General features: G+C 62.7%; 51 protein-coding genes, 1 tRNA gene and 1 pseudogene (1 of these 53 running past the window's edge). 20 read left to right on the top strand and 33 right to left on the bottom strand.

Going from position 1 to position 56,915, the window contains the following annotated elements:
- From DZK26_RS09920 to DZK26_RS09900, 5 genes are all read right to left on the bottom strand, one after another.
- Positions 1–1,371 carry the 5' portion of a BCCT family transporter gene (locus tag DZK26_RS09920; RefSeq protein WP_116897514.1) on the bottom strand. It extends 240 nt beyond the left edge of the window, so 1,371 of the gene's 1,611 nt are visible here — the first part of the coding sequence; the start codon lies at positions 1,369–1,371; the stop codon falls past the left edge of the window.
- 102 nt (positions 1,372–1,473) lie between these two features.
- The gene (locus DZK26_RS09915; RefSeq protein ID WP_147306612.1) at positions 1,474–2,862 is read right to left on the bottom strand and encodes a carbohydrate porin; all 1,389 of its coding nucleotides are present in this window, start codon (positions 2,860–2,862) and stop codon (positions 1,474–1,476) included.
- A gap of 220 nt (positions 2,863–3,082) precedes the next feature.
- Positions 3,083–3,622: a gamma-glutamylcyclotransferase family protein gene (locus tag DZK26_RS09910; RefSeq protein WP_116897516.1), complete on the bottom strand. Its 540-nt coding sequence runs from the start codon at positions 3,620–3,622 to the stop codon at positions 3,083–3,085.
- 5 nt (positions 3,623–3,627) lie between these two features.
- Positions 3,628–4,650: an HD domain-containing protein gene (locus DZK26_RS09905; RefSeq protein WP_116897517.1), complete on the bottom strand. Its 1,023-nt coding sequence runs from the start codon at positions 4,648–4,650 to the stop codon at positions 3,628–3,630.
- A gap of 10 nt (positions 4,651–4,660) precedes the next feature.
- A complete protein-coding gene (locus DZK26_RS09900; RefSeq protein WP_116897518.1) occupies positions 4,661–5,002 on the bottom strand; it encodes a Spx/MgsR family RNA polymerase-binding regulatory protein in 342 nt (113 codons plus the stop codon).
- 152 nt (positions 5,003–5,154) lie between these two features.
- On the opposite strand from DZK26_RS09900, the gene DZK26_RS09895 reads away from it, so the two are divergent.
- Positions 5,155–6,177 carry an efflux RND transporter periplasmic adaptor subunit gene (locus DZK26_RS09895; protein ID WP_116897519.1) on the top strand — a complete coding sequence of 341 codons (1,023 nt, stop codon included), beginning with the start codon at positions 5,155–5,157 and terminating at the stop codon, positions 6,175–6,177.
- The gene (locus tag DZK26_RS09890; protein WP_116897520.1) at positions 6,174–9,398 is read left to right on the top strand and encodes an efflux RND transporter permease subunit; all 3,225 of its coding nucleotides are present in this window, start codon (positions 6,174–6,176) and stop codon (positions 9,396–9,398) included. The genes DZK26_RS09895 and DZK26_RS09890 overlap by 4 nt, the downstream gene beginning before the upstream one ends.
- A 65-nt stretch (positions 9,399–9,463) precedes the next feature.
- Here DZK26_RS09890 and dapD read toward each other — a convergent pair whose 3' ends face one another.
- The 3 genes from dapD to map form a co-directional block, all read right to left on the bottom strand.
- Complete coding sequence (gene dapD, locus DZK26_RS09885; protein WP_116897521.1) at positions 9,464–10,300, bottom strand: 2,3,4,5-tetrahydropyridine-2,6-dicarboxylate N-succinyltransferase; 837 nt, start codon at positions 10,298–10,300, stop codon at positions 9,464–9,466.
- A 172-nt stretch (positions 10,301–10,472) separates the two neighbouring features.
- Positions 10,473–13,109, bottom strand: a complete 2,637-nt coding sequence (glnD, locus tag DZK26_RS09880) for a [protein-PII] uridylyltransferase (protein ID WP_181918299.1) — start codon at positions 13,107–13,109, stop codon at positions 10,473–10,475.
- Between the two features lie 8 nt (positions 13,110–13,117).
- Positions 13,118–13,891, bottom strand: coding sequence for a type I methionyl aminopeptidase (map, locus tag DZK26_RS09875; RefSeq protein ID WP_116897523.1), 774 nt, complete (start codon positions 13,889–13,891; stop codon positions 13,118–13,120).
- A 191-nt stretch (positions 13,892–14,082) separates the two neighbouring features.
- Here map and DZK26_RS09870 point away from each other — a divergent pair, with 191 nt between their 5' ends.
- The 3 genes from DZK26_RS09870 (at position 14,083) to DZK26_RS09860 (ending at position 19,404) form a co-directional block, all read left to right on the top strand.
- Complete coding sequence (locus tag DZK26_RS09870) at positions 14,083–15,321, top strand: efflux RND transporter periplasmic adaptor subunit (RefSeq protein WP_116897524.1); 1,239 nt, start codon at positions 14,083–14,085, stop codon at positions 15,319–15,321.
- Entirely contained in the window at positions 15,318–18,479 is a 3,162-nt protein-coding gene (locus DZK26_RS09865; protein WP_116897525.1) for an efflux RND transporter permease subunit, read from the top strand. Before DZK26_RS09870 ends, DZK26_RS09865 begins: the two co-directional genes overlap by 4 nt.
- A 244-nt stretch (positions 18,480–18,723) precedes the next feature.
- The gene (locus DZK26_RS09860) at positions 18,724–19,404 is read left to right on the top strand and encodes a DUF2959 domain-containing protein (RefSeq protein WP_258918358.1); all 681 of its coding nucleotides are present in this window, start codon (positions 18,724–18,726) and stop codon (positions 19,402–19,404) included.
- A gap of 98 nt (positions 19,405–19,502) precedes the next feature.
- Here DZK26_RS09860 and DZK26_RS09855 read toward each other — a convergent pair whose 3' ends face one another.
- Positions 19,503–20,147, bottom strand: coding sequence for a sterol desaturase family protein (locus tag DZK26_RS09855; RefSeq protein ID WP_116897527.1), 645 nt, complete (start codon positions 20,145–20,147; stop codon positions 19,503–19,505).
- 227 nt (positions 20,148–20,374) lie between these two features.
- Here DZK26_RS09855 and DZK26_RS09850 point away from each other — a divergent pair, with 227 nt between their 5' ends.
- The 5 genes from DZK26_RS09850 (at position 20,375) to DZK26_RS09830 (ending at position 25,390) form a co-directional block, all read left to right on the top strand.
- Positions 20,375–22,018: an acetolactate synthase large subunit gene (locus tag DZK26_RS09850; protein ID WP_116897528.1), complete on the top strand. Its 1,644-nt coding sequence runs from the start codon at positions 20,375–20,377 to the stop codon at positions 22,016–22,018.
- Positions 22,019–22,284: 266 nt separating this feature from the next.
- Positions 22,285–22,932: an isochorismatase family protein gene (locus tag DZK26_RS09845; RefSeq protein ID WP_116897529.1), complete on the top strand. Its 648-nt coding sequence runs from the start codon at positions 22,285–22,287 to the stop codon at positions 22,930–22,932.
- A complete protein-coding gene (gene pncB, locus DZK26_RS09840) occupies positions 22,929–24,098 on the top strand; it encodes a nicotinate phosphoribosyltransferase (protein WP_116897530.1) in 1,170 nt (389 codons plus the stop codon). The genes DZK26_RS09845 and pncB overlap by 4 nt, the downstream gene beginning before the upstream one ends.
- Before the next feature lie 45 nt (positions 24,099–24,143).
- On the top strand, positions 24,144–25,070 hold the full coding sequence (locus tag DZK26_RS09835) for a patatin-like phospholipase family protein (RefSeq protein ID WP_116897531.1): 927 nt from the start codon (positions 24,144–24,146) through the stop codon (positions 25,068–25,070).
- A gap of 23 nt (positions 25,071–25,093) precedes the next feature.
- Positions 25,094–25,390: a hypothetical protein gene (locus DZK26_RS09830; RefSeq protein WP_116897532.1), complete on the top strand. Its 297-nt coding sequence runs from the start codon at positions 25,094–25,096 to the stop codon at positions 25,388–25,390.
- Positions 25,391–25,539: 149 nt separating this feature from the next.
- Here DZK26_RS09830 and DZK26_RS09825 read toward each other — a convergent pair whose 3' ends face one another.
- From DZK26_RS09825 to DZK26_RS09780, 10 genes are all read right to left on the bottom strand, one after another.
- Positions 25,540–27,273: a M28 family peptidase gene (locus tag DZK26_RS09825; RefSeq protein ID WP_116897533.1), complete on the bottom strand. Its 1,734-nt coding sequence runs from the start codon at positions 27,271–27,273 to the stop codon at positions 25,540–25,542.
- Between the two features lie 293 nt (positions 27,274–27,566).
- The gene (locus tag DZK26_RS09820; protein WP_116897534.1) at positions 27,567–28,208 is read right to left on the bottom strand and encodes a response regulator transcription factor; all 642 of its coding nucleotides are present in this window, start codon (positions 28,206–28,208) and stop codon (positions 27,567–27,569) included.
- Positions 28,205–29,389, bottom strand: a complete 1,185-nt coding sequence (locus DZK26_RS09815; RefSeq protein WP_116897535.1) for a sensor histidine kinase — start codon at positions 29,387–29,389, stop codon at positions 28,205–28,207. Before DZK26_RS09815 ends, DZK26_RS09820 begins: the two co-directional genes overlap by 4 nt.
- Before the next feature lie 147 nt (positions 29,390–29,536).
- On the bottom strand, positions 29,537–31,180 hold the full coding sequence (locus DZK26_RS09810; RefSeq protein ID WP_116897536.1) for a choice-of-anchor D domain-containing protein: 1,644 nt from the start codon (positions 31,178–31,180) through the stop codon (positions 29,537–29,539).
- A 65-nt stretch (positions 31,181–31,245) separates the two neighbouring features.
- Positions 31,246–32,142 (bottom strand): hypothetical protein, encoded by an 897-nt coding sequence (locus DZK26_RS09805; RefSeq protein WP_116897537.1) that lies wholly within the window; start codon positions 32,140–32,142, stop codon positions 31,246–31,248.
- 422 nt (positions 32,143–32,564) lie between these two features.
- Positions 32,565–32,638 (bottom strand) — tRNA-Gln (locus DZK26_RS09800).
- A gap of 164 nt (positions 32,639–32,802) precedes the next feature.
- Complete coding sequence (gene rpsI / locus DZK26_RS09795; protein WP_116897538.1) at positions 32,803–33,195, bottom strand: 30S ribosomal protein S9; 393 nt, start codon at positions 33,193–33,195, stop codon at positions 32,803–32,805.
- 24 nt (positions 33,196–33,219) lie between these two features.
- Complete coding sequence (gene rplM, locus DZK26_RS09790) at positions 33,220–33,648, bottom strand: 50S ribosomal protein L13 (RefSeq protein ID WP_116897539.1); 429 nt, start codon at positions 33,646–33,648, stop codon at positions 33,220–33,222.
- Positions 33,649–33,731: 83 nt separating this feature from the next.
- Positions 33,732–34,070 carry a ferredoxin gene (locus DZK26_RS09785; protein WP_116897540.1) on the bottom strand — a complete coding sequence of 113 codons (339 nt, stop codon included), beginning with the start codon at positions 34,068–34,070 and terminating at the stop codon, positions 33,732–33,734.
- Complete coding sequence (locus DZK26_RS09780) at positions 34,067–34,777, bottom strand: YdiY family protein (RefSeq protein WP_181918300.1); 711 nt, start codon at positions 34,775–34,777, stop codon at positions 34,067–34,069. Before DZK26_RS09780 ends, DZK26_RS09785 begins: the two co-directional genes overlap by 4 nt.
- A gap of 157 nt (positions 34,778–34,934) precedes the next feature.
- Here DZK26_RS09780 and coq7 point away from each other — a divergent pair, with 157 nt between their 5' ends.
- The gene (coq7, locus tag DZK26_RS09775; protein ID WP_116897542.1) at positions 34,935–35,573 is read left to right on the top strand and encodes a 2-polyprenyl-3-methyl-6-methoxy-1,4-benzoquinone monooxygenase; all 639 of its coding nucleotides are present in this window, start codon (positions 34,935–34,937) and stop codon (positions 35,571–35,573) included.
- A gap of 172 nt (positions 35,574–35,745) precedes the next feature.
- On the opposite strand, the gene phnE (DZK26_RS09770) is transcribed toward coq7, so the two are convergent.
- From phnE (DZK26_RS09770) to DZK26_RS09735, 8 genes are all read right to left on the bottom strand, one after another.
- Positions 35,746–36,531 (bottom strand): phosphonate ABC transporter, permease protein PhnE, encoded by a 786-nt coding sequence (gene phnE / locus DZK26_RS09770; RefSeq protein ID WP_116897543.1) that lies wholly within the window; start codon positions 36,529–36,531, stop codon positions 35,746–35,748.
- Entirely contained in the window at positions 36,528–37,304 is a 777-nt protein-coding gene (gene phnE / locus DZK26_RS09765; protein ID WP_147306613.1) for a phosphonate ABC transporter, permease protein PhnE, read from the bottom strand. Before phnE (DZK26_RS09765) ends, phnE (DZK26_RS09770) begins: the two co-directional genes overlap by 4 nt.
- Before the next feature lie 199 nt (positions 37,305–37,503).
- Positions 37,504–38,295 (bottom strand): phosphonate ABC transporter ATP-binding protein, encoded by a 792-nt coding sequence (gene phnC / locus DZK26_RS09760; protein WP_116897546.1) that lies wholly within the window; start codon positions 38,293–38,295, stop codon positions 37,504–37,506.
- Between the two features lie 35 nt (positions 38,296–38,330).
- Positions 38,331–39,248, bottom strand: a complete 918-nt coding sequence (locus tag DZK26_RS09755) for a phosphate/phosphite/phosphonate ABC transporter substrate-binding protein (protein WP_116897547.1) — start codon at positions 39,246–39,248, stop codon at positions 38,331–38,333.
- A 75-nt stretch (positions 39,249–39,323) separates the two neighbouring features.
- On the bottom strand, positions 39,324–41,288 hold the full coding sequence (locus tag DZK26_RS09750) for a tetratricopeptide repeat protein (protein ID WP_116897548.1): 1,965 nt from the start codon (positions 41,286–41,288) through the stop codon (positions 39,324–39,326).
- A complete protein-coding gene (locus DZK26_RS09745) occupies positions 41,267–42,247 on the bottom strand; it encodes a YheT family hydrolase (protein WP_181918301.1) in 981 nt (326 codons plus the stop codon). The genes DZK26_RS09750 and DZK26_RS09745 overlap by 22 nt, the downstream gene beginning before the upstream one ends.
- 7 nt (positions 42,248–42,254) lie before the next feature.
- Positions 42,255–43,040, bottom strand: coding sequence for a 1-acyl-sn-glycerol-3-phosphate acyltransferase (locus DZK26_RS09740; RefSeq protein ID WP_181918302.1), 786 nt, complete (start codon positions 43,038–43,040; stop codon positions 42,255–42,257).
- Positions 43,037–43,360, bottom strand: coding sequence for a DUF2007 domain-containing protein (locus DZK26_RS09735; protein WP_181918303.1), 324 nt, complete (start codon positions 43,358–43,360; stop codon positions 43,037–43,039). Before DZK26_RS09735 ends, DZK26_RS09740 begins: the two co-directional genes overlap by 4 nt.
- A gap of 115 nt (positions 43,361–43,475) precedes the next feature.
- Between DZK26_RS09735 and DZK26_RS09730 the strand changes: the two genes are divergently transcribed.
- Together DZK26_RS09730 and DZK26_RS09725 are read left to right on the top strand one after the other, a co-directional pair.
- Complete coding sequence (locus DZK26_RS09730; protein ID WP_258870826.1) at positions 43,476–44,513, top strand: CDP-6-deoxy-delta-3,4-glucoseen reductase; 1,038 nt, start codon at positions 43,476–43,478, stop codon at positions 44,511–44,513.
- A 132-nt stretch (positions 44,514–44,645) separates the two neighbouring features.
- Positions 44,646–45,584 (top strand): L,D-transpeptidase family protein, encoded by a 939-nt coding sequence (locus DZK26_RS09725; protein WP_116897552.1) that lies wholly within the window; start codon positions 44,646–44,648, stop codon positions 45,582–45,584.
- Between the two features lie 45 nt (positions 45,585–45,629).
- On the opposite strand, the gene DZK26_RS09720 is transcribed toward DZK26_RS09725, so the two are convergent.
- The 3 genes from DZK26_RS09720 to DZK26_RS09710 form a co-directional block, all read right to left on the bottom strand.
- The gene (locus DZK26_RS09720; RefSeq protein ID WP_181918304.1) at positions 45,630–45,923 is read right to left on the bottom strand and encodes an Lpp/OprI family alanine-zipper lipoprotein; all 294 of its coding nucleotides are present in this window, start codon (positions 45,921–45,923) and stop codon (positions 45,630–45,632) included.
- A 181-nt stretch (positions 45,924–46,104) separates the two neighbouring features.
- A complete protein-coding gene (locus DZK26_RS09715; RefSeq protein WP_116897554.1) occupies positions 46,105–47,442 on the bottom strand; it encodes an MFS transporter in 1,338 nt (445 codons plus the stop codon).
- 100 nt (positions 47,443–47,542) lie between these two features.
- Positions 47,543–48,370, bottom strand: coding sequence for an SDR family oxidoreductase (locus DZK26_RS09710; RefSeq protein WP_116897555.1), 828 nt, complete (start codon positions 48,368–48,370; stop codon positions 47,543–47,545).
- A 162-nt stretch (positions 48,371–48,532) separates the two neighbouring features.
- Between DZK26_RS09710 and DZK26_RS09705 the strand changes: the two genes are divergently transcribed.
- Positions 48,533–49,423 (top strand): SMP-30/gluconolactonase/LRE family protein, encoded by an 891-nt coding sequence (locus DZK26_RS09705; protein WP_116897556.1) that lies wholly within the window; start codon positions 48,533–48,535, stop codon positions 49,421–49,423.
- Positions 49,424–49,492: 69 nt separating this feature from the next.
- Here DZK26_RS09705 and DZK26_RS09700 read toward each other — a convergent pair whose 3' ends face one another.
- Positions 49,493–50,515: a diguanylate cyclase gene (locus DZK26_RS09700; RefSeq protein WP_181918305.1), complete on the bottom strand. Its 1,023-nt coding sequence runs from the start codon at positions 50,513–50,515 to the stop codon at positions 49,493–49,495.
- A 308-nt stretch (positions 50,516–50,823) separates the two neighbouring features.
- On the opposite strand from DZK26_RS09700, the gene DZK26_RS09695 reads away from it, so the two are divergent.
- The 5 genes from DZK26_RS09695 to DZK26_RS09675 all read left to right on the top strand — a co-directional run bounded on the left by DZK26_RS09695 (position 50,824) and on the right by DZK26_RS09675 (position 54,527).
- Positions 50,824–51,306: a Crp/Fnr family transcriptional regulator gene (locus DZK26_RS09695; RefSeq protein ID WP_116897558.1), complete on the top strand. Its 483-nt coding sequence runs from the start codon at positions 50,824–50,826 to the stop codon at positions 51,304–51,306.
- 133 nt (positions 51,307–51,439) lie between these two features.
- Positions 51,440–51,994 (top strand): DUF1415 domain-containing protein, encoded by a 555-nt coding sequence (locus DZK26_RS09690; RefSeq protein ID WP_116897559.1) that lies wholly within the window; start codon positions 51,440–51,442, stop codon positions 51,992–51,994.
- Positions 51,995–52,061: 67 nt separating this feature from the next.
- The gene (gene hflK / locus DZK26_RS09685) at positions 52,062–53,108 is read left to right on the top strand and encodes an FtsH protease activity modulator HflK (RefSeq protein WP_116897560.1); all 1,047 of its coding nucleotides are present in this window, start codon (positions 52,062–52,064) and stop codon (positions 53,106–53,108) included.
- Complete coding sequence (hflC, locus tag DZK26_RS09680) at positions 53,105–54,046, top strand: protease modulator HflC (protein WP_116897561.1); 942 nt, start codon at positions 53,105–53,107, stop codon at positions 54,044–54,046. The genes hflK and hflC overlap by 4 nt, the downstream gene beginning before the upstream one ends.
- A 106-nt stretch (positions 54,047–54,152) precedes the next feature.
- Complete coding sequence (locus tag DZK26_RS09675) at positions 54,153–54,527, top strand: hypothetical protein (protein WP_116897562.1); 375 nt, start codon at positions 54,153–54,155, stop codon at positions 54,525–54,527.
- 15 nt (positions 54,528–54,542) lie between these two features.
- On the opposite strand, the gene DZK26_RS09670 is transcribed toward DZK26_RS09675, so the two are convergent.
- On the bottom strand, positions 54,543–55,016 hold the full coding sequence (locus tag DZK26_RS09670) for a hypothetical protein (protein ID WP_147306614.1): 474 nt from the start codon (positions 55,014–55,016) through the stop codon (positions 54,543–54,545).
- Positions 55,017–55,143: 127 nt separating this feature from the next.
- A pseudogene (locus DZK26_RS14745) lies at positions 55,144–55,954 on the bottom strand (CocE/NonD family hydrolase); the annotation flags it as partial.
- A gap of 217 nt (positions 55,955–56,171) precedes the next feature.
- Here DZK26_RS14745 and DZK26_RS09655 point away from each other — a divergent pair.
- On the top strand, positions 56,172–56,915 hold a 744-nt coding region (locus DZK26_RS09655; RefSeq protein ID WP_116897565.1), incomplete at its 3' end, for a M20 family metallopeptidase.

Genomic DNA, 56,915 nt, shown 5'->3' with positions numbered 1-56,915 from the left:
GTCGATCACGAGCGAACCGGAGTCCGAGGAGGTGATGAAGAACACCAGCACCAGCACGATGGCCAGGAAGGACGTGATCGAGGTGAATGGCATCTCGGCGAGCATCTGGAACAGCGCCAGCGAGGAATCGCCAATGCCGCCGGCCAGTTCGCCGACACCTTCCTTCACCTGGTCGATGCCGCCACCGCCGAAGGCGCTCATCCACACGATGGTTACGATCACCGGCACAATCAGTACCGCGGTCATGAATTCACGCACCGTACGGCCACGCGAGACGCGGGCGATGAACATGCCGACGAACGGGGACCAGGAAATCCACCAGGCCCAGAAGAAGATCGTCCAGGCGTGATAGAACGTACTGTCCTCACGGCCAACCGGATTGGAAAGCGGCAGGATGTACTGGATGTAACCCACGATGGTGGTGCCCGCATTGGCGGCAAAGGCGATCAGACCACCGGCGACCATGGTGAACAGCAGCAGCGCCAGGGCGACAAACATGTTGATGTTACTGAGCAGACGAACGCCGCCGTGGATGCCGCGGACCACCGAAACCACCGCAATGGCGGTCACCCCGATGATGATTGCGACCTGCGTCATCAGGCCACCGTCGATGCCGAACAGGAACGCCATGCCGCCGGCTGCCTGCTGGGCACCCAGCCCGAGAGAAGTCGCCAGGCCGAAAAGCGTAGCCAGAACGGCGAGCGTGTCGATGAGGTGGCCGAACCAGCCCCAGACCCGATCACCCAGCAGGGGATAGAAGGTCGAACGAATGGTCAGCGGCATGCCCTTGTTGTAGCAGAAGAATGCCAGGGAACATGCAACAACGCCATAAATCGCCCAGGGATGAAGACCCCAGTGGTACATCGTGGCACCGAGAGACGCCTGGGCATCGCCACCTCCGACGTTCAGCGGGGTCCCGTACCATTCGGTGAAGTAGCCCACCGGCTCGGCAACACCCCAGAACATCAGGCCGATGCCCATGCCGGCGGCGAATAGCATCGCGAACCAGGACAGAACACTGAACTCGGGTTTGGCATCCTGTCCCCCGAGCCGAATCTTGCCGACGGGCAGAATGATCAGTGCCAGGCAGAACAGGACAAAGATGTTGCCGGCCGTCAGGAACAGCCAGTCGAATGTCTCGCCAATCCACACGCGCATGGAATCGAGCGTCGAATTGGCGGTGTCCGGAAAGATCAGCGACAGTACAACGAAAAGTACGATCAGCGTCGAACTGATCGCGAACACGGGATGGTGAATATCCATCCCCATGGCTTCGACGTTGTCCTGACCGACCTCATAGTCGGTGTCGTAGATTTGTTCGATTTCCCGTATTTCTTTTGGTTTTTGGTTCTGTTCGTCGAACTCACTCATGGTTTTCTCTCCCTTCGATGGAACCCTAAATAAAATCGGCCCAATGCCCCTCACGCCGTTGACAATGGCATGCGGACATTGGGCCGAGTCGGTTCACTGGACTTAGAAGTAGTATCCGAAGTTGATGTTGAACCGAGTGTTTGTGCCAGGTTCGGTGGTCGAATCCATGGAACCACCGATGAACGGCTGATTCTCTGCCAGGATCAGATCGATGTAGGTATACAGGCCACCGGACGTCACGGCCACGCCGCTAACGTTCATCCAGGTATCTTCGAGACCACCTGACTTGTCAGTGACCAGCGAGTAGTCATTGTAGAAGGTCAGGTTCGAAACCGGCCCCCAGTTGACGGGGAGGCTGTATGCCACGTTGCCGGTGTACGAAGTGGCTTCCGCCGCGATGGTGTCGAAGAAGTCATAGGCGCCGACCGCCATGCGGCCCGAACCATTGTCCATGTCGTATTCGTATTCAGTGGCTTGTAGCTGCAGGTTCCACGGGCCGTAGTTACCAACCAGATGGGCAGCAAAGGCCGACTGGCTACCAATGCCGTCTGCACTGCCACCCTTGACGTCACCGTACTGGGCGGAAAAACCGAGCTCAGTCGAATAGTCCGTTCCGTGACCGAGTGTGTACGCGACGCGTCCGTTGGCGACATTGCTGTCGAACGCGAAATTCGACGGGGTGGCAAACGTGCCTTCACCCGGCTCTCTCACACCGACGATGTCGTAGGAATAGCGGTCGTTCAGGAAGTCCGGAAAATCACCGCCGTCGAAGCCCAGGTAGCTATCAGAACTACCGAGTTCATCGTTCCAGTAAAAGGCGCCCTGGACATTCAACGGACCTTCGTCGTAAATCAGCTTGGCGCCGAAGTCGTAGTCGTCCTCAAGCCCGAGGTAGTAGTTCGAGCTGAAGAAGAAGCTGTGCGAGTTGTAGGGCGTAACACCGAAGGGCACCTGGTTGACACCGATCTGGCCCTGCAGTGAATCGCTGAAATCGTAGCCGGCCCAGGCATGATGAATGACATTCATATACTGGTACCAGCGCCACTCGGCGGAAAGAATCACGTCGCCAACGGTACCGTCGAAGTTCAGGCGGACGGTATCCATCTCGAAGGTGCCGTTGTTGTCCTTGGACAGGTCATTATAGTCTTCCAGGACGTACTGGAACCGGACGGCGCCGCCGACATCGATTTCAGTGGCCTTCTTTTCGTCGTAGGTTTCGGCAGCGATTTCCTTGACCTGCTCTTGGTCTGCATCGCCTTCCTCGACTTCGGCCAGGCGTGACTCCACTTCTTTGCGCTTTTCTTCTTCTTCCTCACGTTCAGCGCGCAACTCGTCGAGCTGCTGTTGCATTTCGAGAAGCTGCTGCTGCATGCGGTCGATCTGCTCCTTGAGCATATCGGCCTCGTCCTGCCCTTCCGAAGCGGAGGCGGCCGACATCACACAGGCCATGATCAGGAATGCAGACAATCTCAACCAGGATGGCTTTCGCATGTTCCTCTCCCTAAATGTCTGGAAAATTGAGTTTCCCCTGCAGCCACAATCGAGCCCGGATTGGATCCGGAGAGCTTGCATTGACCGCACTTGTCTAGACAAGCGCGCTGGAGCAAGGATTCTCCTTCCCTGTTCTGACTCGAACGCGCTGCAGAAGCTCGAGATTAATTTAATCTTAACAGATGCTCGCAAGGGCACGCAAACAAAACCTAGACGTGCGTCACCTTTTGTAATGCGAGCGCAGCGGCAGATTCATCTCGCGCAACTCCTTTCGAGCACGCTCGTGATCCGGGTCCTCCCGCACGGGTTGCCGGGCTATTTGTTGGATATAGGATTCATCAAAGCCATGGTGCAAAGCACCACTGACGATCACGTCGACATACCAGTCGAAAGGCCTCAGAGTCCTCGTGGTCCATTGCAAGGGGGCCGTGTAGCTGAACGCCTGGCACTGCTTCCCATGCAGATCGATCGTGAACGGGACGGTCTCGTAACCGTGCCCGCACCCCTCGAACACGTCAAGTTTCCTCACTTGATCCGGACTGAGCGCAAATACGGCGGCCCGGGCGGCGAAACCGCTGCCTGGACAGGCATGTAGATTGGCCTTGGAGGAGCCGTCGCCGCCACGCTTTTCGAAACGCAGCCTCCACCCCGGGAGTTCAACCGCTCCGACCAGGCCCACCGAGCCGATTCGCGCTTCGAGCCGGCGTGGGTGAAGGTTCGATCCGTAGGCGATATACAGGCGTTGCCGAACGGACGGCATGGAAATCAGACGAGGCCGCGTGGGCGGAATGACCGGTCGTACAAATTCAGTGCGTAGCGGTCGGTCATGCCGGCCACGAAGTCGAGCACCTGCGTGAGTCGGTCAGCGTCCTGAATGCAGTAACTTTCTGGGATGAGTTCGGGGTGAGCGATCAGGTGATCGACTAGTTGATGAATGACGCGGCGAGCCCGTTCATTCTGCGCCACGGCCTCCGGTCGCAGATAGACTCGCTCGAACATGAACTCACGAAAACGCTTCATGGCCTGAAGAACGTCGGCACGCATTACGACCTTGCCACGCTCGAGTGATTCGTCGATGACCGCCTCGATCATCGCGTTGATCCAGCTGCGGCCCTCGAGCGGGCCCAGTATCTCGATGACGTCGGACGGGATGTCGGACGCCTCGATCACACCGGCACGGAGGGCGTCCTGCAAATCATGGTTGAGATAGGCGATGCGGTCGGCGTAGCGGCAGACCCAGCCCTCCGGCGTACGCGGCGGCGGCTTGACCCGCCAGGTATGGGCGCGAACGCCGTCGAGCACCTCCCAGGTCAGGTTGCGCGGCTCGAGCACACGAAAAATGCGCACCCCCTGCTCCGAATGCAGCCACTCGCCGCCGTCGATGTAATCCGACAGCGCCGCTTCGCCCGTATGGCCGAAGGGCGTATGGCCGCAGTCATGCGCCAGGCAGATGGCTTCGGTCAGGGTTTCGTTGAGCCCCAGGGCGGTGGCCAGCGAACGGGCCACCTGCGTCACATGCAGGGTGTGGGACATCCGGGTGACGAAATGATCGCCTTCGGGATTGATGAAGACCTGGGTCTTGTGCTTGAGCCGCCGGAACGCCTTGGAATGCAGGATCCGGTCGCGATCGCGCTCGAATTCCGTGCGATAGGGATCGGGCGCTTCTTCCCGCTCACGCCCCCGGCTCCCGGCCGAGCGGGTGGCGAGCGGTGAGAGCCATTCCTCGCGGGCTTCGCGCTGCTCGCGGGTGACGGCACTCAGAGACGGTCTTCCTATGGTTGCGGCCATGGCGTTCAGTTTACAGTGCGCGCTTGACCGAATCGTCGAAGCCGACCAATACTGCGTCAGGCAGCTGTAAAACCGGGCGCTTGATCAGCGTTGGATGCCGGGTCAGCAATTCGGGCGCCACGTCCACGTCCAATGCACGCGCCCGCTCGTTCTCGCCGAGGCTGCGCCAGGTCGTCGAACGGCGGTTGACCAGTTTTTCGAGACCGACTGCATCGATCCAGCTGCGAAGCCTGGCCTGGTCGATGCCGTCGGTGCGGAGGTCATGCCAGCGATAGGCTCGCCCGGACTGCGCCAGCCACTTGCAGGTCTTGCGACACTTGTCGCAATTTCCGATACCGTAAATTTCGATCATGGAATTGATGTGGGAGCGGGTCGGATGAAGCTCAAGTGACTGAGTGCTTGACCAGCGGCCCCGGCGCGCGTCCCGGCCTGATCGAACCGCGTGCTGGTGACTTTATATCGTATTATGCTAATATACAGGGAACTGGAATCTTGGGGAACAGCATGAAAGCGCGTCTACTTGTCATGGTCGCCGCAATGATCTGGACCGCGGCCGTGTCGACCCCCGCTGGGGCCGTCGAATGGCTGCCGGTGGAACGGGCGAGCCTGGTCGAATCGGTGCGGCTCGACGGCATGATCGAGGCCGTCCAGGAAAGCACCGTGTCGGCCCAGACGGCCGGCACCATCGTCGAACTACCCTACGACGTCGATGATGTGGTCGAAGCCGGTGCGCTCATCGCCCGGCTCGATGACACCGAGCAGCGAGCCCGACTCGAGCAGGCCCGCGCCAACCTCGACGAGGCCGAGGCCAGCCTGGAAGACGCTCGCCAGCGGTACGAACGCGTCGAACCACTGGCCGAGCGCGGCGTCGCCTCCCAATCCGACCTGGATCAGGCCCGAAACGCGCTGAGTGCCGCCCGGGCCCGTGTGACGCAATTCAAAAGCGCCATCGAGGAGGCCCGCGAGCAGTTCGATTACACCCGCGTCACCGCTCCCTACGGCGGCATCATCACGGCCCGCCACGTCGAGCTCGGCGAATCCGTACGGCCGGGCCAGCCGCTTCTGAGCGGATTCGCCCTCGACCCGCTGCGCGTGATCGCTTCCGTACCACAGCGCTACATCGACCGGGTCGGAGACGAAAATGGTCTGCGCGTCGTGCTCGACGACGGCCGCGAACTCACAAGCGGCAGGATCACCCGCTTTCCCTTCGCTGATGCGCCGGGTCACGGCGTGACTGTCCGCATCGCCGTCGACAACGGCGACCTCGGCATCTATCCCGGCCAGCTGGTACGCGTCATGCTGCCGGTCGAACGCCGCGAGACGCTGTGGATTCCGGCCGAAAGCCTGCTCAGGCGCAGCGAGCTGCGCGCGGTCTTCGTGCGCGCTGATTCCGGCGAGCCCAGGCTGCGGCAGGTCCGCATCGGGGCGCGCCAGGGCGATCGCCTGGAGGTCCTCTCGGGCCTGAGTGAAGGCGAGGAGGTCGCGCTCGATCCCGAAGCCATCTTCGCCCGGAGCCGGTCGCAATGAGTCAGGATCAGCCGAGCATGGGTCCTTCCGGACACATCGCGCGCGCCTTCCAGGATTCCCGCCTGACGCCGCTGCTCGCCGCCGTGGGTATCATCGCCGGTCTGCTGGCCGTGGTGATCACGCCCAAGGAGGAAGAGCCACAGATCGACGTCACCATGGCCGACGTCTTCGTGCCCTTCCCCGGCGCGAGCGCCGAGGAAGTCGAGTTCCTGATCACCAACCCCGGTGAGCAGATCTTCGACGAGATATCGGACGTCAAGCACGTCTACTCGACTTCGCGCCAGGGCCAGGCGGTGATCACCGTCGAATTCGAAGTCGGCATTCCACGTCAGGATGCCCTGATCCGCCTCTACAACAAGGTCTACTCCAACACCGACTGGTTCCCGGCCGATCTCGGCGCCGGGCAACCGGTGGTCAAGCCCAAGGGCATCGACGACGTCCCGATCGTCACGCTCACGCTCTACGATCCCGACCGACGCCAGACCGGCGAGGAACTCACCCGCCTGGCCCATACCCTGGAAGTGGCGCTCAAGCGCGTTTCCGGTACGCGCGACGTCTACACCGTCGGCGGCGTGCCCGATCGCGTGGACGTGGTTTTCGACCCCGCCAGCCTGGCCGGCTACGGCATGACCCTGGCCGATGTTCGCGACGCCATCCGGGCGGCCAACAGCGCCGCCGGCGAAACACGCATCATGCGCGACGGTGTGTCTATTCCCCTGCAGCCCGGCAGCCTGCTGGAGACCGCCGAGCAGGTCCGGCGCCTGGTTGTCGGACTGCACGGTGACACGGCCGTGCGCCTGGGCGACATCGCCGAAGTCCGCCGCGGGGAGACGGTGCCCGACCAGAGCGTCATGCTCGGCCTGGGCCCGGGCAGCGAAGACGGACAAGGACAGGTCTATCCGGCCGTGACCCTGGCGGTGGCCAAGAAACCGGGCGAGAACGCCATCGACATCGCCGACGCCGTCAAGGAGCGCCTGGACATCCTGAAGGGCCGCGTCATTCCCGACAACACCGAGGTACTGGTCACCCGCAACTACGGTGAAACCGCCTCGGACAAGGCCCGCTCGCTGATCCGTGACCTGATCTCGGCAACCGTCGCCGTGATCCTGCTGGTGCTGGCCACCATGGGCTGGCGCCAGGCGATGATCGTTGGCACGTCGGTGCTGGTCACCCTGCTGCTGACCCTGGTGTTCTCCTGGGCCTGGGGCTTTACCCTCAACCGCGTTTCCCTGTTCGCGCTGATCTTTTCCATCGGCATCCTGGTCGACGACGCCATCGTCATCGTCGAGAACGTACATCGCCGTATCAGCATCTCGAAGCGACCCATCCGCGACATCGTGCCCGCGGCGGTCGACGAAGTGGGCACGCCCACCATCATGGCGACACTGACGGTCATGGCCGCGCTCATCCCCATGGCTTTCGTGACCGGCCTGATGGGCCCCTACATGGGCCCGATCCCGATCAACGCCTCGGCCGGCATGGTGCTCTCGCAAGTCGTCGCCTTCGTGCTCGCACCCTGGCTGGCCGTGCGCCTGCTGCGGCGCGAACGCGGTTCCGACGAAGCAGACAGCCAGCAATCGGAAAGCTCGATCGAAGGCATTAGCCCGCGCCTGCGTGGCATCTTCTCGTCGATTTTCACCCCCTTCCTCGGCGACAACCACAGGAACCGATGGCTGCTGACCGGCGCCGTCGTGGGGCTCACCCTGCTCGTGGCGCTACTGCCCGTATTTCAGGCCGTGGTTCTCAAGATGCTGCCGTTCGACGACAAGTCGGAACTGCAGGTGGTGGTCGACATGCCCGAGAACACGCCGATGGAAGAAACCATGCGGGTGCTGATGGAGATGGGCGACCACGTCTCCGGGATCGATTCGGTCACGGACTGGCAGGCCTACGCGGGCACGGCCTCGCCGATCAACTTCAACGGCCTGGTGCGCCAGTACTACCTCAGGGGCGAGCCCTACCACGGCGACCTGCAGATCAACCTGATCGACGAGGGCCGCGACCGCCAATCGCACGAGATCGCGCTCGACCTGCGCGGCCCGATGACCGAAATCGGCGAACGCTACGGGGCGGCGGTGAAGATCGTCGAAGTCCCGCCGGGCCCGCCGGTGCTCTCGCCGGTGGTTGCCGAAGTCTACGGCCCCACGCCCGAAGCGCGCGCGGAGCAGGCAAAGTCGCTGGCCAGGCACATGGAGCGTATTGATGGCTTGGTCGACATCGACACGACCGTCACCGCGCCCACCGAGCGCTGGCAGGTGGTTATCGATCGGCACCGCGCAGCCACCCTGGGTATTTCCCAGGCCCAGGTGGTCGACGCCCTGGCCGTTTCCCTGGGCGAGCGCAACGTCGGCTACCTGCGCGACCCCGGCGCCAAACATGCCGTACCCATTCGCGTGATCCTCTCCGAAGGCGACAAGGCACAGCCTTCGGCCCTGATGTCGCTGCCGGTGATGAGCCGCGACGGCGAGATGATTCGCCTGGCCGACGTAGCCCGCATCGAACAATCGCAGTGGCCGGGCATCATCTACCACAAGGATCTGTTGCCGGTCACCTACGTCACCGCGGACATGGCCGGCGATATCGACTCGCCGCTTTACGGCATGTTCGCGCTGGCCTCCGAACTCTACGACCAGGCGAACGCGCCGACGCAGTACTGGATCAACCAGCCCGAGTGGCCGGGCACGCCAGCGCTGAAGTGGGACGGTGAATGGCAGATCACCTACGAGACTTTCCGCGACATGGGCCTGGCTTATGCCGTGGGCGTGTTCGTGATCTTCCTTCTGCTGGTCGCGCAGTTCCGCGCCTACCTGATCCCGCTGATCGTCATGGCGCCGATTCCGTTGACCCTGATCGGCATCCTGCCCGGCCACGCCCTGCTCGGGCGGGAATTCACCGCCACGAGCATGATCGGCATGATCGCGCTCGCCGGCATCATCGTGCGCAATTCCATCCTGCTGGTGGTCTTTATCCGGCAATTGCTCGACGAGGGTGAATCCCTGGAAGACGCGGTGGTGCTGGCCGGCGTGGTGCGCCTCAAGCCGATCGCGCTCACCGCGATCTCGGCCATGCTGGGGGCAGCCTTCATCCTGCCCGACCCGATCTTCAACGGCCTGTCGATCTCGCTGATCTTCGGCCTGGCGGTGTCGACACTATTGACCGTGCTGCTGGTTCCCCTGCTCTACTACGTGTTCATCGGCAAGAGTGAAGTGCAGGCCGGTTGAGGCCCCGGTTTCCGGGCGGGCGCCACACAGCGCCCGCTCGAGGCGGCGTGGCCCACTAACGGCAGTCACTGAGCGTTTCGGAGTAACTCGTTAACGGACGTGCGCGAACGGGTCTTCTCGTCGACCTGCTTGACGATAATGGCGGCATAAAGGCTGTGGCTGCCGTCGTCAGCCGGCAGGGTTCCGGCAACCACCACGGAACCGGCCGGCACGCGGCCGGTGGTGATCTCGCCGGTCTCGCGGTTATAGATGCGCGTGGACTGGCCCAGGAAAACGCCCATGCCGACCACCGCGCCCCTCTCGACGATCACGCCCTCGACCACTTCCGAGCGCGCGCCGATGAAGCAGCCGTCCTCGATGATGGTCGGGTTGGCCTGCAGCGGCTCGAGCACGCCGCCGATGCCCGCACCGCCGGAAAGATGCACGCCCGAACCGATCTGGGCGCAGGAGCCGACCGTCGCCCAGGTATCGATCATGCTGCCGGCGCCGACGTGGGCCCCGATATTGACGTAGCTGGGCATGAGCACGACGTCGTCGCCGATATGCGCACCGCGCCGCACGGTCGCCGTCGGCACCACGCGCGCGCCGCAGCGATCCGGCGTGTCGACCTCATCGGCAAAACGCAGGTCGACCTTGTCGAAGTAGTTGCTGACGCCACCTGCCATCACACGATTGGGCGTAAGACGGAAATGCAGCAGAATGGCTTGCTTGAGCCAGCCATTGACACGCCACTGGCCGTCGTCGCCAGGCTCGGCGACACGCAGTTCGCCCGATTCCAGCCCCCGCAGACAGCTCTCGATCTGCCCGCGCAGTTCATCATCGACCGTCTCGGGCGAAAGATCGCCGCGGCGATCCCAGGCGGATTCGATGGTGGATCTGAGTTTGACGAGATCGTTGTTCATAAGCGCAGTGTTAAGTGTGAAGTGTTAAGTGTAAAGAAATGTTGGGCCTGCCACCATCGAACGAGGCTGCTGCCAGCAATTCGAGCAGGAACTACCCGAAGCGCTCAAAACGCCCGCCTCATAACACTTCACACTTCACACTTCACACTTAACACTTAAAACTTCACACTTTTCAACCAACGTCCAATCGCTTCCGAAGCTCCCCCTCGAGCCGATCGCAGGAGTCCCGGTCGAGCGGCCGGCCGTTGGCGTCGGTGATGGTGAACACGTCTTCCACGCGCTGACCGAAGGTGGCCACGCGGGCGTCGTGCAGGCGCAGGCCGTGGGCGACCAGGGCCTCGGCGATGGCCGACAGCAGGCCGGGGCGATCGGTGGCGGCGATTTCCAGGTCGGTCACGCCGTCGCCGGCCGACAGCTTGATTTCGGAGCGGCCCATGAAAGGCTGAAGCCGGCGCGGCACGGGTCTGGGCGGCAGTGGGCGGACTTCGCGCGCATCGAGCTGCTCGACGAGGGAACCCTTCAGGCGCTCGGCATCCGATTCGTACAGGGGCTGGTTGTGCGAGTCCATGACCTGGAAGATATCCCAGCTCTTGCCGTCGTCGGACGTGATCACGCGTGCCCCCATGACGTTGAGCTGCATGCGATCCAGTTCGCGCGCCACCACCGCGAACAGGCCGGCAAAATCAGCGGCGTGCACGAAAATCTCGCTGATGCCCTTGTCTTCGAGACTTCGGCATGCCACCAGCGGCAATGACGGGCCGTCCAATACCTCCCTCGTCGTCCAGACCAGCTGCTCCGCGTCCAAACGTAGGAAAGCCCGATCCGGCAACGGTCTCCAGCAACGCTCGACGGTTTCGGGATCCACGTCCAGATCCTGCAGCAGGGCGAGCGCTTCACTACGCGTCTCGTCGAGGCTCGCCTGGCGATCGACCGGGTGTTCGAGCCCCCGGCGCAGGGCCTCGGTGGTCGCCACGTAGAGCTCCCACAGCAGGCTGTCCTTCCACGAATTCCACAGCCTGGGGCTGGTCGCGGCGATATCGGCCACGGTCAACACGAACAGATGATCGAGATGTCGCTGATCGCCCACCGTTTCGGCAAACGCGTTGACCACCTCGGGATCGGAAATGTCCTCGCGCTGGCTGGTGCGCGACATTAACAGGTGCTGGCGAACCAGCCAGACGACCAGGTCCCGATCGGCATCCGCCATGTCGAGACGATCGACGAAGCGCCTTGCATCCTCGGCACCCAACTCGGAATGGTCGCCGCCGCGGCCCTTGGCGATGTCGTGAAAGAGCGCGGCCAGGTAGAGCACTTCCGGACGCTCGATGCGCTTGAAGATTTCGATGGCGTGATTGAAGCGGTCCGGATGCTTGGCGTAGGCGAAACGCCTCAGGTTGCGGATCACGAACAGCGTGTGCTGATCGACCGTATAGACATGGAACAGGTCGAACTGCATGCGACCGGTGATCTGGGCGAATTCCGGCAGCAGGGCGGCGAGCACCCCGTAGCGATTCATGCGTGCCAACTGGCTGTAGACCAGGCGGTCGCGCCGCAGCAGTGCGAGCAGGTAGCCGAGAATTTCCGGGTCGCGGCGGTAGTCGTCGTCGATCAGGTACAAGTGCTCGCGCACCAGCCGGATGGTCGTAGCGCGAACGCCGCGCACATCGGGATGATCGGCGAGTACCAGGAACATGCGCATGATCAGCGACGGATACTGCACCAGCGCGTGCGGATCCTTGAGCTCCAGGTAACCGTGATGAATGCGGAAATGCGCGTCGATATCGGCCGATGGCAGGTGGCGGCGGCCGGCCAGCAATTCCTCGTCGAAGCTCTGCAACAGCCGTTCATTGAGCCGCTCGAGCTGCATGACATTGCGGTAATAGGCCTGCATGAACCGCTCGACCGGTTCGTTGCTCTCCTTGCACTCGCCATAGCCGAACTGTTCGGCCAACCGGCGCTGATATTCGAACAGCAGGCGTTCCTCGGCGCGACCGGCCGTCTGGTGCAGGGCCCAGCGCAGGCGCCAGAGATGCTCGCGCGCGGCCACCAGGTCTTCGTGCTCGCGCTCGCTCAGAAACCCATGCTCGACCAGGCCGTGCAGGGTGGAGGTGCCGAAATGCCGGCGGGTGACCCAGGCGATCATCTGCATGTCGCGCAGTCCACCCGGCCCCTCCTTGAGGTTCGGCTCGAGGTTGTAGACGGTATCCTCGAAATGTTCGTGGCGCTGGTCCTGCTCCTCGACCTTGGCCGAGAAGAACTCGTCGGCCGGCCACAGTGCCGGGGGATCGGTTCGTTCCCGCATGGCGTGATAGAGCCCACCCTGCCCGGCCATCAGGCGCGACTCCATCAGATTGGTGGCAACGCCGACATCCTCACGCGCCTCCTCGACGCATTCCTCGACGCTGCGAGCGCTCTGGCCGGGATGCAGATCGGCATCCCAGAGCACCTGGACGAACTGCTCGAGTGATGCCGCATCGACGTCCTGGTCGTCGGGCAGCAGGATCAAAAGGTCGACGTCGGAATGCGGGTGCAATTCGCCGCGGCCGAAACCGCCGACCGCGCAGAGTTCCAGTCCGGCATCACTCGGCGCCAGACGGTCCCAGGCCGTCAGCACGAGCTGCTCGACCACCCAGGCCCGGGCCTGGACGAGATCGCGTATATCGGTGTTCGCGAGGAATTGCCGCTGCAGCTCGGCGTCGGCCGCTTCACGCGCCTCGCCCAGCGCATGGCTGAGCAACTCGGGTCGGGCATCGAGTTCAGCCAGTGCCGCGAGATCGAGGCAGTCGCGGGTGGCCGGAACTGCGCTCAATCGTTCGATCACAGCGGGTCGTCGGGCAGTTGCGTCAGGACTTCGAAACCGTCGTCGGTCACCGCCAGGGTGTGTTCCCACTGGGCGGTCAGGCTGCGGTCCCGGGTAATCACCGTCCAGCCATCGGGCAGCAGCTTGGTATGGCGCTTGCCCAGGTTGATCATCGGTTCGATGGTGAACGTCATTCCGCGCTCGAGCACCATGCCCTGGCCGGGCCGGCCGTAATGCAGCACCTGCGGTGCTTCGTGGAAACCCCGACCGATGCCGTGGCCGCAATATTCGCGCACCACCGAGCAACGCTCGCCCTCGGCATATTCCTGGATGGCGTGGCCGATATCGCCCAGCGTCGCGCCGGGCCTGACCGTCTCGATACCGCGCACCAGCGCCTCGTGCGCCACGTCACAGATACGACGCGCCTTCACCGACGGTTCACCGGCGTAAAACATCTTGGATGTATCACCGTGCCAGCCGTCCTTGATGACGGTGACATCGATGTTGAGGATGTCGCCGTCCTTGAGTTTCTTGTCGCCGGGAATGCCGTGGCAGACCACATGATTTACAGAAGTACAGATCGACTTTGGAAAACCCTTGTAGTCGAGCGGCGCGGGTACGGCGCCGAGTTCGTCGACGATGTACTCATGCGCTATGCGGTCAAGCTCGCCGGTGGTCACGCCCGGCTTGACGTGCTCACGAAGCAGCGCCAGAACACTGGCAGCCTGCTGGCCTGCCACGCGCATCGTCTCGATTTCCTCGGGCTTTTTGATATGAACTTGATGATTCATCAATGAAACTATTTTGAAAGTGCAACAGTCTACCCGATAGGGCACTGGATAGCGTCGGCAGCGGGGTTATTCCGTTGGCATGACCATCGACCCATGCCTTTTGGCACGTGTGTCCGAGAGCGGGTAAATGGCAGGATGGCGCTCACTGGAGAGTCACGTTCGACAACCGCGATCCGGGACACGCGAACCTCATGAAAAAGATTCTACGATACACACTGCCGCCGGCGCTGATCGTCGCCTCGATCATCGTCGTACTCATCCTGGCCAGCAACCGTCCGGAGCCGCCCGAACGCGAGCCGGTCGAGACGGCCATGCTCGTCGACACCATTGCCGCCGAGCTGGCAGGCGATCGTTTCATCGTCGAAGCCCAGGGCACGGTTCAGCCGCGTACCCAGACCACCCTGGTGCCCGAAGTCAGCGGCAAGGTGACGCACATCTCCGAGGAATTCGTGGCCGGCGGCTTCTTTCGCGCCGGTGAGGTCCTCGTCGAAATCGACCCGAGCGACTACCAAACCGCGGTCAAACAGGCCGAGGCCGACCTGGCCGCCGCACGCGCCCGCCTGTCTGACGAGCAGGCACGGTCCGACCAGGCCCGGCGCGACTGGCGCAAGCTGCACGGCAATGAGGGCGAGCCCTCGCCACTGGTGCTGCGCATTCCGCAGCTCGAGCAGGCAAAAGCCTCCGTGCAGGCGGCCGAAGCGGCGCTGGCCCAGGCCCGTCGCAATCTCGAGCGTACCCGCATCTCGCTGCCCTACGACGGCATGGTGCGCTCGCGCTCGGTCGATATCGGCCAGTACGTCGGCGTGGGCACCACCCTGGGCGTCGCCTTCGCCGCGGACACCGCCGAGGTTCGCCTGTCCCTGCCCGACCGGGACCTGGCATTCATCAACCTGCCGCAACCCGGCCGCAAGCAAGGTCCGCGCCCAAGGGTGCGATTCTTCGGCGACGTCAGCGGCCAGCGTGGCAGCTGGACCGGCGAAATCGTGCGTACCGAGGGCGTGATCGAAGAGACGACACGCCTGACCCATGCCGTGGCCCGGATACAGGATCCCTACGGCCTGCTGGGCGAAGAGCGACCGGTGCCGCTGCCCATGGGCACTTATGTGCAGGCCGAAATCCAGGGCCGTTCGGCGTCCGGCCTGATCGAGTTGCCGCGCGAGACCCTGCGCGAAGGCGACCGGCTTTTCATTGCCGACGAGGACGATCGCCTGGAAATCCGCAATGTCGACGTCGTTCGCTCCACCGCCCAGCGCGTCTACCTGGCCGACTCGATCGAGCCCGGTGAACGCGTGATCACCACGGCCATCGCCGCCCCGATTTCAGGCACCCGACTCAACGTGCGGGAGAGTCAATCGAGCGAACCTGAACTGCGCATCCTGCCCGCCGAAGAGGAGCAGGAAGTGGCTGCGCAATCGGAGGACGCACAATGAATCCCGAACGCAACTGGTACGGCAACATCATTGCCTGGTTCGCCAACAACTCCGTGGCGGCCAACCTTCTGATGCTGTGCCTGCTGTTCGGCGGCCTGGTCACGGCATTCACCATCACCAAGGAAATCCAGCCGAGGATCGAGACCAACTACGTCACGGTGACGGTGCCCTACCGCGGCGGCACACCGCGCGACGTCGAGCAGGGTGTGCTGATCAAGATCGAGGAAACCATCCAGGACATCGAGGGCATCAAGGAAATGGTCGCCACCGGGCGCGAGGGCTCCGGCAGCGTTCAGGTCGAGGTCAATCAGGACTATGACGTACTCGAGGTGCTCGACGAGATCAAGACGCGCGTGGACTCCATCTCGACCTTCCCGGCGGAGACCGAACGACCGGTCTATCAACGCAACACCTGGACCCAGGAGGTCATCTGGGTATCGGTTTTCGGCGATGTCGGCGAACGCACACTCAAGGAAGCCGCCCGCGACATCCGGGACGAGATCATCGCCCTGCCCGACGTCACCCGCGCCGAATTGGTCGGCACCCGTGCCTACGAGATCGGCATCGAAGTGCGCGAGGAAACGCTTCGCTCCTACGACCTGACGCTGGGTGAAGTAGCCCAGGCGATCCGCGAATCCTCGCTGGACCTGCCGGGCGGACGCATCGAAACCGCCGGCGGCGACGTGCTGGTGCGCACCATCGGCCAGGCATACGTCGGCCGCGATTTCGAAGACATCGTGGTTCGCTCCAACCCGGACGGCTCTCGCGTACTGGTGCGCGATATCGCCACCATTCGCGACGGCTTCGTCGAGCGCGAGCGCTATGCTCGTCACAACGGCCAGCCGGCCACCGCCATCCGCATCCTCAGCGTGGGCGAGCAGAACGCCCTGGCCGTTTCCGAGGCGGTACGCGACTACATCGCCGAAAAACAGGAAGAACTGCCCGACGGCCTCAGCGTCGACTGGTGGGCCGATATCTCCTACTACCTCAAGGGCCGCATGGAGATGATGGGCAAGAACCTGATCGCCGGCGCCGTCCTGGTCTTCCTCATCCTCGCGCTGTTCCTGCGCCTGAAGCTGGCCTTCTGGGTGATGGTTGGCCTGCTGATCGCCTTCCTCGGCGCGCTGTGGATGCTGCCGGCGGTTGGTGTAACCATCAACCTGATCAGCCTGTTCGGCTTCCTGGTGGTGCTCGGCATCGTGGTCGACGACGCCATTGTCATGGGCGAGTCCGCCTATACCGAGATCCGCGAGAAGGGGCACTCGGTCGACAACGTGGTCAACGGCGTCTACAAGGTTGCCATTCCCGCCACCTTCGGCGTTCTCACGACGATCGCCGCATTCCTGCCGATCCTGATGATCTCCGGTATTTCGGGGCAGTTCTTCGCAGCGATCGGCTGGGTGGTCGTGCTGTGCCTGTTCATGTCCCTGGTGGAGTCCAAGCTGATCCTGCCCGCCCACCTGGCGCACATGCGCATCAAGAAGCACGATCCGGATACGACCAACCGCTTCATTCGTTTCCAGCGCAGCTTTTCCGACGGCATGTTCCGGTTCGTGGATCGCTTCTACCTGCCGTCGCTGGGCGTCCTCATGCGCAACCGCTATCTATCGCTGGCGGCCTTTATTTCGATCCTCATTCTCTCGCTCGGGCTGGTCTTCGGCGGCATAGTCCCCAGGGTGTTTTTCCCCGACTTTACCGGCGACTTCATGCAGGCCGAACTTGAAATGAACGAGGGCACGCCGGCCTACGTCACGCACGCCAACATGGACCGGCTGGCCAGGAAGCTCGAAGCGGCCGACGAAAAACTCCAGGAGAAACACGGCCTGGAGGACGATATCGTGCGTACGGTCTTCGCCTGGTCGGGTTCGGATACTTCCGGGGGCATGCTGGTGGAGCTCGCGCGCAACGAGGACAGCCCCGTCACCATCACCGAACTGGAGCGCGCATGGCGCGAGGCCGTCGGTCAGATTCCCGGCGCGCGCGGCCTTCGTATCGGCAACGCCGGCGGCGGACCGGGCGGCGGCGGGCCGGATATCTCCTTCCAGCTCGTGGGCAACGATCTCGACCAGCTCGAGTCAGCCGCGGCCGACCTCGAGAGCCGCGTCAACGGTTACGAGGGCACCTATGATGTGCGCAATTCCTTTGAAGGCGGCCTGAAGGAGCTGCAGCTTGAAATCAAGCCCGAGGCCGAAGTGCTGGGCCTGAGCCAGCAGAACCTGGCCCGGCAGGTCCGTCAGGCTTTCTTCGGCGAGGAAGTCCAGCGCATCCAGCGCGGCCAGGACGACGTACGCGTGATGGTGCGCTACCCGCGCGAGCAGCGCACCTCGGAGGGATACCTGGAGGCCATGCGGATTCGCACGCCCGACGGCTCGGAAGTGCCTTTCGGTTCGGTCGCCGACGTGAAGGTCGGCAACAGCCCCTCGGTGATCCGCCGCTTCGACCGCCAGCGCTCGATCAGCGTCACCGCGCGCGTCGACAAGGAGATTGCCGAACCGGGCCGCATCACCGAAGAATTGCGCCAGACACACCTGCCGGAAATCCTGGCCGGCTATCCCAGCGTCAGCTACCGGGTGTCCGGCGCGACGCGCAGCCAGCAGGAAGTCGCGCGCGATCTGTTGATCGGCACGGCATTTGCCCTTTTCCTGATCTACGCGTTGATCGCCGTGCCGTTGCGCTCCTACCTGCAGCCCTTGCTGATCATGTCGGTCATTCCCTTCGGCATGGTGGGCGCCGTGGCCGGCCATTGGCTGCTGGGAATCCCCATCAGCATGCTCAGTTTCTTCGGCATCATCGCGCTCGCCGGTGTGGTGGTCAACGACAGCCTGATCCTCGTCGACTTCGTCAACCGGCATCGCCGGGCCGGCGAGTCGCGCATCGACGCGGCCGTCAAGGCCGCCCGCTCGCGCTTTCGGCCCATCATCCTGACTTCGGCAACGACGTTCCTGGGGCTGGCGCCGATCGTGTTCTTCGAGACCAGCCTGCAGGCGCAGATCGTCATCCCGATGGCGACCTCGCTGGCCTTCGGCATCGTCTTCGCCACCGTCATCACACTGGGCCTGATTCCGATCCTCTACCTGATCGGCGACGACTTCGTCCATCTCCTGCAGCGCATCCTGGGACGCGAACGCACCGGCATGGTGGCCTCACAGGAAGCTTGACCCTTTGTCGACCCGGACATCCCGGCCGGCAGTGAACGAGGTCGTGCAGAAAGGAAACGTGCGGGGTCCCGGCTCAAGGCCGGGACGACCCCAGTAGCTGTCGCCCCGGAAGGTGCGAAGCGCCTATCCGGGGCCTCGCACATCTCGGCGGGCAATGAGCTGGGTCCGTTCAAAAAGGGAATGCGCGGCGTCCCGGCTCTAAGGCCGGGACGACATCCTGAAAACGCCGGTTAGAATGCGAGCAATGAATCCATCGGAGCACGCCATGCGCCCGGCAACCCGTATCCAGACACAAATCGCCCTGGCGCTGCTTGTTGCGCTAGCCGCCCTGGCCGGCTGCCAGACGGTCAAGTACCGCACGCTGGAGGCCTTCGGCGTGGAAAAACGCGACATCCTGTCGGACAACGTCGAGTCTGCGCGCGACGCCCAGGACGACGCCAAGGAGCAATTTTCCTCCGCGCTCGAGCAGTTCCGGGCCACGGTGGCTTTCGACGGCGGCGAACTGGAAGATCTCTACGACAATCTGAACCGCTCTTACGAGCGCAGCGTCAAGGATGCCGATCGGGTGCGCCAGCGCATCGACAAAGTCCGCAACGTGGCCGAAGACCTGTTCGACGAATGGGCGAACGAACTCGACGACTACGAGAGTGCGGACCTGCGCCGGCGATCACGCGAACTCATGCAGGAAACACAAAACCGCTACGAGCGCATGATCGCGGCCATGGAACGTGCCGAAGCCACGATGGACCCCGTGCTTCAGGCCTTTCAGGATCAGGTGCTGTTTCTCAAGCACAACCTCAACGCCCGCGCCATCTCTGCCCTCGGAGACGAACTCGACAGCATCGAGTCGGACACCGAAGCGCTGGTCGCCGCCATGAACGAAGCCATCGCCGAGGCCGACGCGTTCATACAGACGCTAGAATGACATCCACCCTGTCGCACATCTTCAGGCGGCACTCAGTCGGGCCGTGCCGGATCAGAATGTGCGAGATCCCGGCTCAAGGGCCGGGACGACAGGGGCATTCAGACCCGCGTACGAAACAGCCAGTCGCCAATCGGATAGGTAATATTGAAGTTCTTGTGTGCCATCAGGGTCGACTCGTGATGGCGATGGTGCAAACGCCGGAGGCGGCGCAGGAAGGGAAACTGCAACAGGCTTGAATCCTCGGGCAGATGGTAGGCCAGGTGCAACAATTCGTAGTTGAGGTAATAGCCCAGGGCGGTGGCCACGAACAACCAGGCCACGTTGGGTGTGGCCAGCCAGGCCAGCAACAGGCCGATTGGCAGCGCAAACGCTCCGAAGAAGAACACCATCAGCACGGCCGGGAAGAGCACCACCCGGCAGTCCTGCCAGCCTTCCAGCGCCATGTGCCGATCGGTGAAGAAACGATGGTGCTGCCCGGCATGACGCTTGTAGATCAATCCCAGCCCAGGCACGTATCTGTGCATGACCCAGCGATGGCCGACATACTCGACCAGGTTGGCATAGAGAAAGGTCAGCGGAATGGTCAGCCATTCCAGGGCTGAAACCGCCTCCAGCCGCCATACGCAGAAGGCGATGCCTCCCAGCGTGAAAGCCAGTACGAACGCGAAATGCGCCTTGCCCGAATAGCTCGGGCCGATATTTTCCTGCCGATAGACGGCGCGGTAATCGGCGTTGCTGGCCATGTAATCAGATTGCCACTGCAATGGGTGTGCTGCAAGCCACGGACGGCAGAGATCGTGTTTGGGTTATTCGAATTTCGAATTTGTTTGAGATTTGGTGCTTCGAATTTGGTGCTTCTCATCAGTGCCGCAAAATGACCTGCGAGCCACCGGCGCGTAACGAAGTCACTGGTCGCGACGCGCCACCCCTCCGGGTGGCACATTCACACCCAATGGGGCACCATGAACCCATGAACGCCGCCGAACTGTTCGTCCAGTGCCTGGAAAACGAAGGCGTCGAGTACGTCTTCTCCGTTCCCGGCGAGGAAAACCTCGATCTGATCGAGGCCCTGCGCAAGTCCAACATCAAGCTGATCGTCACCCGCCACGAGCAAGGTGCCGGCTTCATGGCCGCCTGTTACGGGCGGCTGACCGGCAAGCCGGGCGTGTGTCTGTCCACGCTGGGACCCGGCGCCACCAACCTGATCACACCGGCCGCCTATGCCGAACTGGGCGCCATGCCCCTGGTATTGATTACCGGCCAGAAACCCATCAAGACGTCCAAGCAAGGCCATTTCCAGATCATCGACGTGGTCGACCTGATGCGGCCGGTCACCCGCTACACGCGACAGATCGTGTCGGCGGCGACCATCCCGTCGCGCGTCCGCGAGGCCTTTCGCCAGGCCGCGGAGGAACGCCCCGGCACCACCCACCTGGAGCTGCCCGAGGACATCTGTGAGGAAGAGACCGATGAGTTGCCGATCAAGGCCAGTATGCACCGCCGTCCCGTGGCCGAGGAAAAGGCCGTCGAGGCTGCCGTCGAGGCGATTGAAAAGGCCCGGCACCCGCTCCTGCTGATCGGCGCCGGCGCCAATCGCAAGCTGACCGCGCGCATGCTCCGGCGTTTCATCGACCATACGGGCATCCCGTTCGTCAGCACGCAGATGGGCAAGGGCGTGGTCGGGGAAACGGACTGCTGGATGGGTACCGCAGCGCTCTCGGAAGGCGACTACGCCCACCGGGTCATCGAACGCGCCGACTGCATCATCAACATCGGCCACGATGTCGTCGAAAAGCCGCCGTTTTTCATGCGTGAGGGCCGCCGGACCGTCATTCACGTCAACTTCTTCAGCGCCGAAGTCGACCCGGTCTACTTCCCGCAAATCGAAGTCACCGGCGATATCGCCAACGCCGTCTGGCAGATCGACGAGAAAATCGAAGTCCAGGACCACTGGGATTTCGAATTCGCCCACCGTGTCCGCTCAGCCATGCTCGAGGACCTGGATCGTGGGCGCGACCTGGATGGTTTCCCGGTCCATCCCCGGCGGGTCGTCCACGCCGTACGCGATGCCCTGCCCGAGGACGGCATCGTCAGCCTCGACAACGGCCTCTACAAGGTCTGGTTCGCTCGCAACTATCGCACCACACGGCCCAATACCCTGTTGCTCGACAATGCCCTGGCGACCATGGGCGCCGGGCTGCCGGTCGCCATGGCCGCCCGTCTCGTCCATCCGGACCGCAAGGTGCTGGCGATATGCGGCGACGGCGGTTTCATGATGAATTCCCAGGAAATCGAGACAGCCGTGCGGCTGGAACTCGACCTGGTCGTCCTGATACTGCGCGACGGCGCCTACGGCATGATCAAGTGGAAACAAGAGGACATGGGCCTGGCCGACTTCGGCCTGGATTTCGGCAATCCCGATTTCGTCCGCTATGCCGAAAGTTACGGCGCCAGCGGCTATCGGGCGGAGTCGCCCCCTCACCTTGATGAACTGTTGCGCGAATGCCTCGACCGTCCCGGCGTCCACCTGATCGACTGCCCGATCGACTACGCCGACAGCCAGCACGAGCTTTTCGAGGCCATCCCGAAAGCGAGTGCGTCGATCGACGATTGATCGCTGTCTTTAATCATGTGTCGCCCCGGAATCGGCGTCAGCCGATATCCGGGGCCTCGCAGGCATCACCGGGCACGACTATGGCTTAGTGCCAGCCGAAATGTGCGAGACCCCGGACAATCGCTTCGCGATTTCCGGGACGACAAGCGCAAGGTGCATCGTGAATAACGGCTGCTCGATTTCTGCAATGACAGAGCGAATCGGAGGTTGGCATTGGGTCCGCTCGACCGCATCTGAACGGATAGACGACCCAACACCAAACACTTATGAAACTTCCTGAAAAACAATACGTTGCAAGTTTCGATGTGGACGCCCAACGCACGTTCACGCCACTGTGCCCCGATGAACTGCCGGTCGACGAGGGCGAAACCATCGGCCCCGAGCTCAATCGCCAGGCCGGCTTCGCCGCCTTTCGACTGGGCTCGAAGGACTCCCACAGCCCCAGGGCCGTGTGGGTCACCGACGATCCGGAAAAGATCGGCAAGCCCGGCGTGGCGGGCGACAACGTCGAGGAGCACTGGCCGGTCCACGCCGTGCCCGGCACCGAAGGCTTCGAACTCGTTCCCGGCCTGCCCCGCCCGGCCGACTACGACTTCTTCGTCTGGAAGGGCGTGGAGCTGGACATGCATCCCTACGGCGCCTGCTACCACGACATCGCCGAGAAAATGAGCACCGGTGTCATCGAGTGGCTCCGGGCGCGCGAAGTGAGCCATGTACTCGTCGGCGGACTCGCCACCGACTTCTGCGTCTGGGCAACCGCGCGGCAACTGCAACAGGCCGGCTTCCAGGTGATTCTCAACCGGGCCGCCTGCCGCGGCATTGCCGACGACAGCATCGAGGAAGCGCTCGAAGCGATGGAGAAGGCTGGCATCGAGTTCATCGACAGCTGCGAGGAACTGGAGCAGCCGGCGTGATCCTCGAATCGCTGCTCGACACCGACATCTACAAGTACTCGATGATGCAGGCCGTGCTGCACCAGTTTCCCGGTGCCGAGGTTGAGTATCAATTCAAGTGCCGCAGCGAGGGCGTCGATCTGCGTCCCATCCGCCAGGATCTCGAGCGCGAGATCGAGCACCTTTGCTCGCTCAAGCTCGGGCCCGAGGAACTGAATTACCTCAGCAGCCTGCGCTACATGAAGTCGGATTTCATCGAGTTCCTGCGGTTGTTCCACCTGCAGTCGCGCTTCGTCGAGATCGGCGAGGACGACGAGCAGCTCACGATCCGGATTCGCGGGCCCTGGCTGCATACCATCCTGTTCGAGGTGCCTGTTCTGGCCATTATCAGCGAGCTCTACAGCCGCCATACCTGGCCGGATCACGAACTGGACGAAGGACGGAAGCGGCTCAATCACAAGGTCGAGCAGGTCAAGGCGCTCGACCGGCCGGACGAGTTCGTATTCGCCGACTTCGGCACCCGCCGCCGCTTCTCGCGCGAATGGCACGACGAGGTCGTCGAGACCTTCGCCTCCGAGGTTCCCGGAAGCTTTCGCGGCACCAGTAACGTCCGCCTGGCCAAGGAACTGGGGCTGGTTCCGATCGGCACCATGGCGCACGAATTCATCCAGGCCTGCCAGGCGCTCGGCCCGCGCCTGGCCGAAACCCAGCGCTTCGCCTTCGAGGTCTGGGCACGCGAATACCGCGGGGACCTGGGCATCGCGCTGTCGGACACCTACAGTCTCAAGGCCTTCTTGCGCGATTTCGACATGTACTTCTGCAAGCTTTTCGACGGCGCCCGCCAGGACTCGGGCGACCCGATGGAATGGGGCGAAGCCATGATCGAGCACTATCGCAACAACCGGGTCGATCCGAAAACGCGCAACCTGATCTTCTCCGACTCGCTGACCATTCCCCGGGCCGCCGAAATCTGGGAGCGATTTCGCGACCGGATCAACGTCTCATTCGGCATCGGCACCAACCTCACCCACGATACCGGCGTGAAACCGGTCAACATCGTCATCAAGATGACCGAGTGCAACGGTCAGCCGGTGGTCAAGCTTTCCGACTCGCCCGGCAAGATCGTCTCCACCGACCAGCACTACCTGGCCTGGGTTCGACAGGCCTTCGACGTACCAGCCGATTGATTACGAAAGCGTCCAGACGAACGGCGATGCGCTAGAATTCAATCGATGACTACCAACAGAAAGTCGTTAGCCGGCCACAGCGTATCGCTGGTGCTGGGCTCGGGCGGCGCCCGCGGCCTGGCCCACATCGGCGTGATTCATGCGCTGGAAAAGGCCGGCCTGGAAATCCGCCATATCGCCGGCTCCTCGATGGGCGCCGTGATCGGCGGCATTCATGCTGCCGGGCGACTCGATGCCTACGAGGAATGGGTGTGCCAGCTCGAACAGTCCGACGTGCTGGCGCTGGTCGACTGGAGCTTTTCCGGTGGCGGCCTGATTCGCGGCCGCAAGATCATCAACAAGCTGGCCGACCTGATCGGCCGCTACGACATCGAGGATCTGGACACGGAGTTCACGGCCGTTGCCGTGGATCTCGACCAGGGCCGTGAGGTCTGGCTGGACCGGGGACCGCTGTTCGACGCCATTCGCGCTTCCATTGCGATTCCCGGCGTTTTCACGCCGCACGAGTACCGCGGCCGCACGCTGATCGACGGCGGCATTCTCAATCCGGTTCCCATCGCACCGACCTTGCGCGCTATCAGCGACCTGGTCGTGGTCGTCGACGTCAACGCGCCGGCCGTCCACCCCCCGCCGCTGGAAAAGCAGCGGGAGGAAACCGACGATGACGACAGCATGCTCAGACGGGTCCGGGAGTTCATGAACGGCTGGCGAGACAACAACCCGAGCGAAAAGGACGAGCGGCCCGGCCTGATGGCCGTGATGATGCGCGCGCTCGACACGATGGAGGCGGCCATCGCGCGGCACCACATGGCCATCTTCCGCTCGGATATCATGGTCAGCGTTCCCAAGAACACCTGCTTCGTGCACGAGTTCCACCGTGCCTCCGAGGTGATCGCCCTGGGAGAGAAGCTGGCCAACGAAGCGCTCGCCTCGACCGACATGGAACGGCTGCGCCACATCGACAGACCGTAACAATTGAAACCGGAGAATGACCGATGTCCAACAATGACGACAGGCTGTTCGACGAAGCCGCCGACGCCGTAGTCGACCTCGGCAACCGGCTTGCCGCCGACAATCCGGACGTCGATCCGTGGGCGCTGGCTGACGGCCTGATCGCCGGTGCCGTTCACTTCTGGCTTTATTCCCACCAGCCCGAGGCGCCGGTGCCATCCGACGACGACCTGACCACCGCGCGCGAGCGCGTCGAGGAGCTGATCGACCAGGTCATGCAGTCGGCCGAGGAGAGCGAATACCTGCACTCGCCGCAGGATTCAGACGTCGGGCGGGCATAGGGCTTTTTTCGTCTTTTCGTTGATTCGTGCAATCGTTATTCCGTTCCGGCATCCGCAGTGCAGATGCCGGAACGACGAAACGATTTAACGACAGAACGAATTGTCCGGGTGCCAGCCGCCGGCTCGCCCTTGGCGGATCATGTCGTGTGCTACTTGCGGCTCTCTTCCCGAATCGCCTTGAACTCGTTGCCCTCGTACCACTCAGGCCAGCGATCGCTGTCGGCGACTGAACGGCCCACCGTGTAGAGCAGTTCCACGTCCTCGGCCACCCCGCGCAAATCCCAGTCCTCGCTATAGGTATCGGCCGTCTTGTGGTAGCGGTTGGCTCGATAGTCGGCCTGCCATTCCAGGCCGTACTCACGCCCTTCCTCGCGATGATCCACGCCGCCCTTGGCATACAACGCCGGGATACCGATCTTGGCCAGGTTGAAGTGGTCGGAGCGGTAGTAGTAGCCGGCTTCCGGGCTGGGTTCCTGCTCGATGTGGCGGCCCTGGCGCTCGGCAGCCTCGGCCAGGATTTCCTCCAGCTCGGACGACCCGTAACCGATGACCGTGACATCATTGGTGGGCCCGAGCACGGTCATGGCATCCATGTTGATGGCCGCGGCCGTATCGCCCGGGGCGTACACGGGGTCGTTTGCATAGTGGCGCGAACCCAGCAATCCGTATTCCTCCAGCGTGACGGCGGCAAACAGTTGTGTTCGCTCGGCCGGTCCCGCCTGCGCGTTGAGGCGCGCCAGTTCGAGCAGCCCGGCGGTACCGGAGGCATTGTCGACGGCACCGTTGTAGATACCCTCGGTGCCCGAACGAGCCATGTTACGCCCGAGGTGGTCCCAGTGAGCCATGTAGATCACAGCCTCGTCCGGGCGCTCGGTACCGGGTATTTCGGCAAGCACGTTGTAGGACGTGCCACGGCGTAGATCGTTTCGGACCTGCGCAGAAGCCGTTGCATCGAGACTCACCCACTCGAACCCGGGCTGCCTGGCGCGCTCCTTTTGCGCCTCGTAGTCAAGGCCGGCCGCGGCGAAAAGATCGCGCGCGGCATCGACGGTCAGCCAGCCCTCGAGATCGACCCGCGGGGCGGACTCGTCGCTGGCCAGGACGAACTCAGCACCCGACCAGGAATTGATCACGACCTCCCAGGGATAGCTGGCCGGCTCGGTTTCGTGCACGACCAGCGCGGCGGCCGCGCCCTGTCGGGCGGCCTCTTCATACTTGTAGGTCCAGCGACCGTAGTAGGTCATGGCGCGACCGTTGAACAGCTCCTCATCACCCGTGGCAAAACCGGGATCGTTGACCAGCATCACCACGGTCTTGCCCTCCACGTCGAGGCCGGCGTAGTCGTTCCAGTCATACTCCGGCGCGACGATGCCGTAACCGACGAAAACGATCTCGGAATCCTCGACCGCGTGCGGCTCGTCACCCAGTCGGCGCGAATTGATCACCATCTGCTCCGGGTAAGTCAGGGTCATGCTCTCCTCGCCCAGTTCGACCGAGATGTCACTGCGCTCGGCGTTGGTCAGTTCGATCATGGGCACCGGCTGCAGGTAGCTGTCGCCGTAGCCGGGCTTGAGCCCCAGTTCGCTGAATTCACGCACCAGATAATCGATGGTCATGCGGCCACCGCGCGTGCCCGGGGCACGGCCCTGGAACGCGTCGGAGGCCAGGGTCGAGACGTGCTCGGCGTAGCGTTCGGAGTCCACGCCGTCACCCGGCACTTCGGGGAGCAATTCTTCCGCCTCGTCGGCCTGCGCCGTGTCGGATTGGGCCTCACCGGATGGGGTCGATTCATCGCCGGCGGATTCGTCGACGGATTCGGAAGGGGATTGGCCACCACAGGCGGCCAGAAGCAGAACAAGAAAAACGGTCAGCAGGCGAGTCATGGGAATCGAGCTCCGTGGCAAAACCCTGATTCTAGCAGGCTCCCCTGCATTCGATGCCCCGAATAATCCCGATGTGGGAGGAGCTGTCGTCCCGGCCTGAGCGTCAGCGAAGAGCCGGGACCTCGCAATTGCCAGTCCGGCACGGGCCAGCTCAATGCCCCCGGAAGTGTGCGAGGCCCCGGATAACCACGCGCTAACGGCATTCCGGAAGCCCTTCTTTCGCCTGACGGCGAAAACCGGCCTTCCTCTATGGCCTGCGCTACGCGGCTTCCGGGGCGACACTTTGCAGACAGCTAGATGAGGCCACCTTCCAGCGCCTTGAGCACCGCGCGGGTGCGGTCTCGAACCCCCATTTTGGAGAGAATATTGGAAACGTGGTTCTTGACCGTGCCCTCGGCCACGTTGAGGGCGCCGGCGATCTCCTTATTGGAATAGCCGCCGGCCATCAGGCGCAGGATTTCCGTTTCGCGAGCCGTCAGTGGATCGGGCTGCGGAAGACTGCTGAAGTCCGTGCGCATCTTGCCCAGGCCTTCCATGAGCCGCTCGGTGATCGCCGGCTTGACCAGTGTCTGGCCGTCCGCTACGGCCCGAACCGCTGAAATCAACTCCTCGAGGGCGACGTCCTTGAGCAGATACCCCTTGGCCCCTGCCCTGATGCCGGCGAGCAGCAGATCGTCGTCGTCAAAGGTGGTGAGAATGATCGTCGGAGGCAACTCGCCCCGCTCCTGCAGTTCCTCCATGACATCCAGACCGTTCTTTCCCGGCATTCGCATATCGAGCAACAGCACATGCGGCTGGATCTCGGGAATGCGCTCGATGGCGGTCTGGCCGTCGGGAGCCTCGCCGGCCACTTCAATATCCTCGGCCAGCTCGAGTAGAGAGCGAACGCCCTGCCTGACCAGGGTCTGGTCGTCGACCAGCATGACTCGAATCATGATGATTGCTCCATGGGTAACCATGCCTTGACCTGGAAGCCTGCGCCCGGGCGGGTGGCGATGTCCAGCCGGCCGCCGAGTTCGCGCAAGCGCTCTCGCATACCGCCGATACCATTGCCGGGTACCAGGTTCGGCGTACCGCAACCATCGTCGCGGACTTTGAGCACAAGGCCCTCATCATTGCCCGAAAGGCTGATCCAGAGATTGCCGGCCCGCGCATGCCGAACGGTATTGGTGATCAGTTCCTGGGCACAGCGCAGCAGGATCTGCGCACGCTTCGGGTCGGTCTGCGCCAGGTCTGGCGGTATGTCCAGGTGGATATCCAGATCGGGCACGCCCGCGGCCAGCGTCTCCAGCGCATGCTTGAAATCGACTTCGTCGTCTCGCCGCATGTCGCTCACCACTTCCCGCACGTCGGCCAGCAGCAGTCGCGCAATGGAGGCGGCCTGGTCGACGTGTTCGCGCGGCTTGCCTTCGCTCGTATGACTTGCCACTTCCAGGTTCAGCGTCAATGCCGTCAGGTGGTGCCCCACCAGGTCATGCAGTTCGCGTGAAATACGGACCCGCTCGGCGATTCGGGTGTTTTCGGTCAGCAGGGACTGCGTCGCCAGCAGCTCCGAGTTGACCCGGCGCAGCTCGGCCCGCGCCTGCATCTGCTTGAGCGCAAGCAGGGAAGCGATGAAAGGAAACGAAGTCAATCCCAGGTTCATCAACAGGTAGACAAGAAGAAGCAGCCAACTCCCCTCCGGACTGAACACGATCCACACGCTGAAAGCCAACGCCAGGCAAACCACCCAGACCATCCCGACGAGCAGCGGCAGGATCCACGGCAACAGGGCGGCGACCAGCATGGCCAGCAGGCTACCCAGGCCCGTATGCGTGAAATGGGTGACGCCGAAGGCCGAAATCGAGAGGATCAGCATGACCGTCACGCGCTTCCAGAACGGCGCCGTTCGCTGGCCACCGACCACCGGGTGCCACAGCACCAGCAGGAAAAGCAGCGCGGCCGACCACCAACCGACGATGCGGCCGGTTTCAGGCGTTTCCGGCAACAGCCACGGCAGCACAATCAACGGCAGCGCCGTCAGCAGCCAGACCAGCACACCGACATAGCGAAGCCAGTCGATGGTGCGGATCTCCGCCAGGGAGCCGAGTCGGTCCACGAGACGTTGCAGGGTCATGACGCGATTCTAAACCGTAAGCCGGCCGCGAACATGGGCCAGTCGTCATGACCGGTAACAAAAAAGCCGCCGGAGCGGACTCCGGCGGCTTCAGGGTCTTTCATCGGCCGCTACGCCGGTGGCGCAGCGAACCGTCGGGTCAGGCGATCAGACCCGGAAGTAGCGGATGCTCAGACCACCGACCATCAACATGAGCATGGTCAGGACAACCAGGCCCCAGGGCTGCATGGTCGGGATGACCAGCGGGCGGCCCGTGCAGCGGAAGGTGTAGTCGTAGACCTGCCCTTCAGTACCTTCGTTGGTGCTGCACTGCAAGGTGGCCTCATAGCTGCTGACGTCTGGCACGGTGCAGGCCACATTGAAGGTGGCGCTTCCACCAGAGGCGATGGCATTGCCGTTGTCTGCATCGAAGTTCGCCGGATCCGGCGTCAGCGTGAACACGCCGTCGGGGTCGTTCAACGAACCGCAGCTGGCGTCGAGATCCTCGTTGCCGTCATTACTGATAACCACGTCCTGATCAAGCGTGCCACCGGGCGGAGTCTGGCCGAGGCTAACGGTGCCGGGTGCCGGATTGGACGAAAAGATCGGGCCGTTACCCGTACCGTTGAGGCTGGCCGACTGTGATACGTCCGTGTTGTTCACCGTATCTGTAGCCGGCACATTGAGCGTGTCGCTAAAGTCACCCGCTGATCCAGGCGCGAATTCAACATCGATGGTGCAGGAGTCAGTCCCATTGAGCGAAGCACCGTCACAATTGTCCGCGGTGACCGTGAACTCGCTGCCATCAGCGAGACTGGCGGCACCCATTTCGGCTACGGAATCCGTTTCGCCGTTGTTGGTAACGGTAAAGGTCTGGCTGGTTGTCGCACCCGGATTCGCGTCCGTCGTCCACTCAGTCGGGGAGATACTCATATCCGGTGCAGGGCCGGCAACGCCCTCGCCTTCCAAGTCGAAGCTGGCATTGCCATTCGTGCCCTCACCCTCTTCAGCATCAGTTTCGACGCTCAGAGATCCCGTGAAATTGCCGGTGTCATCCGGTGCAAAGGTCATTTCTATCGTGCAGCAGTCCGTGGCGCCGGCCTCGAGTGCGGCGCCGTCGCACCCGCCATCCTGGGTGAACTGCGCAGGGGAGATGCTCACGTCCGTAACACTCACGACACTGCCTGTTCCACCGTCATTACAGATCTGCACACTGCTGGTTGAGGAACCACTGTTCTGCTCTGCAGAACCAAAGTCAATCAATGTACCTGGGTTTGGCTCATAGTTAACTGAGGAGGGACCCGCCGTAATGGATACACTGCCATCATTCGTAGCGATACTTGAGCCCGTAGGTTGAACACTGGCAACCGACAACGTAAGGGGGCTACTGTCACCCGCAGTGGCGCTTCCGGCGATGTCAAACGTAATTGACCCTCCTGGCGCAAAGTCAGGAAACACGTCACTTGGGTCCAAGTTATTCAGCGTAACCCTGATCGTCGTCGCGTTAATCTGTTCACAGTTAGTTTGACTGGGCTCATCACTGGAACCTTCGACATTAGAAAGGCAACCGTCAACCTCGTCTACGCCACCCACATCAGTCGTTTGGGGGGTTATGACAGAATCATCGAATATGATATCGACTCCGAACCCGTGGATGTCACCGCCCTCCTGCAGAAATGACCATTCTACAGTGGCTTCAGTGGTGCCTTCCTCGACACTGGCCGAATCTATATCGAAAGTTTGAGCATTGGCAATGGACATACCGAAGGTCAACAAGAGCCCACCCAATACATGCTTCTGGAACTTATACATCACTCGTCCTCTGATTAATTTTTGTAAAACTTGCTACTCATACCGCGAGAGCTATATCTGCTTTATCAGCGATTCAGGTCGCAATCTTCATTGCCGCCCGCAAACCGGCTGAATACGGTATTCACATCGTCAAGGTCGACAGCGCCGTCCTCATTGTAATCAGGCTGCCCTCCGACCGGCCTGGAGCCTCCACTCGCAAACTCGTCGAAAATTTTGTTGACGTCTTCCAAATCCAGAGCAGCCCGTTCCGTCTCAGGCACGGTCAATCCGCGGCACAATCGCCCTGGGCGCTCCTGACGACGCGAATCGAAGTCATCAAAGTCAATGAACCCGGTTGAGCCCACGCTATTCAAAACGCCAAGAAATGCATTTTCAATGCCGATCCCAGTTGTGTCCGCAGACAATTGGACATCGCTGCCACCATCCACATTAAGAATTGTATCCGTCGAACTATCCCGCGCCCAGGACACTTCAATGGAATGCCATCCTGAACCGACGTCGGGCACAGAAGTGCTCTGCCAAGTCGTTCCATCTTGCTCTCGTACGGACAGCATGATGCTGCCGCCCGACGAGTCATCGGCGTCGTAGATCATCTCGATCTGATTGTCGCTTGCATCGTATACCGTGTCGCCCGAATCGTTGTCGGCTGCAAAAAGGACAATCGGATCGTTGGTGGCCGCTTCATCCAAAAAGACATAGAAGCGCAAAATATATGTTGCTTCATCGCCCGGGCTGTCATCCGCAACGTAACGCGGAGTTCCATCCACCTGAACCCGCATTCCGCAGGGACCGCCATAACGACGATTGTCACCATCCTGCTTTCCAACCGCCGGCGAGCCCTCCACATCAAACCAGTTTCCGGTTGTACAGGTCTGCGCCTGGGCGTTGAGAGCGAAGCCGAGGCAAGCTGTCAGTGCCACGCCGGCGAGAAGCAGCTTGCGGCCGTCCGTCATCAATTTCATGGTCGTCAATCCTCTTGATCGGTATGTTTCTGTCGCAGAGCCCATTACAGGCTTTGCCGACGCGGCCGTTTTTCCAGTCGCGACAGGCACTTGTGAAGCTCTGCTCAGAACCACTCGCTGCGAGTTTAGCCCATGAACACTGGGCCTGCAACCCGAAAGGCGGCTCCGGAGCAATGCGCTCCTCACCTATATATACGCAACAGGACCGGAAACCGTGTCAGATTTTTTGGGATACGAAAAAGCCCGGCGCGGCCCCGGGCAAGGAGCGGGCTCACCCGGGCTAACGGGATGGACTGCGCGGCCTGCGGCCGCTTGCCCTCCGCTTCGCTACGGGTAGCTCCGCCCGCTTCGCGGGCTTCGCATCGATCCCTCTCCCCCAGCCAGAAACAAAAAACCCGGCCAACGGCCGGGCTCTTTGTTTCTGGCTGGGGGAGAGGGATTCGAACCCCCGCTGACGGAGTCAGAGTCCGTAGTCCTACCACTAGACGATCCCCCATGAGATCGTTTGCTTTTCCTCCGATCTGGATCGAAGGGATTCGGCGAGTGGATTTTCGTCGCTGGCAAGGCTTTGGGCCGTGGAGGAAGCGCAGTGTACTTGCGTGTACATGAGCATTCCGGAGCGGCCCGAAACGCCGCCAGCGGCGAAAAGGCGCCGCCGAATCAGCGCTTGGAGTACTGGGTGGCCTTTCTGGCCTTGTGCAGACCGATCTTCTTGCGCTCGACAGCGCGGTCGTCGCGGGTCGCGAAGCCGGCACGGCGCATCTGGGAGCGCAGCTCTTCGTCGTACTCCATCAGGGCACGGGTCAGACCAAGGCGGATGGCGCCGGCCTGGCCAGTGGTGCCGCCGCCGCTGACGGTGGCGTTGACGTCGAAGCGATCCAGAAGCTCGACCAGCTCGAGCGGCTGGCGCACGATCATCTGGGCGGTCTTGCGGCCGAAGAATTCGTCCAGCGGCTTGCGGTTGACGGTGATCTGACCGTTGCCGCGACGCAGGAAAACGCGTGCGCTGGAGGTTTTTCGTCGGCCGGTGCCGTAATACTGTTCAGTTGCCATGTCTTTACCAGAAATTCCTGATCGTTACAGTTCCAGCGGCTGCGGCTGCTGGGCGGCGTGCGGGTGCTCGGCACCGGCATAGACCTTGAGCTTTTTGAACATCGCCCGACCGAGCGGGCCACGCGGCATCATGCCCTTGACCGCCATCTCGATGACCGTCTCCGGCCGCTTGGCCAGCTGCTTTTCCAGGGTGATCGACTTCAGATTGCCGATATAGCCGGTGTGCTTGTAGTAAATCTTGTCGCTCATCTTGCGGCCGGTGACGTGGATCTTGTCGGCATTGATCACGACCACGTAATCGCCGGTATCGACGTTCGGCGTGTACTCCGGCTTGTGCTTGCCGCGCAGGCGACGGGCCACTTCGGTGGCCAGACGGCCCAGCGTCTTGCCGTCGGCGTCGACCAGATGCCACTGGCGGCGCACGTCTTCTGCCCTGGCGCTGTAGGTTTTCATGATTCCGTTCGCTCGCTAGGTTGAGAACGTTGCAGTAAAGAGCGGGAATTCTACAGCAAGCATTCTGGCCCTGCAACAGGCTTTCAGTCGTTTTCGCGGGACTCGGAGGGCAGCATCAGCCGCTCGACCGGCCGGCCTTCGACCAGGTGCGACTGGATGATCTCGTCGATGTCGGATTCGTCGATGTAGGTGTACCAGACGCCCTCCGGATAGACGACCAGGCAGGGCCCCTCCTCGCAGCGATCCAGGCAACCGGCGGTGTTGGCGCGGGCCCCACCGGCCCCGGCCAGTCCCAGTTCCTTCAACTGCGCCTTGGCATAGGCGCGCAACCGCGCCGAACCGCAACGGCCGCAGGAAGGCCGCTCGGCCCCTTCGGCGCGTACGTTCGTGCAGAAAAACAGGTGGTGGCGGTAGTAACTCATTGCTCGCCGAACTTGTAGACAAGATTGGCCGTGGTCAGCGTGTCGGTCTTCTCGATGCCCGGATCGACGTCCGTATTGTGGCGCACCGCCCCGGACAGTTTGAGCGCAAAGCGTGAATTGATTGCCACATTCAGCGCCAGCTCGTTCTCGGCGAAGGTGTTGTCGCTGCCGGCCTCGACCAGCAGGACATTGGTCAGGTCGGCGGTCTCGGAAATGGTCCAGGCATAATCCGTGGACAGGCGCCCGATCACGTTGGTCTGGGTGTCCGCCAGCGGATCATTCGGCTCGGTGCGCCGAACACCCGGGCCGATTTCCATCGTCAGCTGGTGGCTTTCCGAATCGAGCAGCTGCCGCCCATAGCCAAACGACAGGCTGGCCTGGTAGTCGTTGCTCGAAAACTCGTCCTGGTCGTAGCGCAACGCCCCGAACAGGTAGGATTTCTCGTTGAAGTTGTAGCCGGACTTGTAGGCCAGCGTGTAGCGCTCGGCATTGAGCTGGCCCTCGTCCTCGGCGCGCAGGGCCGTCATGCGGAGGTGGTTGCGCCATTTCTTCGACTGGCGCTCGAACTCCAGGCCCAGGTTCAGCGTTTCGGTTTCGGAGTTGCCGCGGGCCATCACGAAACCGAACTCCCCCTTGCCCGACCACTCGGCGGCTTCCGCCGGGCACACCAGCCAGCCGCACATCAGGATCATCGCAAAAGACTGCATGGGAAAAGCTTTCTTCCTGTTGAAAAGGCGCACGGCTGGCACTGACAGTTGCATCATGTCCAAGGTTCCCCCGGCGTCATGAATTGCTCGACGATGTAGAGCGAGTATAGAACGTGTAGCATCTTCGAGATGTAAAACCCCACCTCGGAAAGACAGCATGCGCCAACTCACTCCCGTCGATCATCTCTTCGGCCAGCTCGACGACGGCCTGCGGGCGGCCTTCGGGCCTGCACCGAGCGCCACCCGACCATCGCCCGCCGAAAATCTGGAAGAGGCCGATCTCGGCGAAGACGAACGCCGGCTCACCGCCGGACTGATGCGGATCAATCACACCGGCGAGGTCTGCGCCCAGGCGCTCTACGCCGGACAGGCGGCCACCGCCCGCAGCGAGGAGGTGCGCGAACAGATGGCCGAAGCCGCCCTCGAGGAAGAAGACCACCTGGCCTGGTGCGCCGAACGGCTGGAAGAACTGGCCAGCCGCCCCAGCCTGTTCAACCCGCTGTGGTACGCCGGCTCGTTTTCCATCGGCGCAGCCGCCGGCCTGGCCGGCGATCCGTGGAGCCTGGGTTTCGTGGAAGCGACCGAACGCCAGGTCGAGGCCCACCTGGACGAACACCTCGATCGCCTGCCGCCGCAGGACCAGCGCTCACGCGCAATCGTGTCCCAGATGAAGGAAGACGAAGCCCGCCACGCCCAGATGGCCCTCGACCACGGCGCCACCATCCTGCCCCCGCCGGTGCAGCACCTGATGTCGCTGACGGCCGGAATCATGAAGGCGGTGGCATACCGGATATAAATTAAGCGTCGTCCCGGACCCCGATCCGGGACCTCGCACATGTACGCCTGTACGGCCAAACTCACTGCCATCCGAACCGTACGAGGCTCCGGATAGTCACGCGCTACCGGCCTTCCTCCATTGCCTGCGCTACGCGATTTCCGGGGCGACAATTTTTCCTGAACCCGGAACCCTACCCCCGGATAATCCTACGGCGGATCTCCCCGGAGACCATGTCGATCACCAGCACGATCCCGATCGTGAGCACCAGCACCGCCGCGGCCTTGTCGAAATGGCGATAACGCAGGGTATTGAGCAGTACGCCCCCGACCCCGCCGGCGCCGACGACCCCGAGCACCGCCGAGGCGCGGATATTGAGCTCGAAGCGGAACAGCCAGTGGGCGATGATCTCGGGCAAAACCTGCGGCAGCACGGCGAATCGCAGCGCCATCACGCGTGAGCCGCCGGCGGCCTCGACCGCCTCGACCGGGCCGAAGTCGATCGAGTCGACCACTTCCGAGCCCAGCTTGGTGAGCATGCCGATCGAGGAAATACCGATGGCCAGCGCCCCGGCGAACGCGCCCAGGCCGACGATGGGCACGAAGTAGATCGCCAGCAGAATCTCGGGAAAGGCGCGCGTCGTCGCCGAGATCAGCTTGACCACGCGGGCGAACTTCGGAAACAGCGATCTGGCGCCCAGCAGTGCGAGCGGCAGCGAGAAAACGGCGCCGATGATCGTCCCGATCCAGGCAATCTGGATGGACTCCGCGATCGAGGGCAAGACCTTGTCCCAGCCGTAGGCCATGTCGGCCGGGTAGAAGAAGCCCAGCACTTCGGCCATCTGCGCCGGCAGTTTGCCCAGGCGCTCCGGCGAGAAGCCGATCGCCCACATCGACCACAAGAACAGGGCAGCGATGATGAACGTCGCCCACGTCGCCCCGCCGATACGGTTTTGATTCTGGATTGCAGAACCGCTCATGCCAGCTGTTTCCGGATTGCCTCGGAAATCTCCTCGATGATCAGTACGGCCACCAGGACTACGAGGACAATCATGGCCACGCGCTCGTACTCGAAATTCGCACGCTGGGTCTCGAGGATCATGCCAATACCGCCGGCACCGACCAGACCGAGCACCATCGAGGCGCGCACGTTCAGTTCGAACGCGTAGAGCGCGTAGGAGACATAGTGCTGCATGGCCTGGGGAATGGCGCCGAACTTGAGCATCTCGAGCCAGGTTCCGCCGACGGCACGCACCGCCTCGGGCAGGCCCATGTCGATCGACTCCAGCGACTCCGACCACAACTTTGAAATCACCGCGATGGTGAACACCGACAGCGCCAGTGCCCCGGCCACCGGCCCGAATCCGACCGCCGTGGCAAACAGCATCGCCCAGAACAGGTCCGGCAGCGTACGCAGCACGTTCATGAAGTTACGGTCGGTAAACCAGATCACCCGGCCAAGCGTGAGATTGCGCGCGGCCAGTACGGCCACCGGCACCGACAGAATGCCGCCAATCACCGTGCCGATGATGGCGATATTGAGCGTCTCCATGAACGGGTCGGCCAGGCGCGGCAGATAACTGAAGTCCGGCGGCCAGGATTCCGCCAGCAACCGCCCGCCGCCGCTGATATTGCACAGAAACTCGACCACGGAAAAACCGATACCGTTGCCCGACCACCAGGTCATGGCGAGGAGGAAGCTTGCCGTGACAATGATCAACGGCCAGTTGCGACTCGGCCTTTGGGGTATCACCGCGACCTCCGAGTAGAATCAGCTTCCAAATTCGAAGCACGAAATCCGAAATTCGAAACAAGCACGAAATCCGAAGCACGAAATCCGAAATCCGAAACAAGCACGAAATCCGAAGCACGAAACGGGTGGCTATCGTGATTCGAATTTGGGTTTTCGAATTTCGAATTTGTTTCGGATTTGGTGCTTCGGATTTCGAATTTCATTCTTGCTGTTCCTCCAGCAAGTCATCCTCCGTAAACTCCCTCCCGTAGATATCGCGGAAGTCCTCATCGGTGACCGTCTTCGCCGATCCGTCGTAGACCAGTTCGCCGTGCTTGAGACCGATGATGCGCTTGCCGTATTCGCGCGCCAGGTCGAGAAAATGCAGGTTGACCAGGGTGGTGATGCCCAGTTCGCGGTTGATGCGCACCAGATCGCGCATGATCTGGTGGGTGGTGACCGGGTCGAGCGAGGCGACCGGTTCATCGGCGAGGATGATGGCCGGCTCCTGGGCCAGGGCGCGGGCAATGCCCACACGCTGCTGCTGGCCGCCCGAGAGCGTGCTGGCGCGCACCCAGGCTTTTTCGGGAATGCCGACGCGCTCGAGCGCCCGGATCGCGATATCTCGATCATGCTGCGGCCACAGATTGAACATGGTCCGCCAGCCGGGTACATGCGCGAGGCGGCCGATCAGCACATTGTTGATTACGCTCAGGCGCTTGACCAGGCGGAAGTCCTGGAAAATCATGCCCACGCGTTTGCGCAGCGCTCTCAATTCGCGGCCTTCGCGTTGCGACACCGTTTCGCCGTCAACCTCGACGGATCCCGAAGTGAGCCGGTTGAGCCCGTTGACGGCACGCAGCAGGGTCGACTTGCCCGCCCCGGAGGAGCCGACGATGACGACGAACTCACCCGGTTCGATCTCCAGGTTCATGTCCTTCATTCCGACCGTGCCGCCGGGATAGGTCACGCCGGCATCGATGAAGCGGATGCGGCCGCGCTGATCACTCATGTCTCATTCCCTTTATTCAGCCCCTCAGCCGGTGGTCATTCACGCAGCAGTTCATAAGCCTCGCGCACCGGATCGTAAAGCCCCTCGGTGGCCGGCACGAAACCGTCGATTTCGTAGAGCACCCACAGCACCTTTTCTTCACGCGGCAGGTGGGCCTGCGATTCGGCCAGCTTGACGAAGGCTTCGGCAATGGCCGTTTGCAGATCCTCGGGCAGGCCGGGCCGCAACTGCACGCCGTCATTGGGAATCATCACCGTATGATCGAAGGTGATGACCTTCTGACCGATGTCGGGGTACTGATCGTCGATGAACATGCGCACATCGTCGTAGGCCACGGCAAAACGAACGTCACCAGCGTAAACGGCCAGCGCGGCCGAGTCGTGACCGCCCACGAACAGGCCTTCGACGTCCTTGCGCGGATCGATGCCGTGTTTCATCAAGTGGACGGACGGAAACAGGAACCCGGAGGTACTGTTGGGATCGGTGAAGGCAACGGTTTCGCCCTCGAGCACGCGTACGTCACCCTGGCAGGTCAGATAGCCACGCTCATCCTCGACCACCGGCGTGTCGCAGACCGACGGGTCGTTGGTCATGAACTGCGAACGGTAGCCGGTCTCGCCATCGCGCACGGCAATCAGGATGGTCTCGATGCCGTAGCGGCGCTGGCCCAGCATGGCCGCGAACGGCGGCAGCATGCCGATATCGGCACGGCCCGTGCCGAGCGCCTCGACCAGGCCGGTGTAGTCCTGCGGCACGAAGCTGGTCACGGGCATGCCCAGTTCTTCGCTGAGAAAGTCGGCCAGCGGCTCGAGATTGTCGACCATGGCCTCGGCCTCGAGCGAGGGCACCAGGCCGAGCACCAGTTCATTGGGCCAGCCTCGTTCGTCGACCTGGTCGCGCGGGCAACACCCAATCAGGACGATCGCCAGCAGTGTCAGGAAAACAGTTCGCAACGGGACCGCCCTTTTGAGACTGGCGTCATGTTAGCGGATTTGCCGGGAACGAACATGACACCCCGGCAGCAGGCCTCAGGCTACTGATCGGCCTTCGAAAAGTTGTTCGTAGTGTTTCCAGTGCCCCGTCGGCCGCAGCGACGCCAGCGAGCGTTCGATGGCGCCGGCCAACCGGGCGCTGTCGTCGAGCCCCAGCTTTTCGGCAAGCTGCGCGGCCACAGCGGCGGCATCGTTTTCCAGGTCGCCCCGGGAAAAGACCATGAAATCCAGCGGCAGAGTCTCGAGCATCTTCTCGAGCACGGCCTGCTCACGCTGCCACAGCGCTCGCATGGTCTCGACGCCGCTGAAACCGGCCAGCCGCCATTCCAGCTCCAGGTCGCGAAGCTCGGCATCCGTTAGTACCACCGTACTGCCCGGAAAGAAGCGTGCAATCGCCGGCAGAGCCGCCATCGGCAGCCACATCGGCTCGAGCACATGGTCGGCACTGTGTCCCGCCCGGCGAAGATAGCGCTTGCGGGCCAGGCGCAGCTTTCCTTCATCCAGCGCCGCCAACTCTTCCGGGCGCGCCGAAAACCCCAGGACCTCGCGCCGTTGCGCCGCACCCTCATGATCGAGCATTCGGATGCTCTCGTGCTCGGCAAGGGCGATTAGCAACTGGTCGCGTCCGCTGCCCGGCCAGCCCAGAATGAAAACCGGCTTGGGGCGTCCGTCCTCGGGCGCCTGCGTCGGCCACCCATCAACATCGAGAGTCTCCAGAGCCTTGTAGGCATCTTCAGACAGCCCGGATCCGGCGGCCTGCATCAAGGTCGGTGCACGCCAGCCAGTTCGCTGCAGATGCTTGCCGGCTTCTTCATGCAGACCGGCCTGGTCAAGCGCCCGGGCCAGGATCCAGTGCAGGAAGGGATCGTCATCTCCCTCGGCCGCCAACGGGCGAAGTGCCTCAATGCATTCCTGCAGATCATTATCGGCCAGCGCCAGTCGCGCGCTCAGCACGCGCGACTGACGCCTGAGGCGCGCGTTGGAATCACCGTGCAGACCGGCCGCCAGTTCGGCAGCATAAGCGCGATCACCTTCCCGTTCAGCCAGCTGCGCGCGGATCAGTTGCGCGGCCTGAGGCCAATCCCGGTCGAGCTGGTCAATCAGCTCGGATGCGGCAGCGGCGTCGCCATCGGCCAATCTCAGTTCGGCCAGCATCAGCAAATGGGTCGCGTCAAGCTGTTGATCGCGAATAAATTCCTCGAGCCGCCGCCGCGCTTCGGCCAGATAGCCGAGCTGCCGCAACGCATGGACCTCGAGCAGATCCAGATCATGGTCACTGTCACCACAGCGCCTTGCCTCGGCAGCTGCGGCCAGCGACTCGTTGGAACGCCCTCGCTCAAGCAGCAGCTGAGCCATAGCTCGATGCAGTGCTGCGTTGTTCGGAGCCGCCGACAGCGCATTGTCGAGACAGCGCTCGGCAAAATCGGGATGTCCGCGCTGCAGAAATACACGCGCCATAACCACCTGAGCGCCGATATTGTCGGGCTGCAGCTGGATGGCACGCACGGATAACTCATAGGCCCGCTCGACCTGTCCGGTACCCAGCAAGCGTTCCGCCAGACCAGCCAACGCCGGCACACACTCAGGATCGGCTCGCAGGGCGGTACGAAAATGCGCCTCGGCGCGTTCGCCGTCGCCGGCGGCCTGTGCCAGATGGCCGAGCTCAACGCGGGCCAGGGCGTGGTTGGGGTTGAGCTCGAGCGCCTTGTCCAACGCCTCGATCGAGCCCTTTTCGTCACCGCCCTGCCGACGGACGCAGCCCAGTTGAAACCAGGCCCCCACGTGCGAGTCGTCCAGGTCGACAGCGCGTTGCATCGTCTCGACGGCTTCGCTATTGCGACCCTGCGCTTGCTGGCAAGCGCCGATCATCAACTCCAGGTTGACACGCTTGCCCTCATCAACTCGTCCAATCAGGTTGCGATAGGCCTTCTCGGCACCCTCGAAATCGCCACTTTCGAACAAGCCCCTAGCCTGCTCGATCAGGTCTTTATCAGTCTGCATAATTCGCTCTTCAGTCTCTGCTCAATCCAGCTGTCCAGCCGCCAGTTGGTGAGGAAGCCGCAATGGCCGCCGTGGGGCAGCACCTCGATATCCAGCGCCGCCGGATGCGGCAATGCCTCAAAATCGCGGACCGGAATGATCGGGTCGTCTGCGGCGGTGATAATCAGAGTCGAGGTCTCCAGCCCGGCGAGATAGTCACCGGCCACCGAATACCCTTCCAGGTAGGCGTCGAGATCCTCGAAATCCGTCAGGCGCTCGATCAGCCACTCGGTCTGGGCGCGAACGCGGCCCAGACGAAACCAGTCTTTTAAATTGTACCGCTCGGGGAACAGCGACTGCTTGTGCTTGAGCGAGCGGCGCCACTTGTGCACAAAGTAGCGTTCGTAGATCGGCAGGCCCTGCTCCATGGCGTCGAGCACATGGTGCGGGCGAATCACTGGGCTGACCGCGATGGCGCGGCGGATGTCGAGCCCGCGCTCGGGCGCGTGGCGGGCGATGCGCAGCGTAAAATTCCCGCCCAGGGAAAAACCGGCCAGGAAGACCGGGCCGTCATACTCGCCGGCCACGGTGGCCACGACATCGAGTACCTCGTCGAGCAGGCAGGAATGGAACAGCCCCTCGTTGAGATGATGCGAGTCGCCGTGGTCGCGGAAGTTGAGCCGGAAGGTATCGAAACCCGCCCCGTCCAGCGTCACCGCCGTCGACAACAGATAGTTGGAATCGGCGCTGCCCTCCCAGCCGTGGAGCATGATCACCAGCGCATCGCGGCGACCGTGCTGCGCCCGGTTGGCGAAGCCGAGCAGACGCGTGCCGTCATTGGCGGTAACGATTCGCTCGATACAGCGCGACAGGTACTCGGCCGCGCGTTTTCGCACCTTGCGCCGGCGCCATGGGCCGGAGGTGAGAATCGACTGCATGTGCGGGCTGGCCAGCAGTCCGCGCGGTTCGAAACTGGGCATGGACGATTCAGGCGTTGTCATAGAAATCCTTGACCACGGCGCCAGCCTTCTCGGCCAGGCGGCGCCGGCCGTTATCGTAATCGAGTATCGGCTCACCGATCATGATGCGCCCGGTCAGCGGCGGCTCGGCCATCAGCCGGAAGAAATTGCGCAGGAAGCTCTCGCCGGGGCCAAAGACAAACTCCTCGTGCAGGTCGTCCCCGCGCTCGTAGCGGATGGCCACCGGCACCACCGGCATGCGCGTGCGGATCGCGGCGGCGAACAGCGGCGCGTGAAATCGATTGACGCCGCGGTCGGGACGAATGCCGCCCTCGGGAAAGATACCCACGCGATCACCTCGGCGCATCAGCGCGGCCATGCGGCGCGAAATCTTCTGGCGCGATTCCAGCCTGCCGCGGACGATGAACAGCGTACCGCCCACCTCGGCCAGCCAGCCGATCAGCGGCCAGGCGCGGATTTCGGCCTTGGCCACCAGCCACATCGGCCACAGCGCCTGCAGCAAGACGATGTCGAGCCAGCTGATGTGATTGGCCACGATCAGGGCCGGCCCGTCGGGCAGCTGGCCGGATATGTCCATGCGCACGCCGAACAGGCGCAGCGTGATGCGCTGCCAGGTCCGGTGCGCACGCTCTCTCAGAGGAATGCCGAAGACCGGAATACGCTTGATGCCGGGCAGGAAGCACAGCAGGGTCAGCGGCAGGCCGATGAATATGTGGAGGATAAACAGCGGCACGCGCCAGATCAGGCGCCAGGGTGTGCGGAAAGCGGGTACGCGGTGTTCCGGTTCGCTCATACCTCGGCTCCGCGGGCGTGACCGCATTGCCAGCAGGTGGTGAACTGCGCTTCCAGCCGCTCGCCGCAATCCGGGCAGGTCCAGCTTTCGCCCTCACCCACCTCGTCGCGCCGCTCCAGCACCTGCCGGGCCCGCGCCACGTCGCACTTGCGCACCCAGATCGAGGGTCTCGCACCCTCGGAATAGTAGATCTCGACCGCCACCGTCCACAGCTCCATGCTGCGCACCTGGACCGCCAGGCCGGCCGATTCCAGCAGGCCACGCAGGAAGCCGGCCTCGATCGGGTCGTCGGCCGTGGTCAGCTTGGTCCAGTCGCTCAATCGCTTGGCCCTCGGTGGGCGGTTTCGATGCGCGCGCAGGTTAGCACAGGCCCATACCGACTACTCACCCGCAATCTGGCATCATGTAGCGCTTGTTGAAAACAATTCTTTTTCAGTGTCCTCTTCCCGGAACGCCCATATCCGCATCGCCTCGACCGGCCGCGAGTTCAGCGCCCGCCCGGATGAAACCATCCTCACAGCGGCACTGCGCCAGGGCATCGTGCTGCCCTACTCCTGCCGCAACGGCACCTGCGCCAGCTGCAAGTGCCGCCTGATCGAGGGCGAGATCCGATATCCCTACAACCCGCCGACCGCGCTCGATCAGAACGAACTGCACGACGGCCAGATGCTCAGCTGCCAGGCCGTGGCCGAGGGCGATATCGTCATCGAATCGCGCGAGATCGAACAGGTGGAAGACATCCCGGTCCGCCTGCTGCCAGCGCGCGTGGAAACCATGGGCCGCTTTACCGAGGACACCATGCGCCTGCGCCTGAAGTTGCCGGCCGCCGCGCGGTTGCAGTTTCTGGCCGGCCAGTACATCGACATCCTGCTGCCCGACGGCAAGCGCCGCGCGTTTTCCATCGCCTCACCTCCATCGGAAAAGGACTTCATCGAACTGCACGTCAAGCATGTCGACGGCGGCGGCTTTACCGGTCACGTCTTCGACGACATGCAGCCAAAGGAGATCCTGAGATTCGAAGGCCCGCTGGGCACCTTCTTCTTCCGCCGCAACTCCGATCGCCCCGCCGTCCTGGCCGGCGGCGGCACTGGCTTTGCGCCGCTGAAGGCCATGATCGAGGAACTGATCCACGCCGGCGACGAACGTCCGCTGGAGCTGTTCTGGGGCACGCGCACGGCAGCCGACCTCTATGCCGCCGAATTGATCCGAAGCTGGCAGGCCGAACATCCGGCGCTCAATTTCGTCCCGGTGGTCAGCGAGCCCGATGAAGACTGGTCCGGCGAGACCGGCTTCGTCCACGAAGCGGTGCTGCGCCACCACCCCGACCTCTCCGGCTGGGATGTCTACATGTCCGGCCCCCCGGCCATGATTCACGCTGCCCGCCCGGCCTTCATCGAGGCCGGCGTACCCGAACACCGGCTGTTCTACGACTCGTTCGACTTCGCGCCGGACGTGCCGCCGGCGGCGGGCTGAGTGCAAACGTCGCACCACCTGGTCGATGAAGGCCTGGTTCGTCACCCGCACCCTGGTGCTGACCGTCGGCGCCGTCATCTACCGGCTCGCATGACGAAATTGACGTTCGGGAGACGCGGAGACTTCACGGTTATGTCGAGAAGCTGCAGATTCACGACGCTTCCGCGCTTGCTGCTGGTCTGGGCAATCCTGGCCGTCCCGGGCATCGCATCCGCCGGGGGTGAAACTTATCGGCTATCCGAGGGCGAGGTCGTCGGACAGCTGGTGCGCGAGTATGCGCGGCGCAGCGATACCCTCATGGATATCGCGCGCTGGCTCAACCTGGGCTATTACGACATCCGCCGCGCCAATCCGGATGTCGACCTGTGGTTGCCGGGCGAAGGCACGCAGGTGCTCATCCCCTCGCGCTACGTGCTGCCGGACGCCCCGCGCAAGGGCATCGTGGTCAATCTCGGGGAACTGCGCCTGTTTTACTTCCGCGAGGAGAACGGGGAAAAGACCGTAACGACTTATCCGATTGGCGTCGGCCGGGCCGGGCTGGAAACCCCGCTCGGTCAAACCCGCGTGACGGCCAGGGTGGACGACCCGGCCTGGTATCCGCCGGAAGACGCTCGCGCCGACTACGCCCGCCGGGGTAGCGAGCTGCCCCGGATCGTCCCCCCGGGACCGGACAATCCGCTCGGAAGCCATGCCATTGCCCTGGCGCTCGACGGTTACCTGATCCACGGCACCAATCGACCCGACGGCGTGGGCATGCGCGTGAGCCGCGGATGCATCCGTCTCTATCCCGAGGATATCGCCGAGCTGATCGGCTCGGTCGAAATCGGCACGCCGGTTCACATCGTGGACCAGCCCATCAAGGCCGGGCTCGAGGGCGGGCGGCTTTGGTTGGAAATACATCGCCTGGCCGACGGCGGGCCGCCGTCCGCCGGCCAGACAACCGCCGTGATCCGGCGCGCGCTGGCGCGGGCTCGAAACGGGGAGATTCTCCTGGACTGGCAAAAGCTCGCCGCTGCACTGGAACGCGCGGATGGCATTCCACATGCGATCAGCTTTCTGCCGCACGATTGAGGAGATTCATCCCCCGGCACCCCGGCGGGGTGCCGGGGCCGGAGCCTACTTCTCCTGCATGCGCTCCAGGGCGCGATCGAGTTTTTCCTGCGCGTCGTCACAGCACTGCTGGGCGGCGTCGGCACCTCGCTGGGCAGCCCGTGCGGCTTCCATCGCCTCGCGGGCGACTTCCGCCGCCTCGCTGGCAGCCTGCTGGGCCTCTTCGGCCACTTCCATGGCCCGCGCCGCATCGCTCTGGGCGCGTTCGAGTTCGGCTGTCGAGGCACAGCCGGCCAGCACGACCAGTCCACCGGCCATCAGTAAGGTGCGAAGGTAGGGAATATTACGTTTGTCTTGCATGGCAAACTCCATCGTTCGTTGTGTGGAGTCTCTCCGGCCAATGCGGGCTGAACGCCCCGCGCCCCCGGCTGGCCGGTCCCGTGCGGCCACGCCCCCCGACTGCCTGCGTGTTGCCGCACACGTTCATCATACAGAATTTGCGGCGCGGGCCTAAGCCAGCGAACCGGTGGTGCTTCAGCGCTCAAGTGGAAGCTTTGTCCGGCTTATCGAGGCTTTCGCTTTCCGAAAGACTGTCAAACTCGGCTTCCTCGGCGGCCGCGCTGTAACTGTAGGGCTCGCCTTCCTCGTCCTGAAGCTGGTAATCGTAGGCCGCCTGCAGGCCAGTGTCTTCTTCTTCGACTTCGACTTCGGCTTCTTCGGGCTCGTGCTCGATGTTGCGTGGGTACAGCGGCGACAGGATCGCCACCAGAATGCCGATGGCCGAGAACGAGGCGAAGGCATCGGCATATCCGAACTCGTCCACCAGCGCGCCGACGACGGGCGAGCCGACGGCCTGGCCGAGCGCGCAGGCCATGAACGGCAGAACCGGCCCCATCGACAGCCGCCCCGGCAAAAGGCGGATGCCGGTCATCAGGTACAGCCCCGTCAGGCTCATGTAGGCCAGGCCGAAAACCAGCGCGGAAAACGCCGCGATTACGATCTGTCCGGGGCTGGCGGCGAGCAGGGCCAGGCTCGCCGACAGCATCATCAGCATCAGCGCGTGCGTGATCGGCGGGTTGTTGCGATCGGCCAGGTCGGCCGCGATGGCGCCGCCGAGTCCGGCGATACCCACCGCCAGCCACAGCCAGCCCGTCGCGCCGGGCGGCAGCGCGCCGAGCGTGACCACCAGGTCGGGTGCGAATATCCAGTACGCGGCCGAGACGAAACCCATCGCGAAGGCGAACAGCGAGAGACCGAACAGGCGTGACCATTGCAGCTTGCTGATCGGCGGCGGCGGTGCGGCATTCGCCGGCACGACCCGGGAAACCGAGGGAATGAACAGCCACGCCGCCACCATACCGATGCCCGCCAGGACGGCAAAGGACCCGTACGCGAAACGCCAGTTGCCCGCCAGGAACAGCACCGCGGGCACGGCGACGATCACGCCGACGCTGGTTCCCGCGTTCATGACCGAACTGACGCGTCCGTGCAGCGTGCGTCTGACCAGCGCCTGCATCGCTGCGGTAAGCGCCGGCATCATCAGGCCGGTACAGATACCGCAGGCGAACACCCCGATGCCGAGCGACAGCGGGCCTCCGGACAGGCTGATCAGCGTAAGCCCCCCGACACCGAACCCGCCTGACAGCACGGCTGTGTAGCGCGCGCCGAGGCGCTCGGCCGAAAGCGGGGCCACCAGTGTCGCCAGCAGGAAGCTGATCAGCGGCAACGCACCGATGATGCCGATCACGTACGGCGAAAGCGCCAGGTCGGCGCGGATGGGCGGCACGAACAGACCGAACGCGAAACGCGCCAGTCCGTAACTGATCGCGACCAGCGCGGCGCCGAACAACGCGAAGCCCGTCGGCGACAGCGATTTCATGCTGCCCGCGGCCGCCTGGGTCGAACGTTCGATTTACTTTTGTTCACCACGCAGCCCTAACCTGGAAGGGGAACTAAAGTCAGATATTACACTGTGCGGGTCATTCCGGCTTCAGGTCGCCGTACCAATAAGCTGCGGTGACCCCGCCATCCATCAGGAAATCACTGCCGGAGATGAATTGCCCCTCCGGTCCCATGAGCAGCGCGCCGAGGTTGCCGACTTCATCCGGTGTACCGGGCCGCCCGGCCGCGCACACCTCGATCATGCGCCGGTAATCCTGGCTGTGCGGCCCGTTCAGTTCTTTCCTGGACAGCGGCGTGACAACAATCCCGGGGCTAATGGCGTTGAGTCGCGCACCGCGTCGGGCCCACCCAACCGCCTCGGCCTGGACTCTCAGCGAACTGCCCCGCTTGGCGATCTGGTAGGCCCGCAACGAGTCCGTCACGCGGTCGGGCTGAAGCATGGGCAGGTCGAGCAGTTTGTCAGCCAGCGTGGTTGCCAATGCCGAAGCCTCTTCGGGCGGCAACGCACCCAGGCGATGGCCCGCTTGTGAGCTGACCACCAGGCCGGAGCCGCCGCGGGCAATCACGTTTCCGAAGGCTTCGAGCACGACCGCCGCGCCATAAAGATCGACCTTGAAAATCACCTCAGGCGGGGCATTGGAGGGTGAGACACCGGCCGAGTGGATGATCCCGCTGACATCGCCGAGCGCCACCGCCTCCTCGACCAGCGCGTCGACGGATGCCCTGGAGGTGACGTCCACCGTCGTCGGACGAACATCGAAACCGGCGTCGGCCATCACCCTGGCGACCGCATCTGCATTCTCACGCTGCAAGTCAGCAAGCAAGACTTGTTTGCCTGCGCTCACGCGCCGGGCGATGGCCTGGCCGATCGATCCCGATCCGATGACGACAATGACGTCTCCCATGATCCCTCCGGTGCGAGTCAAAGAATCAATGCGGCAATGTAACAGGGCGTCAGTGGCTTCGGGAACCTCGGATCTGCTGATGGTTCCGGTTTGCCGCCGGATCGCGCCGGCGGTAGATTGGACGCACTGTCCACCAATGCGTCGCCTGCGGGAGAAGTCGTCATGAAGCGAATCAATCTCTTTTCGATCATGTTGCTGATGCTGATACCGGCACAGGCTGTCATTGCCGGCGCCACCGATGACGCCCAGGGCATCAACGACCGCATTGCCGTCATCGAGGGCCTGGCCGGCCCGGAAGCCGTCCATTGGGATGCGGAGCAGGAGATCTGGTTCGTCTCGAATTTCAACGGCGATGCTTCCGGCGACGCGAACGGCTTCGTCTCGAAGGTCGCATCCGACGGGGAAATCCTCGAGCGCGAATTCATGACCGGCAGCGATCAGCACCCGCTGCACGGGCCGCGCGGGATGCGGATCGCCGGTGAACGCCTGTGGGTCGCCGATGCGGATGGCTTGCACGCCTTCGACCGCCGATCCGGCAAGCAGCTCGAATTCATCGATTTCTCCGCCTTCGAGCCGGGCTTCCTCAACGACGTCGAGATCGGGCCGGACGGCGCGATCTATCTGACCGATACCGGCAACGCGCGCCTGTTCCGGATTGCCGACGGCGAGATAACAATTGTTGCCGACGAGGAGCTGGCTTCACCGCCGAACGGCGTTGTCTGGGATCCGGTCCACGAAGCGCTGGTGCTCGCACCCTGGGGCGGGGGACTGGAATTTCTCGGTTACCGTCCATCGTCGGGTGAGTTCGTCGACATCACCACCCTGCCGGCCGGCGGCAACATGGACGGACTGGAGCCCTGGCAAGGCGGTCTGCTGGTCGCCTCCCAGCATGACCAGGCGATCTGGTACGTGCGTGATGGCGAGGCCGAGATCCTGATCCAGACCCCCGGCCGCCCCGCCGATATCGGCCTCGATGCATCCGGGCGCCGGCTCGCCGTGCCCTACATTGCTCTCGACCGCGTCGACCTCTGGGAGCTTCCGGACCGTTCCTGAAAACCAGACAGAACTGCAGTCGGAAACTGCCAGATCAGGAATCACTGCGTCGTAGGCCAGGCGCCCCGATCAATCAGCCACGACCTGGTCGCGTCCTTCGGCCTTGGCGCGGTACAAGCGCTGATCGGCCGTGCGAAGCAGCGTATCGAGATCCGCACCGTCGCTTCCCAACGTGGCGATGCCCACGCTCACTGTGTGCGGGTCCACGTTATCCAACGCGCTCCAATGGGCCGGCTGCTCGCGCCAGGCTGTGCGCAGCCGCTCGGCCACGTGACCGGCGACCTCCCTGGACGTATCCGGCAACATGGCAAGAAACTCCTCGCCGCCGAACCGGCACAGGAAGTCCTCGTCGCGCAGCTCGGAACGCAGTCGCTTGGCAAAGTCCACCAGCGCGCGATCACCGGCGGCATGACCATGGACATCGTTGATGTACTTGAAGTGGTCAAGATCCATCAACAGAATCGAAAGCGGTTGATGGTCATCGCGTGCCGTGGCACAGAGCCGTTTGAAGGTTTCCTCCAGCAGATTACGGTTGGGCAGGCCCGTCAGCGTGTCGGTGGCGGCAATCTCGCGCAAGCGGTGCTCGCTGCGTTCGCGGCCGCGCTCGTAGACATGCGCAAGCGCAAGTCCCAGCATGCCCGCCAGCGAAAAATTCGCGGCCACCGTGAATTGCGGGCTGTCGGCCGGCAGTCCAAACCGAATCCAGGCAAGCAACGCCGCGCCGGAAAAACTGGCCAGGGAAACGGCAAGGCCCAACCGGCTGCCAAGCAGGAAATGGAGCACCAGAGGCAGCAGAATCGGCCAGACGAAAACCGACGGCGAGGCTCCCGGCATCGCGAGGATCGCCAACATCGCGCCAGTCCAGGGGATCACGTAGGCCAACGCCCAGCCCCTGAAATGCCTGGTACGGCCGATGACCGGAAGCAGGGCAAGGGAATAGCCCACGAACGCGAACTCGACGAGGGAAGCCGCCCAAAGACCACGGTACAGGTTGAGCCAGGCGAACAGGATGCCGCCCAGGGCGGTGACCACCATCATTGCGCGCAAAACGGTGCGACGTTCGCGATGACTCCGTGTTGTCGAGATGGCCATTTCTGAACTTCCCCCCTGGATGCCAGGCGCGATATCGACCATCTTCCGATCGAACCGTTTCACTTCGCGCGTTCGCGCGAGCGAGAAGGATAAACCCCTATCCCCCGAATTCCAATTCATTCCGACCGCACCGGTTGCTGGTCGGTTCAGGCCGCAGTGCTCCCCAGGCTCTGTCCAGTCAGCCGGAAGGAAAAAACCACGGTCATCCAGAGCCCGCAACCGTCGCGGGATCCGGCCCAAAGTCCTGCGAATGGCCGCGAAAACTGCTAATCTTGCAACCTCCACAGAGCGCATTCGAGGCCATCGAAATGAACCATCCCATAGACGGCAATCGTCTCAAGAAATCCTTCCTCGGCGAGGAGCTGCTCGACGAGGAAATCGAGGCCCTGAAGGGCATCCTGACCACCGAAAACGTGGCCAAGGACGAAATCCTGATCAATGAAGATGACAAGGACCGGCGACTGTTCCTGCTGGCCGATGGCAAGATCGAGGTGCTCAATAACCAGAAGGGTGAGCTGACCCACGTTTACTCCATGTCGCCGGGAGAGTTTGCCGGCACTCGCGCCTTCATCGATGGAACACCGCGTGCGGCCACCCTCAAGGCCCAGGAGGATTCGGTGGTCTATTGCCTGGAGCCGGCCGACTTCGAGGGCCTGATCGAAACTCATCCGCGCCTGGTCTACAAGATCATGCGGGCCATTTTCCGCATCACTCACGTCAACCTGATGCGCATGAATACCGAGGCACGGGAACTGGCCAACTATGTTTACAAGATGGGTGGTCGTTACTAGACAGCCAGACGCTCAATATCTTGAGCGTTCGGTTCATTCAATCCGATTGGCCCGCCCTGCCTGTTTCTTTACGGAAGTTCAAATCGGTGACTGAAGATCTTGTCGGCCCGGGTTTTCGCTCTAGAATGCCGACATGTCAGAGTCGTCGGAACATCAACGGGTCGTCGAGGCCACTCGCCAATGGCTGGAGACAGTCGTTATCGGGCTGAACCTGTGCCCGTTTGCCGCTTCGCCGTGGCGTCAGGGTCGGATTCGATTCAGGGTCAGCGAGGCGAGCAGCCAACAACAGTTGGCCCAGGATCTGGCCGACGAATTGCTGGCGCTGCAATATGCCGATCCGGCCGAATGCGAGACCACGCTGCTGATTCATCCCCACGTGCTGGGTGACTTTCTGGATTACAACGACTTTCTCGAACTTGCGGACCGGCTGCTGGAAGACCTGGCGCTGGACGGAACGATCCAGATTGCCAGCTTCCATCCCGACTACCGGTTTGCCGACAGCCATCCGGACGATCCGGCCAACTGCACCAACCGGTCGCCCTACCCCATGCTGCACCTGCTGCGCGAAGCGAGTATCGAGGCGGCCACGGCCAATTTATCCAATCCCGAGGAGATTTTTGAGCGCAACATCAAGACGTTGCGGGAATTGGGCATGGATGGCTGGAACGAGTTGATGAAACGCTCGTAACAGAGCGGCCGGTTCAGTAACTCAAGCCGGTACACTGGCGAGTTCAGCCTTCAGGGAGTGAACAATCATGATTCAATCCGTCAATTCCAACGGTCGCGGCCAGCAAGGCCCGCCCGACTTGACCGCAGTACTGGAGAAAATCACCGGTGGTGGCGGCCCGTCGGGCAAGGTCATCATCGGCATCGCGATCGCGATCGCGCTGATCTGGGGTGCGTTCAGCGTGTTTTATACCGTCCAGCCCGAGGAGCGGGCGGTGGTCAAACGCTTCGGGGCGGTCATCGGCATCACCGACCCGGGCCTGCACTTCAAGATTCCATTCGGCATCGACCAGGTCCAGCGCGTGGCCACCGAGCGTGTGCTCAAACAGGAGTTCGGATTCCGGACCCAGGGTACGCGCCAGGGCGGGCGCTCCACATACAGCAGCCAGGACTTCGAGGCCGAATCGCTGATGCTCACCGGCGACCTGAACATGATCGACGTCGAGTGGGTGGTTCAGTACCGGATCGCCGATCCGATCAAGTTCCTCTACGAAATGCGCGAGCCGACACGCACGCTGCGCGATATTTCCGAATCGGTGATGCGTCGGATCGTCGGCAATATGCTCGGCTCCGAAGTGCTCACCGTCGGTCGCGTCGAGATCCAGCAAAAGGCGCAGGAAGAAATCCAGGAAATCATGGAAGGTTATGACGCCGGCATCCGGATCAACACCGTCGAAATGCAGGATGTCGTGCCACCGCCTGCGGTGCAGCCGGCGTTCAATGAAGTCAACGAGGCGCGCCAGGAACGCGAACGCATGATCAATGAGGCGCAAAAGCGCGTCAACCAGGAAATTCCCAATGCCGAAGGCGCGGCCTTGCGTACCGTGGCTGAAGCCGAGGGCTACGCCACTGAACGCGTCAACCGGGCGATGGGCGAGAGCACCCGGTTCTCGGCGGTTCTGAACGAATACCTTTTGGCCCCCGAGGTCACCCGCTCCAGGCTATACCTGGAAACCCTCAACGAAGTACTGCCCACCATCGGCCAGGTGCTGGTCGTCCAGGACGGCCAGGTTTCTCCGCTACCGCTGCTCGATGTCAACCGCAACGCCGCGCCTCGCGCCGGAGGTGAACAATGAAAACGATCATTATTGCAATCGTCGCGATCGTACTCATCGCCGGCGGCAACTTCGTGTTCTACACCGTCGACGAAGCCGAGCAGGCCATCATCGTCCAGTTCGGCGAGCCCATGGGTGACGTCATCAGCGAGCCGGGCCTGAAGGTGAAACTGCCCTGGCAGAACGTGCGTCGCTTCGACAAGCGGTTGCTGGTCTGGGATGGCGACGTCACCCAGATTCCAACCCTGGGCCGGGAATTCATCCTGGTCGATACCACGGCACGCTGGCGTATCGACGATCCGCTGCTCTTTTTGACCAGCGTGCGCGACGAAGCCGGTGCCCGGACCCGGCTCGACGACATTGTCGACTCGGTGGTGCGCGACATGGTCTCTTCAACCGAACTCGAGGAGATCGTGCGCTCCAAGGACTGGGAAGTCGATGTCGACGACCTAGCTGACCCGGCAATGGCTGATCGCGGCGACATCAACCTCGAGAAGCAGCCCAAGCTCGGCCGCGAGCTGCTGGAGACCGAAATCCTCGAGCGCGCACGTGATTCCATGCCCACCCTGGGTATCGTGCTCGACGACGTGCGCGTCAAGCGGGTCAACTACATTGATTCGGTTCGAAAGCAGGTCGAAAACCGCATGATCGCCGAACGCCAGTCAATCGCTGAGCGCTTCCGTTCCGAAGGCAAGGGCCGCAGCCAGGAAATCCTCGGCAACATGGAACGCGATCTTCGCCGCATTCGCTCGGAGGCCGAGCGCGAGGCCGAGGAAATCCGGGGCGAGGCCGACGCCGAAGCCACCCAGATATACGGCGAAGCCTTCGGCGCCGAGCCGGAATTCTATTCCTTCTTCCGCACGCTGGAAAGCTACCGGGCACTGGGCCCCAATGCCACCATCATGCTGAGTGCCGATTCGGACTTCTTCCGCTACCTGGAAGAGTCGCAGGTGCAGTAATCAGGCTGTTGAACCTTCCCCCGCCCCGGGGGAAGGTGGTTCCGGAAAGGCGCGGCGATTCGGTATGCTGAAGACTTATTCCTGACAATGATATCGACAGGCCGCAATGGCAAAGCACATCTTCGTGATCGGGCTCGACGACTTCAACCTGAAGGAACTGCAGACGGTTCGAGACGCAACAGATTACGAGTTTCACGGCCTCGTCGACTACGACGCCACGGTGATCCGGACTTCCCCCAAGGAGCAGATTGCCGCGCTGCAGCGGATCTATCCCGAACTGCTGATAGACATCGCGGTAGAGGAAGGCATGCGGCTGTCCGATCTCAAGGGCCAGGACAGCTACAGCTTCGAAATCGGCGACATCTTCATCGGCGCGGAAAATCCGCAGGAACTGCACGTCAAATTCCGCAACATCATGGACGTACTTGACTTCCGCTTCGAAGACGTACTACCCAACAGCTGGGGCAACATCCTTGTCTAATCGCGCAGTTGATCATCAGACGAGGTCTCGGTCGATCTTCTTCTCGATATTGTGGGAATGGACGCGCCGATCGCCCTCGTAGCCGTCCAGTTCGGCGCGAAGATAGAAGTGCCCCGCGTCTAACGTGAGTACCGTGCGCGCTCGCACGGTTACTGACCACTCGTCTCGGCAAAGGCGACGCACGTTTTCGGTTTTACCACGGATCGAGTCGTAGTCATTTCCCGAGTGGCTGTACCACTCGACTGTCCGAATCCGTACGTCCAGATCCAATTCGTCGATACGAACCTCACCCTTGTCCTTGCGAATCTCGAGTACAGAACGATCGTGCGCCAGGTCGCGCGTTACCGTCCAGGCATAGTCGCGAGGCTGAATCATTGTCGTCGCCGATTCAGCCGCACCCTGCGGCGCGCTGAACAGCTGGCGGTCGTCTTCAGTCTCGCTCGACTCGCGAACGGGCAGATCCAAGTAGCTGCCGACCGCGTCGATCACCACCCCTGGACGGTTCGGACGCGGGCCAGGCCAGGGGTCAGTACGAGGTAGACACCGAGAGACGGACGCGGTGCCGGGAAAAGAAGCGATGCGCCAATTCGTTCAAGGTCACGCGCACGGTTTAGAACTTGCCGGGCTTCAGTGGTTCCGGTTGCTCGTGACTGTTGCGATGAGTCAAATTCAAGAGTCCGTAGGTAATACGGGTGGTCTCCTCGTTCTGGCGCACCTCCGAAAGTCGTACGGCAAGCATGGCGACGGGGCGGTCCGACTTCACGCGAAAAGTGACGACCGGCGAGCCCAGAATCTCAATCGGTGCGGTCAGCGTCTTGCTGTCGAACACCAGCGCACCGCCGAGGGTTCGGGGGCGCGCTGTCCTGCATCCAGGTGCGCAGCATGGCTCCTGTTCGATGCCGCTTTCGATGTCCTTGAGCCAACGGTCCCACCAGCGCAAGGCTTCCGAAAGAAAATCGATGGCCGGTCCGGGACGTCCCTGGTGCGGATACTTGTGCCCCCAGGGGCCGATGAGCCCCATGCGCGGCGTGCTCAAGTTGTCCATGAGCCGAAACACCGCATTGGAATAGCCGTCGGCCCAGCCGGTAGAGGGCCGTGACTGGAACCCGGATCCGATCATAATTTTCGTTGACCGAACCGTGCCGCCAGTTCTTCTTCAGAAGCGGATCCGGGGGCAGCGCGTTATGGCTATACATCGTAGAGGTCCAGGAAAGGTTGTCCGCCAGCAGGCAGCCGCCCATGTAGTGGATGTCGTCGGTGTAGCGATCGTCCGTGGAACAGGCCGTGGTGATGGCCTTGAGCGGCTCTGGCTGGCACTCGGCGATCTGCAGTCCGTTGAAGCCGCCCCAGGAAATGCCGATCATGCCGACCTGGCCGCTGCACCAGGACTGCCTCGCCAGCCAGTGCATGATGGCTTCACCGTCTTCATCGACAACTTCCGGCCATCGCGGCACTCAAAGCGCCATAGCACCAGCCAGAACGGAGAAGGAGCCGCCCGTCCTGACCGCATCGCCATGACGGAAACCGTCCGGATATTGACCTGAATTAGTGCTTTCTTCAGCAAGGCCGGTTATTGTGTTTGTACAGGCTTGACTGATTGTTGGAAAACATCACGTCACAGGCCGTTTCACGGAGGGCAGATTCATGGTCAGACGGGCCTCGCTGATAGACATCGACCGGATCAAGGAAAACCTGGTTTCGCTTATCCGGGTTCCCTCGCTGACCGGCGCAGAAGACAACATCGTCTCGCATATCGCCAACTGGCTTCAGCAGTTCGACGCCGAAATCGACTACTGGAACGACGGCATTGCCTCCCTCCAGCGCGACCCTCGTTATCCCGGGCATGAGGTCGAACGCGCCTGGGCACCGCTGGTCGTGGGCGTGCTGCGCGGCGATCAGCCCGGCCCGTCGATCCTGCTGACCGGTCACGTCGACGTAGTGCCGCCGGGCGATTACGACCGCTGGAGCGACGAACCGTTTTCCGGAATCAGCCGTGGCGACCGTATCTACGGCTGCGGTTCTTCCGACATGAAATCCGGACTGGCCGCGGCCATGGCTGTATTCGAGGCCTTTGCCGAAAGTGGACGCAATTTCCCCGGCCGAATCATCTTCGCAGCGGTCCCGGCCGAAGAGGACAGCGGCCTGGGAACCCTGGCGGCCATCCGCGGTGGCTGGGATGCGCACGCCGCCATCATTCCCGAACCAACCACCGGGGCCAGCGGTGTGCCGGAACTGGTCATTGCCCATGCCGGCGCCATGTCGCTGAAGGTGCAGGTACCCGGTCGCTCGGCCCATGCCAGCAAGCGCCTGATGGGCGAGAGCGCGCTCGATCATTTCCTGACCATCTACAAGGCCATCCGCGAAGACGAGCGCCGAATCAACGAAAAG

Source organism: Wenzhouxiangella sp. 15190 (assembly GCF_003417465.1).
GTDB lineage: Bacteria > Pseudomonadota > Gammaproteobacteria > Xanthomonadales > Wenzhouxiangellaceae > Wenzhouxiangella.
Note: the sequence above shows the minus strand (reverse complement) of the source record. Positions and strands in the feature narration are given on the sequence as shown.

What these genes read in the sequence shown, in the direction of transcription:
- DZK26_RS09915 (WP_147306612.1), bottom strand. Translation starts at nt 2,862, where the DNA reads ATGCGAAAGCCATCCTGGTTGAGATTGTCTGCATTCCTGATCATGGCC.
- DZK26_RS09910 (WP_116897516.1), bottom strand. Translation starts at nt 3,622, where the DNA reads ATGCCGTCCGTTCGGCAACGCCTGTATATCGCCTACGGATCGAACCTT.
- DZK26_RS09905 (WP_116897517.1), bottom strand. Translation starts at nt 4,650, where the DNA reads ATGGCCGCAACCATAGGAAGACCGTCTCTGAGTGCCGTCACCCGCGAG.
- DZK26_RS09900 (WP_116897518.1), bottom strand. Translation starts at nt 5,002, where the DNA reads ATGATCGAAATTTACGGTATCGGAAATTGCGACAAGTGTCGCAAGACC.
- DZK26_RS09895 (WP_116897519.1), top strand. Translation starts at nt 5,155, where the DNA reads ATGAAAGCGCGTCTACTTGTCATGGTCGCCGCAATGATCTGGACCGCG.
- DZK26_RS09890 (WP_116897520.1), top strand. Translation starts at nt 6,174, where the DNA reads ATGAGTCAGGATCAGCCGAGCATGGGTCCTTCCGGACACATCGCGCGC.
- dapD (WP_116897521.1), bottom strand. Translation starts at nt 10,300, where the DNA reads ATGAACAACGATCTCGTCAAACTCAGATCCACCATCGAATCCGCCTGG.
- map (WP_116897523.1), bottom strand. Translation starts at nt 13,891, where the DNA reads ATGAATCATCAAGTTCATATCAAAAAGCCCGAGGAAATCGAGACGATG.
- DZK26_RS09870 (WP_116897524.1), top strand. Translation starts at nt 14,083, where the DNA reads ATGAAAAAGATTCTACGATACACACTGCCGCCGGCGCTGATCGTCGCC.
- DZK26_RS09865 (WP_116897525.1), top strand. Translation starts at nt 15,318, where the DNA reads ATGAATCCCGAACGCAACTGGTACGGCAACATCATTGCCTGGTTCGCC.
- DZK26_RS09860 (WP_258918358.1), top strand. Translation starts at nt 18,724, where the DNA reads ATGAATCCATCGGAGCACGCCATGCGCCCGGCAACCCGTATCCAGACA.
- DZK26_RS09855 (WP_116897527.1), bottom strand. Translation starts at nt 20,147, where the DNA reads ATGGCCAGCAACGCCGATTACCGCGCCGTCTATCGGCAGGAAAATATC.
- DZK26_RS09850 (WP_116897528.1), top strand. Translation starts at nt 20,375, where the DNA reads ATGAACGCCGCCGAACTGTTCGTCCAGTGCCTGGAAAACGAAGGCGTC.
- DZK26_RS09845 (WP_116897529.1), top strand. Translation starts at nt 22,285, where the DNA reads ATGAAACTTCCTGAAAAACAATACGTTGCAAGTTTCGATGTGGACGCC.
- DZK26_RS09835 (WP_116897531.1), top strand. Translation starts at nt 24,144, where the DNA reads ATGACTACCAACAGAAAGTCGTTAGCCGGCCACAGCGTATCGCTGGTG.
- DZK26_RS09830 (WP_116897532.1), top strand. Translation starts at nt 25,094, where the DNA reads ATGTCCAACAATGACGACAGGCTGTTCGACGAAGCCGCCGACGCCGTA.
- DZK26_RS09825 (WP_116897533.1), bottom strand. Translation starts at nt 27,273, where the DNA reads ATGACTCGCCTGCTGACCGTTTTTCTTGTTCTGCTTCTGGCCGCCTGT.
- DZK26_RS09820 (WP_116897534.1), bottom strand. Translation starts at nt 28,208, where the DNA reads ATGATTCGAGTCATGCTGGTCGACGACCAGACCCTGGTCAGGCAGGGC.
- DZK26_RS09815 (WP_116897535.1), bottom strand. Translation starts at nt 29,389, where the DNA reads ATGACCCTGCAACGTCTCGTGGACCGACTCGGCTCCCTGGCGGAGATC.
- DZK26_RS09810 (WP_116897536.1), bottom strand. Translation starts at nt 31,180, where the DNA reads ATGTATAAGTTCCAGAAGCATGTATTGGGTGGGCTCTTGTTGACCTTC.
- DZK26_RS09805 (WP_116897537.1), bottom strand. Translation starts at nt 32,142, where the DNA reads ATGAAATTGATGACGGACGGCCGCAAGCTGCTTCTCGCCGGCGTGGCA.
- rpsI (WP_116897538.1), bottom strand. Translation starts at nt 33,195, where the DNA reads ATGGCAACTGAACAGTATTACGGCACCGGCCGACGAAAAACCTCCAGC.
- rplM (WP_116897539.1), bottom strand. Translation starts at nt 33,648, where the DNA reads ATGAAAACCTACAGCGCCAGGGCAGAAGACGTGCGCCGCCAGTGGCAT.
- DZK26_RS09785 (WP_116897540.1), bottom strand. Translation starts at nt 34,070, where the DNA reads ATGAGTTACTACCGCCACCACCTGTTTTTCTGCACGAACGTACGCGCC.
- DZK26_RS09780 (WP_181918300.1), bottom strand. Translation starts at nt 34,777, where the DNA reads ATGCAGTCTTTTGCGATGATCCTGATGTGCGGCTGGCTGGTGTGCCCG.
- coq7 (WP_116897542.1), top strand. Translation starts at nt 34,935, where the DNA reads ATGCGCCAACTCACTCCCGTCGATCATCTCTTCGGCCAGCTCGACGAC.
- phnE (WP_116897543.1), bottom strand. Translation starts at nt 36,531, where the DNA reads ATGAGCGGTTCTGCAATCCAGAATCAAAACCGTATCGGCGGGGCGACG.
- phnC (WP_116897546.1), bottom strand. Translation starts at nt 38,295, where the DNA reads ATGAGTGATCAGCGCGGCCGCATCCGCTTCATCGATGCCGGCGTGACC.
- DZK26_RS09750 (WP_116897548.1), bottom strand. Translation starts at nt 41,288, where the DNA reads ATGCAGACTGATAAAGACCTGATCGAGCAGGCTAGGGGCTTGTTCGAA.
- DZK26_RS09745 (WP_181918301.1), bottom strand. Translation starts at nt 42,247, where the DNA reads ATGCCCAGTTTCGAACCGCGCGGACTGCTGGCCAGCCCGCACATGCAG.
- DZK26_RS09740 (WP_181918302.1), bottom strand. Translation starts at nt 43,040, where the DNA reads ATGAGCGAACCGGAACACCGCGTACCCGCTTTCCGCACACCCTGGCGC.
- DZK26_RS09725 (WP_116897552.1), top strand. Translation starts at nt 44,646, where the DNA reads ATGTCGAGAAGCTGCAGATTCACGACGCTTCCGCGCTTGCTGCTGGTC.
- DZK26_RS09720 (WP_181918304.1), bottom strand. Translation starts at nt 45,923, where the DNA reads ATGCAAGACAAACGTAATATTCCCTACCTTCGCACCTTACTGATGGCC.
- DZK26_RS09715 (WP_116897554.1), bottom strand. Translation starts at nt 47,442, where the DNA reads ATGAAATCGCTGTCGCCGACGGGCTTCGCGTTGTTCGGCGCCGCGCTG.
- DZK26_RS09710 (WP_116897555.1), bottom strand. Translation starts at nt 48,370, where the DNA reads ATGGGAGACGTCATTGTCGTCATCGGATCGGGATCGATCGGCCAGGCC.
- DZK26_RS09705 (WP_116897556.1), top strand. Translation starts at nt 48,533, where the DNA reads ATGAAGCGAATCAATCTCTTTTCGATCATGTTGCTGATGCTGATACCG.
- DZK26_RS09700 (WP_181918305.1), bottom strand. Translation starts at nt 50,515, where the DNA reads ATGGCCATCTCGACAACACGGAGTCATCGCGAACGTCGCACCGTTTTG.
- DZK26_RS09695 (WP_116897558.1), top strand. Translation starts at nt 50,824, where the DNA reads ATGAACCATCCCATAGACGGCAATCGTCTCAAGAAATCCTTCCTCGGC.
- DZK26_RS09690 (WP_116897559.1), top strand. Translation starts at nt 51,440, where the DNA reads ATGTCAGAGTCGTCGGAACATCAACGGGTCGTCGAGGCCACTCGCCAA.
- hflK (WP_116897560.1), top strand. Translation starts at nt 52,062, where the DNA reads ATGATTCAATCCGTCAATTCCAACGGTCGCGGCCAGCAAGGCCCGCCC.
- hflC (WP_116897561.1), top strand. Translation starts at nt 53,105, where the DNA reads ATGAAAACGATCATTATTGCAATCGTCGCGATCGTACTCATCGCCGGC.
- DZK26_RS09675 (WP_116897562.1), top strand. Translation starts at nt 54,153, where the DNA reads ATGGCAAAGCACATCTTCGTGATCGGGCTCGACGACTTCAACCTGAAG.